Consider the following 57,671-nt stretch of genomic DNA (forward strand, 5'->3'; position numbering starts at 1 on the left):
AACCCATGCCTAATGAATTATTTCCTAATGTAGTAATAGAGAAATTACTAGTGGCAACCGGCGAAACGTTCTATATGACCCTTTTAGCCTTAGTAGGGACTGTTATTTTTGGAGTAATATTAGGACTTTTACTTTATTTAACCTCCAAAGGTGGACTATGGGAAAACAAAGCGTTGAATTTTATTGTAGCAACAATTGTTAACGTATTTCGAGCCATTCCTTTTATTATCTTAATATTGTTATTGATTCCATTTACTAATTTCTTGATTGGCACGATTAGGGGACCAAACGCGGCTCTTCCTGCGTTAATAGTGGGTGCAGCTCCGTTTTATGCAAGGTTAGTAGAAATTGGGTTACGTGAGGTAAATCGAGGCGTTATTGAAGCAGCACAGGCAATGGGAGCTAGAACAAAAACCATTATTTTTAAAGTGTTATTGCCAGAATCTATGCCTGCTCTTGTTTCTGGAATAACGGTTACTGCAATTGCCTTAATTGGGTATACAGCAGTAGCTGGTGTTATCGGTGCTGGGGGGCTAGGAGACTTTGCCTATTACCATGGTTTTGTTAGACGTGACTTTGATGTCGTGTTTGTATGCACCGTATTAATTGTTATTATTGTTTTCATATTCCAATTCATTGGTGACTTTATTACCAATAAATTGGATAAAAGATAAAATATATTAAATAAAAGGAGATTACCAAATGAAGAAATTATTAGTTCTACTATCTATTTTACTTATTAGTTTGTTAGCTGCTTGTGGAAGTGATGACCATGTTATCAAAATCGGTGCTACAAGTACTCCTCATGCAGAAGTATTAGAAAAAGCTAAACCGATACTAGAAGAAGAAGGAATTACTATTGAAATTGAAGAGTATTCGGATTACAACTTGTTAAACCTTGATCTAGATGAAGGAACTATTGATGCGAACTACTTCCAGCATATACCATTCTTTGAAAAGGACATCAACGATCCGAAAAAAGGCTATGACCTTGTTAATTTAGGTGGCGTTCATATTGAACCAATGGGAGTATATTCTAAGAATATTACAAGTGTAGATAATATTCCAGAAGGTACAGAGGTTATTATTAGTCGTAATGACCCTGACCATTATCGTATTCTGCAATTATTCGAAGCACAAGGGCTAATAAAAATTGCAGATGACGCAGACACAGCCTACCCGAGCCAAGAAGATATTGTAGAAAATCCATTAAACCTCCAGTTCTTATTTGGAGAAGTGAACGCAGAATTCTTAATTGAGGCTTATAATAATGAAGCAGATGCTCTTGTAGCAATTAATACAAACTATGCGATTGAGGCAGAACTTTCGCCTTTAGAGGATGCTTTATTTATTGAAGGAGAAGAATCAGACTACGTTAATATTATTGCTGCACGTGCAGAAGACAAAGATAATGAAGACTTAAAGAAAGTTGTAGAGGTCTTACAGTCAGAAGAAATTCAAAACTTCATTATCGATAATTATAATGGTGCTGTAGTACCTGTAGGTGGGAATAACTAATATGGAGAAAAGCCAGAAAATGGTTAACCATTTTCTGGCTTTTTTTGCATTTAAATTCCGTCTAGAGGTACAAAGTATTGAATCATTGATTGGATGACTGCTTCTTTTCCTTTTTATCTAAAATACTTCTCAATTCGTTAATCTCCTCTTCAGTCAAGGAATCCTCTTTAATAAATTGCACCAACATGGATTTTAGTGTGCCCCCATAGATTCTCTGGATAAATGATTGGGCTTCTGCTCTTTGGCATTCATCTTGAGAATAAAGGGGATAAAAAGTATATACTTTTTGGTCTTTATTTACACCGACAACCTTTTTATGGACAAGACGATCTAACAGTGTACGAATTGTTTTTGGCTTCCAATCGGTTCTATTCTGTAAAGCCAAAATAACATCATTTGCTGTTTGGGGACTATTTTTCCAAAGGGTATGCATTACTTCCCATTCGGCTTCAGAGATATTTGGTATGTTCTTCGGCATATATAATCTCCTCCTTATAAAGCTAAGTCAATATACTTATTTGTAAATGCCAAAATCATTCAAAATAGATAATGTGATAGCTGCTGCCGTACTTCCGAGAGTATTGTCATCACGTTGAATATTTGTTGCGAAAAAATAAGTGTTATTTTTTGTTTCCACAAATCCAATAAACCAACCATTAATATTTTTACCATTTACTTTCCCAGTACCTGTTTTTCCATAGAGGGAAACACCTTCTTTCTCCTCTAATTTTATTGCAGACTTAACGGTTTGGATGTTTTCCTCAATAAATCCATGGCGGTTGTTGTAAAAGGCATCTAATAATTTTACCTGTTCTACTGGAGATATTTTTAACGATGACTCTAACCAGAATGGTTCTGAACGGCTAGACAGATTTTGATTACCATAATCTATTTGTTCAATAAATGCTTGAATCACATCTTGTTGAACTTCTCTATCTATAGTTTGGAAGTACCAATTAACTGAGTTTGCCATTGCGGTTGACAAATCCTGATTCTGATTCCATGCGTTATAACTATATTTCGTACCATCCCATTTTATAAATGTATCATTTGGCGATATTACATTAGCCTCCAGACCTAATAAGGCACTATAAATCTTATAAGTAGAATTTGGAGAAATTCTCGTAGTACTTAGTTCTTTGTTATAAATTTTGAATTGCCTCGCTTGACTATCATATAATACAAAGCTTCCTCTATAACCTGTAAAATAGTTTTCTAAATCGATATACTCAGTTTGTTTGTTTTCAAAGTGGTATTGATTTTCGTCAATGGTCATGGCAGAAATAAATGGTACTTGACACAAGATTATTGCTCCGACCAATATAGATACGGCTATACTTTTCAATTGTAAAAGTTTGGGCTCACCATTGAAAGATGCAATTTTTTCAATACGTTTTTTTAGCTGTTTTTTAGATCCATTCAGTTCTGTTACAAATTGGACAGAATTACGCTTGGAGGATTGGTCCATAAAATGTAGAATGGTTTTTCCATAATCTGAGTAGCGGACATGACCTACTGATTTCAATACCGCTATATCACAAGCGATTTCCCTATCTAATCTCATCTGTTTAAATGCATACCAAACAAGCGGGTTAAACCAATAAAGAGTTTGGAAAAAAATCATGCAGTAATTGGAGAGAATATCTTTAGATTTATAATGGTTCAGCTCATGTAAAAAAATATAGTAAATATCTTCCCTAGAGAGATATTCATCAAAATGTGACGGTAACACGACATAGGTCTTGAATAATCCAAAGGTCATCGGAGATGTTATTAGTTGGGATTCTCCTACAATTAGTTGCCTCGAAATATTTAAAGTTTGCTTGGATTGCTCAAATATTTTCATATATTCCTTGTTGTTTAAAATAGAGACACTTCGTTTTATTTTCCTTAAATGAAACCATGCCATAGACACTAGTATAGTCGAAACAAGCGTGCCAGCTATCCATATACTCCCGATTATAATATTTAGAGTCTCTGGTGCTCTACGGTTGACAGAAATCGTAAAGTCCTGTATCCAATTTTCATTCTCTTGTAATCGCTCATCTTCGGAATGCATGGAAGTAGTATTTATATCTTCACGTTGATCCCAATCTAAGGTAATAAATTTCTCACCAAAATCAAGAAGGTGACTTGGGCTAAATGGTAGTAGCATCGCTAACAACATGAATAACCAAATATTGTATTGCCATTTTGCGGATAATTGATTTCGAAATACTTTTTTAATGGTCAATATTATAGCCACGGTAAAAGAAGAAACGATGAGGCATATGGTTAGTTGAGTAAGGAACAAAGCAATCGTCTCCATTTCTTGAGATTTCATTTGTAATACATAAATAGTAGCACTTCGCTCACGCATTAGCAATCACATAAATATTATGTTGTCATTAGACTTTGGTGGAGAAAGAAATTGACATTCACAGACTACACTTGTAGTATAATACTACGGATGTAATCTTGTGAAAATTATACGATAAAGGAGTTTGGTGACTTGAGGAAGTGCTGGATCGTTTTAATACTAATTGGATTAATTGTAACTAGTACAGGATGTTCTGAGGATAATTACCCTGAAGATGTCTTCGCTTCTTATCTCTCAAGTTGGGAAGAAATGGATTTTGAAGCTATGTATGGATATCTTTCCAAACAATCTATGGAAGCGATAGATAAACAGAAGTTTATAGAACGCTATGAAAATATCTATTCAGGGATGAATGTGAGTAGTCTACAGGTTGAAAGTTTGATTGAGAAGAAGGAAAAAGAGATGCCCGAGCAAGATTCTATTACTTTCGACTTTCGGGTATCCATGGAGACATTAGCAGGTCCAATTGAATTTACAAACAAAGCAACATTAGTGAACGAAGAAAATGATAGAGGAAAAGGCTGGTATATCGATTGGGAACCATCACTCATTTTTCCATCTATGGAGGAGGGAGAACAGGTTTCGGTACAAATGTTAAAAGCAGCACGAGGGGAGATTAGAGACAGACATGGAAGTGGTCTAGCTATCAACGCTAAAGCAAATGTTATTGGCATTGTACCTAGCAAACTTGGCGAGAATCCAGATGAATCTAAAAAAAGACTAGCTAATTTACTAGATGTTTCTGTTGAGGAGATTGATGGTGAACTAAATGCTTCCTGGGTGAAACCCGAATTATTTGTCCCTATTCGTACACTTCCAATAGGTGAACAAGACTTGCAGGAATATCTAGCAGTTCCAGGTGTGGCTATTCAAGAAAAAGTGGTACGAACCTATCCTTTTGGTGAAGCAGCCGCTCATTTAACCGGGTATGTACGTGAAATCAATGCAGAACAGCTTTCGGAACTTCAAGATGATGGCTATACTGCGGGGGATTTCTTAGGTCAGATAGGACTGGAATTTATTTTTGAAGAGGAGTTACGAGGGAATAATGGAGGACATATTTTTATTAAAAATGCTGATGGAAGCTTCAAGGAAACGGTAGCTAAATTAGAACCAGTACCTGGTAAGAACATCCAATTGACAATTGACGCGATTTTACAAGCGGAAATATACCAACAGCTTTCTGGAGATGCAGGTACTGCAGTAGCACTTAATCCTAATACTGGGTCTGTCTTATCATTAGTTAGCACGCCTTCATTTGATCCGAATGCATTTGTTCGAGGACTATCTAAAGAGCAATGGAAAGAATGGAGCGAGAACCCAGATAGCCCGTTTTTAAATCGTTTTACAAATCGATATACACCAGGATCAGTATTTAAAACCATAACTGCTGCAATAGGCTTAAAAACAGGAGTAACTAGCTATGATGGAGTTAGACGGATTGAAGGACTACACTGGGCAAAAGATGAGTCGTGGGGCGATTATTATGTAACACGTGTTCATGAAAAGTCATCAGTAGATTTAAAAGATGCCTTTGTATTCTCTGATAATATTTATTTTGCTCAAGAAGCTCTAGAGTTGGGAACAGATGCGTTTTTAAAAGAAGCAAATATGTTTGGATTTGAGGAGGAAATAGAGTTTTCTTTTCCTATTTCTCCTTCTACTCTCTCCAACGATGGAATTAAGAGCGAGATTCAATTGGCGGATACTGCATATGGTCAAGGAGAAGTGATGATGAGCCCAATCCATCTTGCAGCAATTTATACGGCATTTTCGAATAATGGCAATGTATTATATCCATTTATCATAGGAGAAGGGAAACGACAGGTGTGGAAGAAGAATTTGATTAAACCTGATATCGTTAAGAATTTAAATAAGTACTTGATTCAAGTAGTAGAAGATCCAGCTGGAACTGCGCATGGTGTATTCATTCCAGGTATGTCCATTGCTGGTAAAACAGGGACAGCTGAAATTAAATCTAGTAAGGATGATCAAAACGGAACAGAAAATGGATGGTTCATAGGATTTAATTCTGATAATCCTGAACTTCTTTTAACCATGATGATAGAGGATGTAAAACAAAGAGGCGGAAGTAGCTACACAATTTCTAAGGTAAGAGATATTTTTGAATTCTACCGGCAGTAAATAAGGAAAGTTGGGGGAAAATGGAAAAGAAAAAACAATCAAACTTTCTAACTCGACTTAATATCCTTTTTCTTATTATCTTTATCCTTTTTTCCGTATTAATTATCCAATTAGGTGTTATTCAAATTTTAAATGGAAAGGAATTTCGGGCTGATATAGAGCGAACCAATCTAGAAACGATAAAGGTACCAACTCCCAGAGGTAAAATTTATGATAGAAATTATCACGTAATCGCAGACAATCAACCGTCTAAGGCAATTACCTACACACCAGCTAAAGGCACCACAGCAGAACAACGGTTATTGGTCGCAAAAAATTTATCCGAATTAATAAATGTTGTTCCAAAAGGAGAGAATCCCGAAATGTATTTTGATAAAGAGTTAACAGAACGGGATTTAAAAGAGTATTGGTACCTTTTAAATAAAGAGAAAGCGACCAATCGCTTATCTGTAAAAAAGCGAGCTAATATGGACAACGGGGAACAGTATAATGCCACATTGGAATTGATTACGGAAGAAGATATTAGTAGTTTTACGATTAAAGACAAAGAAATTATTAGAATAAAAAAAGAGCTAGATAAAGCGATGGAATTGAATCGTCACATTATCAAAAGTGAAGGTGTAACAAAAGAAGAGTATGCAAAAGTAGCGGAAAATATGGCTATGGTTCCAGGTGTTAATGTTGAGTTAGATTGGAATCGAGCATACCCCTATGGTTCTACAATTAAAAGCTTACTAGGAACAGTTACATCCCATCGAGAAGGTATTCCAGCTGATAAAAAAGAATATTTTTTATCACTTGGGTATAGTTTTAATGATCGAGTTGGAAAGAGTGGATTAGAACAACAATATGAATCAATTCTTCGAGGAAGAAAACAACAAATTGGATATAAGACAAATAGACAAGGTGATATTATAGAGACAAAGGTTGTGGTTGAAGGGCAACGCGGAAAAGATTTAATCTTATCCATTGATATGGAATTACAGCAGACCGTGGATAGGATTATAATAGAAGAATTAAGAAAGATTATTAAGAAATACCCGCACGATAACCGGCATATGACAGAGGCATTAGCGGTGGTCATCGAACCTAAAACAGGAGAATTATTAGCTGTTTCTGGTCAGCACTATAATCGAGAAAAAGATACATTTGAGAATGTAGCATACAAAACTATCTATGAGCAGCATATTCCGGGCTCAGCGGTAAAGGGAGCAACCGTATTAGCAGGATTACAATCCGGTGTTGTTGTACAAGGTGAAACGTTTTATGATAAACCTATGAAAATTAAAGGGACCCCAGAAAAAAGCTCCTACACGAATAGCACTCTAGGCTGGCTAAATGAAATAGATGCGCTAAAGGAATCATCTAATATTTATATGTTTAATATTGCACTACGGATGGGTGGAGAATATAACTACCAATATAATATGCCGGTTACATTTAATATGGATGCGTTTCAAGAGATGCGTAATTATTTCTATCAATTTGGGTTAGGTGTTGAGACAGGAGTTGATTTCCCAAATGAGGCGACTGGTTATAAGGGGACAGATCCTGTAGCAGGAAATCTTATGGATTTCGCTATTGGACAATATGATACCTATACAACTATGCAGCTTGCCCAGTATGTCTCTACCATTGCAAACGATGGCTTACGAGTTAAGCCCCACTTCCTAAAAGAAGTTCGAAACCCGAATACTTCAGACGAAACCATCGGGTCAGTATATAAGAATATGAATACTGAAGCAATTAATCGGATTGAAATGGACCTCGTAAATATTAAACGTGTTCAAGAAGGATTTCGCCGAGTATTTCAAGAACCCCGTGGAACTGCTTTTGCTGAGTTTCATGATAAGAAGTACAATGCGGTAGGTAAGACAGGTACAGCAGAGAATGAGTTTGAAGGAGATTATACCGAAAACCTTACCCTAATTAGCTATGCACCAATGGAGAATCCAGAAGTAGCATTAGCTATTGTAGTACCACATGCAGGACAGGGAGAGCACGTTAATGCTATCATTGGTGAACGTATTTTGGATGCATATTTCGATATGAAATAGGATGTTAATGTATAAGGGAAGGTCGAGAACCTTGTTTTGATATTGACTCCTATAAATGATAAAAGGAAGACGAAGCAATCTAAAGAAATTGGTTAAATGTTTGTAGAAAATAATACTATATCGTTTTAATGAGGATAAATAGTATAATTCATCCATTTTCGAAATTCAACACGACTTGGTGTCATATATTTGGCGTGTTAAAATTAACATGTCAAATACAAAACAAAAGGGATGATTCACTATTTCTAGTGAGATAAAAATGAACTATACCTCTGAAATGGAAAAAGCATTGCAAGCATCACATCAAATGGGGTACGCTGAATACTGTCGAAACTTAGACAATCGAATGCAAGTTGAAAAGAAAAGACAAGAAGAATACAACCAATGCAAGCAGCTATTGGCGGAAATTGATAGTAATCTTTTTAAATAATGTGAATGATGCTGAGGATGTTCAAATGAATATCCTCAGTTTTTTGTCGGAATTGCTGTAACTTGGACTATATAGGAATCGAAGCTATATTTGTTTGTTCAACCGTTCTACCTTCTATGTGGAGATGTCGGATGGAGTGGTCAATAAGAGTGCTTTTAGGAGGCATCTCTTTTGCATAGTAACATCTTCCCTATGCATCTTCTGTAGGAAGGAGGATAGGTTTAGCTTAGGTCACTTCTTACTATTAGGAAAGTATTAGACGATTCGGACTGTTAAGGGGACTCGCAATACCTTATAAATCAATACAAAACATAGTGAAAAACAATTAAAATATCATTCGATTTATACAACCTAAAAAAGTTGATAATCAATTCGAAATGCTATAAGATTGTAATGAGAATAAATTGAGAATGGATATCATTATTTATCATATCCAAATAAGATAACAATATATGGAGGTATCGATATGGCAGGATCTACATTAGAAATTAAAAATCTTCATGTTTCAATTGAAGGTAAAGAGATATTAAAAGGCGTTGATTTAACAATTAAAGGCGGAGAATTCCATGCAATAATGGGACCGAACGGAACAGGTAAATCAACTCTTGCATCTGCAATTATGGGACATCCGAAGTATGAAATTACTGAAGGGTCAGTTCTATTAAATGGCGAAGACGTATTAGAAATGGAAGTAGATGAGCGTGCACGTGCAGGTCTATTTTTAGCAATGCAATATCCTAGTGAAATTAGTGGTGTAACGACTTCTGATTTCTTGCGTTCTGCAATTAATGCTCGTCGAGAAGAAGGCGATGAAATTCCTTTAATGAAATTCATTAAGGATCTAGATAAAGACCTTGATTTCCTAGAAATCGATCAAAGCATGGCAACAAGATACTTAAACGAAGGATTCTCTGGTGGAGAGAAGAAGCGTAATGAAATCCTTCAATTAATGCAAATCAAGCCTGACATTGCAATTCTTGATGAAATTGACTCTGGTCTGGATATTGATGCATTGAAAGTAGTTTCAAAGGGTATTAACAAAATGCGCGGCGAAAACTTCGGTTGCTTAATCATTACACACTACCAACGTCTATTAAATTATATTACTCCAGACTTTGTACACGTGATGATGCAAGGTCGCGTTGTGAAATCTGGTGGTCCTGAATTAGCTCAACGTCTAGAAGCAGAAGGATATGACTGGATTAAAGAAGAATTAGGTATCGAAGACGAAACAGTTGGACAAAACGCTTAATAGTTAGGAGGGGTAATATGACTGTAGACACAAAGCTACCTTATGATAAAAGTTATATTGAACAGTTTTCTAGCGAACGTAATGAACCTGTATGGATGAAAGAATTACGTGTCAATGCACTAGAACAAGCTGAATCGTTAGAATTACCAAAACCAGATAAAACAAAAATTGGTAATTGGAATTTCACTCGTTTCAAGCATGTCGCTACAGGTGAAACCATTTCTTCATTAACAGAATTACCTGCAGAAATTCAAGATTTCTTTGATGTGGATAACTTACCAGAGAATCTTGTTATTCAACGTAATCATACTGTAGCTTTCGCTAAACTTAATGAAGACTTAATGAGTAAAGGTGTTATTTTCACTGATATTTTCACGGCTTTAAAAGAGCATGAGGATTTAGTGAAACGGTATTACATGAAAGATGCCGTATCCATTGATGAACATAAATTAACTGCTTTACATGCAGCGTTAATGAATGGTGGAATCTTTGTATATGTTCCGAAGAACGTACAAATTGAAGAACCACTTCAAGCGGTATTCTGGCAAGAGGATCCAGAAGTAGCACTTGTAAACCATGTACTAGTAGTTGCAGATGAAAATAGTGAAGTAACGTATGTGGAAAACTATATTTCAAATAACAAAGAAGAAGCAACTGTAGCTAATATTGTAACGGAAGTAATTGCACTAGATAATGCGAAGATATCTTTCGGTGCGGTGGATAACTTTGCTGCAGGAACCACTACTTATATTAATCGTCGTGGTGTCGCTTACCGTCACGCAACTATCGACTGGGCTCTTGGCCAAATGAACGATGGTAATACTGTATCGGAGAATGTGACACACCTAATTGGTGATGGCTCCGTTTCCAATGCAAATGCTGTAACAGTTGGACGTGGAAAACAGATTCAAAACTTTACTGCAAAAATTGCCCAATGGGGTAAAAATTCGGACGCACAAATCCTGCAACGCGGTGTTATGAAAGAAAGTGCAACTTCAATATTTAATGCAATTGGGAAAATTGAGCACGGTGCATCTGGTGCGAATAATGAGCAAACCTCTCGTGTCCTTATGTTAAGTGAAAAAGCCCGTGGAGATGCTAACCCAATTCTACTTATTGATGAAGATGATGTAACAGCAGGACACGCCGCATCTGTAGGACGTGTTGATCCAATGCAATTGTATTACTTGATGAGCCGTGGTATTACACAAGAAGAAGCAGAGCGTTTAATTATTCATGGATTCTTAGATCCAGTAGTATCTCAATTACCTATTGCTGCAGTTAAGAAGCAATTGGAACAAGTAATTGAAAGGAAAGTTAACTAATGGATATAAAAGCCATCAGACAAATGTTTCCGATTCTTGATCAGGAAGTCAATGGCCATCCATTAGTTTATCTGGATTCTTCTGCTACTTCTCAAAAGCCAATCTCTGTTATAGAAGCTGTTGAGAAGTACTATCGTTTTGATAATGCTAATGTCCACCGAGGTGTTCATACGCTTGGTTCTCGTGCTACGGATCAATATGAAGGTGCACGAGAAAAGGTTCGGAGATTCATTAATGCAAGAAGTACTGGAGAAATTATTTTTAATCGTGGTACTACTACTGGGATTAATTCAGTTGCCTTAAGCTATGGGCGAGCTAACTTAAAACCAGGTGATGAGATTCTAATTACGCCTATGGAGCATCATAGTAATATTATTCCTTGGCAACAAGCAGCAAAAGCAACTGGAGCGACATTATCCTATGTTCCATTACAGGATGATGGTACAGTAGCGTTAGAAGATTATCGGCAATTAATTACGGATAACACGAAGATTGTAGCAATTGCACATGTTTCCAATGTATTGGGTACAATAAACCCGATTAAAGAAATTGCTAAAATTGCGCATGAAAAGGGTGCTATTCTAGTAGTAGATGGTGCACAAGGTATTCCACATATGAAAGTGGATGTTCAAGATTTGGACTGTGACTTCTATGCTTTTTCTGGACATAAAATGCTTGCACCAACTGGTATTGGTGTACTTTATGGAAAAAGAGAGTTATTAGAAGAAATGGAACCAGTTGAATTTGGAGGCGAAATGATTGATTTTGTTTCCCTCCAAGATTCCACTTGGAAAGAGCTTCCTTGGAAATTTGAAGGTGGTACACCAATTATTGGCGGTGCTATTGGTCTAGCTACTGCGATCGACTTTTTAGAAGAAGTAGGCATGGATAATATATTAGCACATGAGCAAAAGTTAGCGGATTATGTCATGGACCGATTACGTACTGTTGAAGGAATTAAAGTATATGGACCAGAACACCGAGCTGCTCTTGTAACATTTAATCTTGGAGATGTTCATCCACATGATGTAGCAACTGCATTAGATTCCTTTGGTATTGCTGTTCGAGCGGGACATCATTGTGCCCAACCATTAATGAAGTGGTTAAATGTTACAGCAACAGCAAGAGCAAGCTTTTATCTATATAATACCGAAGAAGATGTAGAAAAATTAGTAGACGGACTCTTGAAGACGAAGGAGTTTTTCGGTCATGTCTTTTAACAATTTGGAAACACTGTACAGACAAGTCATCATGGATCATTATAAAAATCCAAGAAACCGAGGAGAACTCGAGGGTGATGCACTAACGGTGGATATGAACAACCCTACTTGTGGAGATCGAATTCAACTTCAGCTTCAAGTAGAAGATGGAATCGTAATGGACGCGATGTTCCAAGGAGAAGGGTGTTCCATCAGTATGTCCTCTGCATCGATGATGACACAAGTAATTAAAGGAAAGAAAGTATCTGAAGCATTGGCAATGTCTAAGCTCTTTTCTGACATGATGCTTGGGGAAGAAATTGAGTCGGATTTGGACTTAGGAGATGCACAGGCACTTAGCGGTGTATCACAGTTCCCAGCCCGAATTAAATGTGCAACCCTAGCATGGAAAGCAATGGAAAAAGGAGTTCATGAAAAAGACTAGCATTACGTACGATACTATAAGGAGGGTTTATAATGGCAAAGAAAGCGCCTGAAATAGAAGAGTATAAATATGGCTTTCGTGATAAAGACGTTTCCATTTTCCGTACAGAACGTGGTTTAACACGAAGAGTCGTGGAAGAAATTTCTAAAATGAAAGAAGAACCTGAATGGATGCTAGATTATCGCCTAAAAGCATTAGAGCATTTCTATGAGCGTCCAATGCCACAATGGGGTGGAGATCTATCAGGACTTGATTTCGATGAGATTGTTTATTATGTAAAGCCATCTGAAAAACAAGGTAGAACTTGGGATGAGGTACCTGCTGAAATCAAGCAAACATTCGACCGTTTAGGTATACCAGAAGCAGAGCAAAAATACTTGGCAGGGGTGTCTGCTCAATATGAGTCAGAAGTTGTATACCATAGCTTAAAAGAGGACTTAGAAGAGTTAGGAATTGTATTTAAAGATACAGATACGGCTCTTAAAGAAAACGAAGAGTTATTTAAGGAGTACTTTGGTACCGTAATTCCTTATTCTGATAATAAATTTGCAGCGTTAAACTCTGCAGTATGGTCTGGTGGATCATTTATTTATGTTCCAAAAGGTGTAAAAACAAATACGCCACTTCAAGCATATTTCCGTATTAACTCTGAAAATATGGGACAGTTTGAAAGAACATTAATTATCGTGGATGAAGGTGCATCTGTTCATTATGTAGAAGGATGTACAGCTCCAGTGTATACAACCAACTCACTTCATAGTGCGGTTGTTGAAATTATTGTTAAGAAAGATGCGTATTGCCGTTATACAACCATCCAAAACTGGGCAAATAACGTGTATAATCTAGTTACAAAGCGTGCTGTTTGCGACGCTAATGCAACTATGGAATGGATTGATGGTAATATCGGTTCCAAATTAACGATGAAATATCCTGCAGTTCTTCTTAAAGGTGAAGGGGCTCGTGGTAACACGATTTCTATTGCTATTGCAGGTAAAGGGCAAGTACAAGATGCAGGTGCAAAAATGCATCATTTAGCACCAAACACATCTTCTACAATTGTGTCGAAGTCATTCTCTAAGCAAGGTGGTAAAGTATCTTACCGTGGTATCGTTCACTTTGGACGTAAAGCAGATGGTGCACGTGCGAATATTGAGTGTGATACCCTTATCCTTGATAATGAATCAACTTCAGATACGATTCCTTACAATGAGATTTTAAATGATAATATCTCACTTGAACACGAAGCAAAAGTTTCTAAAGTATCGGAAGAACAACTATTCTACTTAATGAGTAGAGGTTTAACCGAGGAAGAAGCTACTGAAATGATCGTAATGGGCTTCATTGAACCATTTACAAAAGAACTTCCAATGGAATATGCGGTAGAAATGAACCGTTTAATTAAATTCGAGATGGAAGGCTCAATCGGTTAATACCTTTAAAATATTTATGTAGTGCTGTTTAAGGCAGTAATTACTAACAATTCGGTTGTGCCTGCTTTGTGCCGACCTTGAAATTATCTTTGCGTATAGAAGACGAACGATATAAGTTCGTCTTCTATTTTTCTATATGAAGCTACATGTTCGTAATCATAAGATAATCTGCTGCATCCAATTGCACCTGACCGTTATTCAATCGTAAAGATTTCATTAAATAGTTCGGTAGGAATCTTTACAAAACAATGCTAAAATGAACATTATAGAGGAATAAAGGACAGAGGTTTTTAATTTGGTATTTTTAATTTGTATAATAGTTGGCATTTTAACAGCATTTGTTGGTAGTCTAGTTGGGCTTGGTGGTGGTGTAATATTAATCCCAATTCTCATCCTGCTTTACCAGTTTGTACCAGGATTTGAATGGGCAACACCACAGGCAATAGTTGGTATTTCTTTAATCACAATGATATTTACTTCTTTAGCGTCGACACTTGCTTATCTGAAAGATGGTAGAGTAGATTATAAAACCGGATTACTTTTCTTATTCGGAAGTATTCCAGGTAGTATATTAGGATCTTGGCTGAATCAATTTATGGAGACTGAAGCATTTTTATTGTATTTTGGCGTATTAGTGATAGGGATTTCCATGTTGTTTTTTATAAAGCAAAAGCCACACAATAGAACGGTATCCAATGGCAAGAATCAACGGACATTTCATGTTGATGGAAAGGTTTATCACTATACTGTTTCTACTTGGTTTGCTTTTTTCCTTTCTTTAATTGTTGGTACATTGTCTGGATTGTTTGGAATAGGTGGGGGATCGATTATGGTCCCAGCGATGATTTTACTATTCGGATTTCCAGTACACATCGCAACAGCTACATCAATGTTTATGATCTTTTTTGTAAGTATTATTGGTGCTACGACACATATTGCTCTCGGGCATATTGTCTGGGAATATGTACTATTCTTCATCCCTGGAGCATGGATTGGTGGCAAGCTGGGGGCTAAGGTAAGCCAAATATTAAAAGGTAAGACATTGGAGTGGATTTTAAGAATAACATTAGTGCTAATTGGTATACGCATGATTATAAATGGGTTAACAGGTTAAGGAGATTTTTTATGCAAGAGAATTTATATTTCTATTACACAAATGACTTACATAGTAATTTTGAACAGTGGCCTAGAGTTGCAACCTTTATGAAGGAAGCAAAAGCAAAAAGAGAAAGAAATAATGAATCATATTGGCTAGTGGATATTGGAGATCATGTGGATAGGGTCCATCCGATTTCGGAAGCGTTATTGGGGAAAGGAAATGTATCATTATTAAATGATCTTGGTTATGATTTGGTAACAATTGGTAACAATGAGGGGATAACATTTGGGCATGAGGAGTTGTTTCATCTGTATGATGACGCAACTTTTCCTGTTGTTTGTGCTAATTTAGAGAGTTTACAAAACCAATTACCAGATTGGCTTCAATCCACCGCAATTATAAAAAGCCTACACGGTGTGAGGATAGGTGTGATAGGGCTTACGGCACCTTTTAATGATTATTATGAGTTATTAGGATGGCATGTTTCTGACCCATATGACGTGTTAGAGACTATGGTTCATGTGCTGAAAGAAAAGACAGATATAATTGTGTTATTGTCACACTTAGGTATTAGTGAGGATCAAGAAATCGCTAGAAGATTTCCGGATATTGATGTCATCATGGGCGGCCATACGCATCATCTGCTCCGTACTGGTGAGGCGGTTAATCAAGCAATAATTACGGCAGCAGGGAAACATTGTCATTATATCGGTGAGGTAATGTTGACCTGGGATCATGAGCAGCAAAAGCTTATTAACAAGCAAGCCCATACAACCGATATTTCGGAATTCTCTATTGATAAAGCTACAAAAGAGACATTAGATAATCTACAAGCACGAGCAGATCGGATTCTAGATGAAAAAGTGGTTGAACTTACAGAATCTATTGAGGTTAACTGGTATCAGCAGTCAGAAATTATGCAGCTTCTAACGAATAAAATTAGGAACATAACGGAAGCCGATTGTGCGATGTTTAATACTGGATTATTATTAGAAGGTTTTCCAAAGGGTGAAATAACACTTGGAGATATTCATCGAGTATGCCCGCATCCCATTAATCCTTGTATAGTAGAACTTACTGGTGCTGAGCTGCTTGAAGTTGTTCGAGCATCCCTTACAAGAGAGTTTATGGAGTTTCCCTTAAAAGGGTTTGGTTTCCGGGGGAAAGTATTAGGAAGAATGGTTTTCTCAGGGATAGAGGTTGAGACGGCCTTTCATCAGAATGGACAGGAATATGTAGTCCAAGTGCTTATGGGAGAGGAACCAGTCGATATTGAACGTAACTTTAGTGTGGTAGTAGCTGATACCTTTACATTTGGTCGATTATTACCTGAAGTTGCGAAATCAGATAAGAAATCCTATATGCTACCAAAGTTTATGAGAGATTATCTAAGAGACACGCTTATGGAGCATTTTTGATAGTTAAACCGGGTTTGGGCTCATATGCTCCGGGGTTAAAGTCGTGACACATGACCTCCTATTTGCATAGTAATATATGGAGCATGCAAAGGAGGCGTCATGGATGATTACGATAAATCCTCTTGAAGTAAACGGCATTATGTTCACTGCAATTAAGGTGGAACTTCCTAAAACAAATCTGTTAATGATAACCAATGAAATTGGGTATATCATGTGTGGGGCACTGGATGTAGATTTATTAAGTGAAAAATTAAAAGATCGTCAAGTGATTGCTGCAAGAGCAGTAGGAGTACGTACCATTGAAGATTTATTAGAGGCTCCTCTTGAAAAAGTTACCGAAGCTTCAAAAGAGCAATTTGGCTGGAAAGTAGGAATGAGTGGAAAAGAAGCCTTAAAACGAATAGCGTAAAATGTCTCCGTTGTGAGGCATTTTTTTTTAGTAAAATATCTAGGAAACCGCAGACAGATGTTCATTCTTAAGATAGCTTTTTCAAAGCAGATTTGATACTATATGGTTATAATAATGTCGAAAAATGCCGCTTTTACCAAAGGCTGGTTAGGAGTACATGAATGAGATTAGTCGCTACAGCATCAGCTCAACCAGGAGATATTCTGGGACAAACGATATATCGTGATAATGGTACCATTTTACTCCATAATGGAGTCCCACTTACAAAGAGGCTTATTGAGCGGTTAGGGGAACAAGGAATAACATATGTTTATATTGAAGATGAAAGAACAAAAGATATTGTGATTGAGCCAGTGATATCGGAACGACTTCGACAGGATGCTACATCTTCTATGAAAAGGCTTTTTGGTAGTATTCAAGCACATAAACTAAACAAAAATTCCTCTGTGTTAGATGAAGAGGGGAAGAATCTAACGGATATAATTGGTAGAATAATGGCTGAAATAGATAGTCATGATGAATCGATTACACTGTTAACGGATATTTATCTAACGGATGACTATGTTTTCCAACATTCTTTAAATGTTACTATCTATTCCTTAGCAATTGGTGCTGAGTTAAAGTTAAATGCAAAAGAGTTAAGTGAACTTGGTAAAGGGGCAATGCTTCACGATATTGGAAAGGTGTTCATTGATCCTGATATTGTCCAAAAGCCAGAACGACTTACAGATGAAGAGTTTGCCATCATGAAAACCCATACTACGCTAGGGTATGAGCTATTAAGAAAGAATTATAATTATTCCGCTGTTGTGGCACATTGTGCATACCAGCACCATGAAAGAATAGATGGTAGTGGATATCCACGTGGATTAAAAGGCAATGAAATTCATTTGTTTGCACAAATTATTGGTGCAGCAGATGTCTTTGATGCAGTTACAAGTAATCGAGTATATCGAAAGGCCATGCTTCCTCATGAGGGGCTTGAGCTCCTATACAGTAGTGCCATTAATCAATTCGATATTCGAATTATTGAGGCCTTCAAAAACAGTGTAGCTGTTTATCCTAATGGAATTTCAGTTGAATTAAATGATAAACGACAAGGTGTTGTTGTTCATCAGAACAAACATATTTGTGATCGACCTGTCATTAGAATTCTGAAAGAAGAGGAGCGAGAGGTTGAACCTTACACGATTGATTTATCGAAGCTACTGAATGTTATGATTACCAAATGTAACCTGGTCTAAAATTTTTGTCCTACCCTCCTTAGAACAAGCATAGATTTGTACTGAGGAGGTATTTTTATGAGAAGGCATCGAATCGGTTTTAAAGGTGGAAGAACAACACCTCCATCGCGATATATATTAATGGTTTCATTTATATTAGTTATTGTGATAACGTATTTTAGCTTAGAATTTATTGATAAGAAGATAACCCCGACCATCATGGAAGTTGCAGAGACAAAAACAAGGGAATTTGCTACTAGAGGAATTAACTCAGCTGTAAAGTTTGCTGAAGAATATACGTTTGAAGATGTGGCTATAACAGAAAAAAATGAGGCTGGTTATATTTCGATAGTCGGTTGGGATTCCTCTGTTGTTAATAAGATCAATCGAGCTGCAACAGACCGTGTGGAAGAGTTTTTTCATAGTATGAATCGAGGAACTCCTCCCCAATATAGCGACCCTCTTGGAGAACCAGACGTGTATGGGAACACGGTGGAAGAACTAGTTGATCGTGATCCAACTGTTATCGAAATACCAATCGGCCAAGCAACTGGGAATTCTATTTTAGCTAATCTAGGTCCAAGGTTACCGGTTAACTTAGAGCTAGTAGGTAGTGTTGAGACAGAATTAATAGAGGAAAAAGAACAGTTAGGGATTAATAATGTCTTTGTTTCACTCTATGTTCAGGTAGAGGCAGATGTCCAAATTGTTATACCATTTACAACGGAAGTGACAAAAGTAAGTACTAGAATATTGATTGACAAAAACTTAGTAATGGGAGAAGTACCAGAATTTTTTGGAGGTACAAGTGGGAATCCATCTATCGCAGTTCCGAAAGAAGACTTGCAAGATGAATAAAATCATAGTATAGTATATTCATAATTTCATAATAAACCTTATCAGATCGGTGAGGTAGAGGTGCGAACAAGATGAGTAATCAATAGGAGAATGACAACGATGATTATTGATGAAAGGCTCGTTTGCCGAAGCGTAATAAGGGTCGAACTTATTATTGCTGGGGTGTCTTTGAATAAGAGGCACACTGTCATGCTGGAAATGGGCATGGAGAACTACAGATCGAAATGGAGGATAACGTATATGCATAAGCAATGATAGGTTATTTTCTATCATTGCTTTTTTGTGTAGAAAAAGAAATTTTGTCAAGCGTATCTCCATGGTCACACAGCACATACTAATTACATCAATGGAGGTAGTAATATGGAAGGAACAATTTATTCTCTTATTCCCGCAATTATCATGCTTGTTTTAGTTTTATTAACTAGAAAGGTACTAATATCATTAGGAGTAGGAATTGCAGTAGGAGCATTATTGATTCACGATTTTCATGTGTGGGGTAGTATAAAGGAAATCTGGAGTGCTTTTTATGGGATAGTCATCTCGGATGGAGCACTTAATACTGGTGGTCTTCAGTTAATAGGATTCTTACTCTTATTAGGAATGATGACTGCTTTACTACAAGCATCAGGAGGCAGTAGAGCCTTTGGTAATTGGATGATGGCTAGAATTAAGACACGAAGAGGCGCACAGCTTATGGCTCCGATTTTAGGTATTATTATATTTATCGATGATTATTTTAATGCCTTAGCTGTAGGACAGATTGCAAGACCTTTAACAGATAGACATAATATTTCTCGAGCAAAACTAGCATATTATATCGATTCAACTTCAGCACCCATCACAGTTATATCACCGATTTCTAGCTGGGGAGCTTATCTAATTGGTGTTGTTGGTGGATTAGTAGTGATGACAGGATTACAGCCATTAGAGGCTTTCATAAGAATGATTCCATATAATCTTTATGCAATTGGTGCATTATTACTTGTCTTTATAACGGCCTTCTTTAACTTAAATATTGGACCCATGAAAAAGCACGAAAATCATGCCATAACAACTGGTGAAGTTATTCCTAAAGGTAAAACTGTTCCAGGAGATTTAACGAATGCATTCAAGCCAAGTGAAAAGGGAAGTGTCTATCATTTATTAATTCCGATCATTGTTTTATTAGTTACGACGATAAGCTCCATGATAATAACTGGAGCAAGAGGAAGTGGTGATACGGTCACATTACTTTCTATTTTTGAGAATACGAATGTTAACTTCTCCTTATTTATTGGTGGAATTGCTGCAGTACTCGTTGCATGTCTATTATATCTAGGTCAGGGAAAACAAGAGGCGAAGACGGGGATTGTATTAGTCGAAGGGATTAAAGCAATGCTTCCAGCTATCTATATTCTATTATTAGCGTGGATGATTGGTTCGATTATTTCAACTTTAGAAACAGGTGAATTTCTAGCAACTGTAGCCGAAAATGCTAGTATTAGTCCTAGTATTTTACCAGTCATTTTCTTTGTTATTTCAGGTCTGATGGCGTTGTCCACTGGTACTTCTTGGGGAACATTCGGAATTATGCTGCCAATCGCCGCTAATGTCATGGCCATTGCAGATACGGAGTTAATTATCCCATCATTAGCTGCAGTGCTGGCTGGGGCAGTATTTGGAGATCATGTTTCACCAATATCGGATACAACGGTTCTTTCTTCAACTGGAGCAGGCGCTAATCATATTGATCACGTGATTACGCAACTACCATATGCATGTATTGTAGCGGTCGCTTCCATTATCGGTTATATCTTAATTGGGGTAACAGGTAGTCTTTTAGTAGGACTATTAGCTACGATTGTTATCATTATTCTAATAGGATTAATCGTTCATACACTTAATAAGAAGCAGTAATTATAATGTAATCGAGAAATAATCTAGAGTTTAACACTATCTTTTATAATGACACATAATCCTGGGACATAACGAAAAGAATTAAATGTAAAACCGAATGATACGCGATACTAGCTCCGGAAATATACGTAGACTCCTGCGGCAGGATAGGGCAAGGTTGAGACCTCTAAAGAAGTAGCACGAGGAGGCTAAGGCAGCCGCCCGGCGGCAAGGTAGACGCTGTGATGTTTCTATCGAGCAGATGTCGCCCCTGTACTGGAAGCAACCGCAAGTATATTTCTGGAGCGGGGTCCTTGCTCATCATTCGGTTTTTCCTTTAAGATAAATTCTTTGTCCCGGCCTCTTGTAGTGTTATTTACGGTAGAGTTAAACTCTTTTTTCATCCATAAATTCCCAAATTTTCAATAAACAAAAAATTTAAAAAATACTTTGACATAAGTAAAAAGTACCGTTATAATACAGACAAGTTCAGTAATTTCAGAAAACTAACACAACTGAAATGATAAGAATAGCTATTCACCTGACTTATTAACACTTTACATAGTGTAATGAGAAAAAATAACATGAGGAGGTCTTTGAATGGAAACACGTTCTCAATGGGGGACAAGAGCTGGGTTTATTTTGGCTGCAGTTGGATCTGCTATTGGTCTAGGAAACATTTGGCGTTTCCCTGCTGTAGCCTATGAAAATGGTGGAGGAGCTTTCTTAATTCCTTACTTGTTTGCGTTATTAACTGCTGGGATTCCAATCCTTATTATGGAATTCACAATTGGCCATAAACATCGTGGATCTGCTCCATTATCGTTTAGAAGAATGAATAAGAAAACAGAAGTTATTGGTTGGTGGGCTGTCTTAGTTGCCTTTGTAATCTCCACATACTATTCTGTTATTATTGCCTGGGCAATGTCTTATTCAGTATTCTCTTTCAATTTAAATTGGGGGGAGGATACAGGTGGATTCTTAATGGGAGAATACCTAAAGCGTACGGTTGAACCTGGTGAAATAGGTAGTATGGTCCCTGGTGTATTAATTCCATTGCTACTTGTTTGGGTAATCACATTAGGAATTCTTTTTAAAGGTGTTAAAAAAGGTATTGAAATTGCTAACCGTATTTTTATTCCAGCATTGATTGTTATCTTTCTAATTATCGTTATTCGGGCAATTACTCTACCTGGTGCTTTAGATGGATTAGAAGCGTTCTTTACACCAGATTTTAGTAAGATTATGAGTGCAGATGTATGGGTAGCGGCCTACGGGCAAATATTCTTTAGTTTATCGATAGCCTTTGCGATCATGATTACCTATTCAAGTTATTTACCAAAGAAATCAGATATAACCAATAATGCATTTATCACAGGATTTGGTAACTCTAGTTTTGAAATTCTTGCTGGTATTGGTGTATTTGGAATACTTGGATTTATGGCAGCACAACAAGGAGTAGGAGTGGATGAGGTGGTAACGGCTGGAATTGGGTTAGCGTTTGTTGTATTTCCTGAAATTATCAACCAATTCCCTGGACTGAATTCGCTTTTTGGATTCTTATTCTTTGCATCACTTGTATTAGCAGGTTTATCATCATTAATCTCCATTACCGAAACTTATGTAGCTGGATTAGTTGATAAATTTAAAATATCGAGAACGAAAGCAGTGGCATTTGGTGGTGGATTAGCAGCACTGATTTCTCTTCTATTTGCTACACAAGGTGGGCTATATTTCCTAGACGCTGCAGATTACTTTATTAATCAATTTGGTGTTGCCTTAATTGGTTTAGTAGAAGTGGTGTTAATTGCATGGATCCTAAGACAACTGAAAGGCATAAAAGAACATGCAAACGATATTTCTGACATAAAGCTGGGCTCTTGGTGGACGATAAGTCTAACTATTATTACACCATTAGTATTAGGTTTTATGATGGTTAGGTTATTAAAGCAGAATTTATTAAGAGAATTCGATACTCCTACCGGCAACTATGAAGGTTATTCCAATGCATTCATCCTTTGGGGTGGTTGGGCCGTAGCAATTGGGGCATTAGTAATTGGTATTATACTGGCCATAACGAAGTGGAAAAAGCCCTCAGTAGAAGAAGAATCTCTCAAAAAGGAGGCACAATAAGATGAGTTGGATTATTTTTATGATACTATCTATTGTCATTGTTTGGGGAGGTTTAGCAACGAGTATTTGGTGGGCAGTAAAAACAGCGAAGCAAGCAAAATAATGTGAAATAAGTGTTTAGGGAAAAGGCTGGGACATAACTTAAAAGAATTAAATGTAAAACCTAATGATATACAATACTAGCTCCGGAGCGTGGACATTGCTCATCATTTGGTTTTTCCTTTAAGATAAATTCTTTTGTCCCAGCCTCTTCCTTTTTCATACTGCCAGTTAGTTGTTTAGAAATGGTTACCTTGGACTTTTTAACTATTATTTATTCTTTGCCATTCTTTCCCATTTTCGTAAATATGGATAAGGATCAAAGGACCACTCACTATATCCATTATCTTTGTACATTCCATAATGCAAATGCGGTGGGAATTTTCCAGATGTGCCAGGAGGTCCATACCCTGTTGATCCAACGCTTCCTATTACATCACCAGGCTTAACAATCTGTCCAACTTTAAGCTCTTCTTCATATCCGCTTAAATGGGCATAATAATGATAGATATTAAAAATATCTCGGATGCCAATTCTCCATCCACCATATAAATTCCATCCCTTCAACTCTACAACACCATACGTAGTGGAATGGACAGGTGTTCCATAGTCAGCGAATATATCTGTACCTTCATGTATTCGATTTCCACCAAACCCTCTGCGATCTCCCCATGTATTCCGGTAACTGTAATTATAATTAGTGGCAACGGGAAAATCTCGGTCAGTAAGATGGATACCATTAAACTTTTTGAATACTTTGGCTGTATTCTTAATCGTTTGTACCGTTAAATCTCTATTATAATAATTCCATAAGGCAATTTTAAAATCCTCTTCTGTATAACCATATTTTTTAATATAGGAAGCCATTGTATATAGAACATCTTCGCCATTAGTAGGGTCAGCCTTATGATCTCCATTTCCATCCTTACCAATTCCCTGAAATAATTGAATGGTATTGATGTCCGTGGAATTATTCCCAGCTCCATACCATATTTCATCAGGTATTCTTATAGAGATTACTTGGTCTTCCTCAATATCCTTGTGTATTTGCCTTTCATATTGGTCTACAGCAGCAATAAAATACCATGGTATTTCTGTAATGGTTTCAGTTTTTTTATATAAAGCCAATCGCTGGTCATAGATGGTTTCCTCTTTTTTTTCATCAGCCAAAACAGATGCTGGAAGAATACAAAGGATAGTAAAAAGTAGTAAGACAGGATAGTATGTTTTATTTTTCATTTCTTCACCTCTTTTTGGAACAGGAATTGGACTAACGATTAGTTAGTCCGTTGTCTCCTCACTATCTTGTCTCCCTTGTGGTGACTTTTCCATTTGTGTAATAATTTGATCAATGGTGTTATCATAGTTTTTATTCTGCGTAGAAGAATTATGCAGGCTTTGGATATCTTGGATTAGTGCCTGATTATCAGACACATACACATCATAGAAACCAGGAAGAATAGATATAGCTGTTTTACTCGCGATATCAGCTGCGATTGCTCGGTCCATTCCTTCGTCATGATCATATGCAATTAATACCTCTTCATCTGTTACTAAAGTAGCTACTCGGTTAAATGCTTCATTTCTAAGAATAAATCTGGCTATCATATCAGCCATTTGTGCACGATTAATCGTTGCAATATGGTCTTCTTCAGTATCCATATTCAATTGATCCCTAGTATAATTAACATAGCCTAATTTATCATTAGCATTTGACGTGTTTTGGGTTTTGTTTTCCCTGTTGGGATCTAATTCATCTAACATTTGCTCTCGTTCACCAGAAGAGTTATCCGTATGTGCACAAGCCGTTAGGATAATTCCTAGTGCTAAGATGCTTAATAAACGTAACATGTCTAATACCTCCTATTCGTTACAAGTAGAACTAATCATAGTTTGTTGTAAATATAAGAATTCATGCAATAAAAAACAGAATAGATGTAACTAGTAAAAGTATGGTAAACTATATACAATGCATGAGGGGTGAGTTTACTTGATCGAACTATTTGGAAAAAATTACGAGTTAATTGAAAATGTAAAAGATGGATTTCAACAAAAAGCACTAGAAGATCGGTATTCTGACATCTTGAAAAAGTATGATTTTATTGTTGGAGATTGGGGTTATGATCAACTCCGCTTAAAAGGTTTTTATCATAACCATAATTCAAAGGCTTCCGAGGACTCTAAAATCAGTGCGTTAGACGATTACCTATATGAATACTGTAACTTCGGCTGTGCATACTTTGTCCTTCAGAAAAAGGATTAATACATAGGACAGGCCATTTTACTATACTAATGGATAGAAATAAATGGCCTGTCCATAAGGAAAAGGATCACTCCTCTTGTTCAGGATTGACATCGTCAGGGTGATCATGAATAGGGTGTGATCCTTCTATTTGCCTAGGAAGATCTTCGTGTAACTGTTTATATGGATATACAAATGCACTTAATCTTCGCTGCCCATTCTCCCACGGTGTTGATTTACTATGGATTACTTCATCCTTGTTGACGGTGGAACCAAATGCTCCTTCTGGAAATTCCTCTGGTATTAGATAATTTTTTTGGTCCCGTACATTAGAAAAATCAGAGAATTGTTTTTTATCTTTTTTACCCATTATCCTCTCAACCCTTTCTTTTTTATATCATTTCCGTGGACTTAAAAATTACTTTTCCATTTGTTGGTTTCTTCACTATTTTGCGGTAGTATTAAAGACATAAGCGTTTAAAATTTATGCTATGATATATAGGTAAACCAAAGCTGGAGGGTCGTATAATGTATTTTGTAGATAGAAAAAAAGTAGAGGATACTTTACAATTTATTGAGCATCTTTTGATTGAATATAAAGAACTGAAGGTCGATTCTTATCAGGAAAAACTCGCACTAGAAAGGTTAGTTCAATTATTAATCGAGTCTATTATTGATGTTGGAAATATGATGATAGATGGGTTTATTATGCGAGATCCAGGTAGTTATGAGGATATTATTGATATTTTAGAGGATGAAAAAGTAATTCCCCAATCAGAAAGCAGTGCCTATAAAGCGGTAATTGAACTAAGGAAAACCTTGGTTAAAGATTATTTACATGTGAATCATGAGGAATTAAATGAGGTCATCTCAACTAACCTTGCAGTTCTTAACCAATTCACCGCCAGAATTCGCGACTATTTAAAAAATGAACTTGACGTGGCAAATGCATTTACGAAAGAGTAAGGAGAATTGTAGTGAAGGATTATCAAGGCTATTTAATTGATCTAGACGGAACAATGTATCGTGGAAATGAAGTAATTGATGAGGCACCAGCATTTATACAAGAGTTAAACAAACGGAACATCGATTATTTATTTTTAACAAATAACTCATCCAAAACCCAGGCTCAAGTATCGGAAAAATTAAATCAGCTTGGGATTGAATCAAATCAAGATAATGTATTTACCACCAGTATGGCTACTGCTAAATACATTAAACAACATTATCCCAATGGGCGTTGTTATTGTATTGGCGAGGTAGGGTTATTTGATGCGATAGAACGGGAAGGGCTAACTGTAATAGATGATAGTGATTGCGATGTAGTCGTTATGGGGATAGATCGCAATATAAGCTATGAAAAGTTAGCGAAAGCGTCACTTGCAGTTCGTAATGGTGCGGCCTTTATATCTACTAATAGTGATAATGCCTTACCAACAGAACGGGGTCTCATGCCAGGAAATGGTGCACTTACCTCTGTCGTGTCGGTTAGTACAGGTGTAGAACCGCAATTTATTGGTAAACCAGAGACAATTATTGTGGAACAGGCATTAGAGGTTCTTGGAACAACGCAGAAAAATACGATTTTGGTTGGCGATAATTACAATACAGATATCAAGGCTGGCATTAATTCTGGAATTGATACATTGATGGTATTTACTGGAGTTACACCATTTGAAGCGTATGAATCTTTACCCGTTAAGCCTACTTACTTTATCCGAGATTTAAGTGAATGGTTTAAATGATAGAGGAAAAGGGTGTAGAGTGTATCGTTTCTGTCTAGAATTATACGAGGCTGGAACATAACTAAAAGAATTAAAGGAAAAACCGAATGATACACGATACTAGCTCATCATTCGGTTTTTCCTTTAATATAAATTCATTTGTTCCAGTCGCTTTCCTCTAGTAAGGTTGAACCAAATAACGATTAATGTACTCAGTTTATAATTTGAAAGCTTCGCGGAAGGCCCCGCAGATGTTTTTTACCGCTAGCGGTTGGGCATATTTCCGAAATGAACGATTACTTAGCATCCTCTGCAGCGTGGGCTAGTCTACTGGAAGCAGCAGCTGCTATCGCTCCAACTATATCATCAAGAAAGGTATGACATTCACCGGTAGATTTGTCATTAAGTTTTTGTAAGATTCCAGGCTTTTGTTTATCGATAAAACCGTAATTCGTAAAACCGATTGAACCATAAACATTAACAATGGAAAATGCTATTATTTCATCTACTCCATATAATCCTTCATCAATTTCGATTGTTGTCTGCAGTGGTTCTTCTAACATCTTCTGCTCAGCAAGCTTATCGAGTTGAATACCGGTAAGGATGGCATTTTGTACCTCTCGTTTTTCTAATACACGATCTACATTATATAGACAATCCTCCATACTTAAGTCTTCATGATATTTTGACTGTAAATAATACACTAGCTCAGCAATGTCTTTTAATGTAACACCTCTTTCTTTTAATAACTCTCTAGCTTTTTGTTCAAGCACGCTTTGGTTAATTTTTTTATCCATGATAGTACTGATTCTCCTTTTAATGGTTAAGATTAGCTAAGTTTCTCATACATTTATAGTAATGGTGTGTGGGAGGGAATCTTGATGAAAGAAATATTGTTAGTTAATTATAATGTTCATACAACAGAACAAGTAATAATTAATGGTAGAGAAGGATTTAGGGATCATGATTACTTTTATTTTATCATTTCCGCAAGAAACAAGGAAATGATTCATTTAGAGCAAGCAGCACTTGCCTATTATCTTTCCGAAATTGGTTATAATCATACAGCAGTTCCAATACCAACAATGGGAAAAAGCTGGTTTGTTGAAAAAGATCATCATCCATATTTGGTGCTACGAGTACCAGCAGTCCAAGAGAAAATTGTGAAATCACCTGGAACGTTATTAGCGGAGTTTCATAACCAAACGGCTACATACAGTTATGAACCACAAGAAATTTCTAGTTATGGCCAATGGAAGGAATTATGGATCAAAAAATTAACAGCCTATGAACAGAAAATTAAGCAAGATGCAGATTCTATGCATAATAAATATTATCGCTTATTAGTGGATGTCTTTCCTTATATAATTGGAATAAGTGAGAATGCTATTCAATACTTACAGGAGAGTGAAAGTGATAAACGGTTTCATCAAGGTGATCAAGGAGTATTTGCATTTCGCAGATACAAGGATCATTTGGCTCAACCAGTAATTTGGACGGACGAATTAGTGTATGATCATCCAACACGAGATTTAGCTGAATATATTCGTTATAAATTGATGGAGAATGACTTTAATGAGGAAGAAATTCTTACCTTTATCACGGATTATCAAGAGAATCGAGCATTATCTATTTTTAGTTGGAGATTATTATATGCAAGACTGGTTTACCCCATTCATTTATATGATTTTGTCGAAGCGAGCTTTAAGGGAGAAGATTACGAGCGGTATTATATAGAATTAAAGAGATTGATAAAGAAACAAGCACAATATGAAAAACGATTAGCGAGGCTTTTTGAGTATTTGAATTTTGATTATAGAAAGTATGAGTTGCCTGTTATAAAATGGTTAAATCCATAGAAATCTTGAGAAGAGGTATCTAATGAGCTTCGCTACGTTTGTTAATATCAGAGATTAGAGAGAAATCACTGGTAATTAGCCTCTAGCAATAAAAAAGCAGGCAACCTATGTTGTCTGCTTTAAAGATATATTTAAAATACTTGTTCGATTTCCTTTACACCTGGTACTTCAGCCATTAATGCACGCTCGATACCTGCTTTTAATGTAATGGTTGAGCTTGGGCAGTTGCCACATGCACCCATGAGACGAAGAAGTACAATGCCATCATCATCAACATCAATTAATTCCACATCTCCACCGTCACGTAGTAAGAATGGGCGCAATTTGTTTAATACTTCTTGAACTTGTTCACGCATTATCCATCTTCTCCTTTCCTATCCTTCATTATATAGCTGTTTAGACAAAAAATCTATTTTTTTTATAGAGCGAATGTATCGGAGAATCTAATGTTCTCCTCAAAGTAGACACGCTATGGAATGCTATTATCCGCTGACTTCCACCAGACAAAGTTTCCTGTATTTTGTGTCAAAAAACAAGAAGGTTCTTTCTCTAAACGTTACAAATTACATATATTAGTTATTATTATTTTATCTTTATAGTAAGGTTTTGTAAAATAAAAGAAACTATGTAACTTGGGGAAGGGGAGGAACTATTGGATAAGAACAATGTAGTAATTACCGTATATGGAGCAGAACAGATATGTGCTAGTTGTGTTGGTGCTCCGGGCTCTAAAGACACATATGAATGGTTGCAAGCAGCAATTACAAGAAAATATGAAGCGGATCAAATTCGCTATGAATATGTCGATATAAATTCTCCACAGGAGGATGAGAAACATCAACAATTTGTTGAACGGATTTTGGAGGAAGATTTATTCTATCCGATTGTTTTCGTGAACAATCAGATGGTAGCAGAAGGTATCCCAAGACTGAAAACAATTTATGAAGCATTGGATCAATGCCACGTGAAAATGCTAGACGAAATGAAATGAGGGCTTACCGATGGAAATACCATATATTAAAATGCATGGATTAGGTAATAATTACATTTATCTAGATTTATTTAAATTTGAAATAGCAGAAGAGCGATTATCTGATATTGCCCAAAAAGTTTCGAATGTTAATACAGGGATTGGTTCTGATGGCTTGATCTTGATTCACCCCAGTAATGTTGCGCCAATAGGGATGCGCATTTTTAATAAGGATGGCTCTGAAGGGATGAGCTGTGGCAATGGATTACGATGTACAGCAAAATATGCATTTGAAGCTGGGCTTGTTCAGGATACTAGTTTTCAAATTGAAACAAGAGCTGGAAATGTGGAAGCAGAAGTTAAGCTGATGGGGGATGAAGTAGAAGAGGTTACGATTAATATGGGTAAGCCTATTTTGAGACGTTCTTTGATTCCGATGGCAGGCAAGGAGCGGGAAAAGGTAGTAAATGAGACCTTTATTGTCGCTGGAGAGGAATTAAAGGTTACAGCAGTTTCTATGGGGAATCCCCATGCGGTGTTTATGGTTGAGGATATTAACAAAGCTCCCTTATATGAGCTAGGAGAAACAATCGAAAAAGATCCGCGTTTTCCAGAAGGGGTAAATGTAGAATTTGTTGAAGTACTAAATGAATCAGAATTGAATTTTCGAGTTTGGGAAAGAGGCTCAGGGGTCACACAGGCTTGTGGTACGGGAGCGTGTGCGGCTGTAGTGGCTGCAACTCTAAATCAGCTGATTCCTAAACATAAGACCATAACCGTACACCTGGACGGAGGAGATTTATTTATTACTTGGGATGAGAATGATGATGTTTGGATGAATGGAGGAGCAGATATTATAGCTTCGGGTGTTTACCATTATCGTTAATGGTTAATCTTATTATTTGAAAACTAGCTAAACAAGTAGGTATACTTGATACATGGATTTTGATAGGAGGAATAAAGATGGTTTTAACGCTAACAGATAGTGCAAGTCTCCAAATTAAAGAAATGATGAAAAGTGAAACAGGCAATGTACGTCTTCGCTTTGGTGTAAAGGGTGGCGGCTGCAGCGGATTATCTTATTCACTCGGTTTTGATCAGGAACTTAATGATGAGTTAGATCTTGTGGAAGAAATAAATGGTATTCCAGTTGTGATATCGAAACTAGATATTCCTATTATAGAAGGGACAACTATCGATTATAAGCAGAATATGATGGGTGGCGGGTTTAGCATTGATAATCCAAATGCGATTCTTTCTTGTGGCTGTGGATCCTCTTTCCGCACGAAGGAAACAGTAGGCGCTCCTGAGAAATGTTAGAAAAACCATTAAGCTTAACTGGAAAATAACATATAACAATGTTTAACCTATTTTATTCGATAAAAGTTTTAGACAGCCTAATTGGTATAGAGTTTTACCAATCAGGCTTTTTATCTTTGATTGTAATATTCTATAACCATAGAACGATAACAAGTTAATACATAATGTTTAGGGAGCACGTATGGTGCTGAACATATTTTATCTAATTGGTTATTATTCGATGGAGGAGACAGAAGGTTTTATGATAAGTTACTCGAATTATAAAAGCCCTTACCATTCGCTAAGGGCTGGTTTACATCCATAATATAGAGTTGAACGTAGCTCTAGGCTGGCTTACCCTAAATAAACCGCCATTTGTTGGAGCTGGAAATTTAATAGATGGAGGGGTTGTTATTATGTGACGACGATTAGGGTTTACATCACATAAATTACTAATAGAATCTTGAATAACCGTTCTAGTTAGAGTAACGGTTGTTCTAAGTTATATAATCTTCCAATTGTTATATCTAGAAGGTTGGGTAATAAAAAGCTAAAAATGGTACAGTAAAAAGCATGAAAAGGTCAAAAGTCCTTTCCATGCTTTTCTTATTTATTACAAAAAATTAGTACGTTATTCAAACATACTTGTTGAATGCTTTGGCTGTACCCTTGCTTTTGGATCAATATATTGTTTTGCGTTGTTAATTGCAGTTGGACCTTCACCGAATCCAGTTGCAATTAATTTGATTTTTCCAGGGTATGTACAAATATCGCCTGCTGCATAAATACCTGGGATATTGGTTTCCATTTTGGTGTTAACGACGATACTATTTTTTTCAATTTTAAGGCCCCAATCTTTAATCGGTCCTAACGTTGAAATGAAACCATAATTACAAATGACATCATCCACTTCAAGTTCGATTTGACGATCACCTTTTACTTCTTCTAAAAGGATTGCTTCAATTTTATCAGAAGTATTAATATTAGTTGGAGCAAATGGCGTTAGTATGTCTACGTTTCCGCTTTTCAATTGCTCTACACTATGTTCATGTGCTCTAAACTCGTTGCGGCGATGGACTAACGATACTTTTTCGGCTATTGGTTCAAGCATTAATGCCCAGTCTACAGCGGAGTCCCCGCCGCCAAGAATAGCGACTTTCTTATCTTTGAAGCGATTCATGTCTTTTACATAGTAGTGTAAATTGATTCCTTCATAATCCTCGGAATTATTTATATTCAAACGACGTGGTTGGAACGCACCATTCCCTGCTGTTATGATGATTGTTTTCGTATAGTGAATTTCACCCGTGTTGGAAGTTAGCTTGAACGATTCATCCTCAAGCCGCTCCACTGTTTCAATCGATTGACCAAGTACGATGGTAGGGTCAAACATCTGTGCTTGTTTCTCTAAATTATCCACTAGTTCTTGAGCACGAACCTTAGGGAAACCAGCGATATCATATATATATTTCTCTGGATATAGTGCAGTTAACTGCCCACCAGTATGGGGTAAACTTTCAATAATCTTTACACTTGCTTGACGCATCCCACCATAAAAAGCTGTAAATAAACCTGCTGGGCCTGCGCCGATAATGGTAACATCAAATACTTTGTCAGACATCCCATAACCTCCTTTTTGGAAAATACCAATAATATAGTAACACAAATTTACTGTACTTGTAATTGAACTGACTTCTTTTAGTAAAGATTAGCAAATAAAAATAAGGCTTGAAAATTATTAGGAAAAGGTCTATTATATAGGGTGGACAATATATTACGTTTATGTGACAACCCACTATAATTACTGTTCTCATCTGTTATTATTCTATTAAGTGAAATTTGTCACATACAAAAGTAATAGATAAATAATAAAATTGGATGTGATGATGTATGAAAAAGCCTAACATTGTCGTTTTAGGTGCAGGTTATGGCGGAATGATGACTACTGTAAAATTACAGAAGTCATTAAATGCTAGTGAAGCTAATATTACTCTAGTAAACAAAAATGACTACCATTATCAAACTACATGGTTGCATGAAGTATCAGCTGGGACAGTTCATCAAGATCAAGCTAGAATAACGATCAAAGACGTTATTAATGAACATAAAGTTAACTTTGTTCAAGATACGGTTGTTGAAATTAAGCCGAATGAAAACAAAGTAAAACTTGAAAATGGCGAATTAGATTACGATTATCTTGTAATTGGTTTAGGATTTGAATCAGCTACTTTCGGTATTCCTGGACTAGAAGAGAATGCGTTAATGATTAACGATATTAACTCTTCTCGCTTAATCAGAGAACATCTTGAGTTTAACTTTGCTGAATATCACAAAGACCAAAACCCTGCTCGCTTGAACATTGTTGTTGGTGGTGGCGGTTTTACCGGAATTGAATTTGTAGGAGAATTAGCGAACAAAGTTCCTGAGTTATGTAAAGAGTATGATATTGATAAATCACAAGTTCGAATTATCAATGTAGAGGGTGCTCCTACAGTGTTACCGGGATTTGATCCAGAGCTAGTAGAATACGCGATGAATTCACTTGAAGCACGTGGAGTTGAATTCATTACCGGTGCACTACTTAAAGAAAGCAAGCCAGATGCCGTTGTTTATGAAAAAGACGGCAAGCTTAATGAAATTCCAACACTTACAACGGTTTGGGCAGCTGGGGTTAAAGCTAATACAATCGTTGAAAAATCAGGCTTTGAAACAAATCGTGGAAAGATTCAAGTACGTCCAGATATGCGTGCACCTGAATTTGACAATGTATTTGTTATTGGAGATTGCGCATTAATTATGAACGAAGAAAGTGGTAGACCATTCCCACCAACTGCACAGATTGCGATTCAACAATCTGCTACAGTTGCTCATAATTTAGTATCACTAGTTAAAGGACACGGAGAGCTTGAAGGCTTCGAATTCAAATCACTTGGTACATTAGCATCTCTAGGTCATAATGATGGCATGGGTGTAGTATTCGGTGATAAGAAGCTATTCGGTTGGAAAGCTACCTTCATGAAGAAAATGAGTGATAATCGTTACCTAATGAAATTAGGTGGAATTGGATTATTACTGAAAAAAGGTAAGTTTAATTTCTTCTATTAATTCAATATTGTAATTCAAAAGGAGCAAAGGCGTTCGTATTTCGTCTTTGCTTTTTTTATGAATTGCTTATAGAATTAATTTGTATGTAACTAAGGAAGAGGGGTTTACATAAATTGATCCAATTAATTGTATCGGTTATCTTATTTTTTGTTATATTTTTCGGAATAGCATTTATTTTAAATATGCTACTTAGAAGAACATGGCTAATGGCATTTATTTACCCATTTATTGTCTTACTAATTGTCGATAATATACCTATTGGGGATTATTTTTCTTCTCCAGGACAAGCATTTTCTAAGGCATTTAGTGAATTATTCTCCATCAACACATGGGATGTAATCATATTATCTGCTGGCTTTTTAGGTACCATTGTATCTGGATTTGTTATTAAATTCTTACGTAAGAATGGTTATCAGATGTTTTAATAGTGTTTTCCGAAATGTTAGCGTTCTATTCAAATGAATAAAATCTTACTAGATTGGACATGATGACATCCAGAGAGGTGTTATTATTGAAAATCAGTAAAATGATGAGAAGAATTGGCATGACAGCTTTATTTCTGCTGGCATTTTGGACAACATTATCGAGTATTTCCAATGTGACTTATGCAGATATAGCAATCATGCTACATCAAGACCAGGTAGCTTCTGCAAGTAATTATGAAGCAAAACCTGCTGAACATAGAAAGATAGCTTTACAGGAAAAAACGTTAAAGGTGCTGTCAAAACAACAGCATTATATTTCAAGTGAACAAATCGAAGGACCAAAAACAGTTGAAGAAGCAATCAACATAAATAATTACCCAAAAGCAACCGTAATCGCCACAGGATATACAGCAGGAGTGGAATCAACAGGAAAGCATCCTGACCATCCACAATATGGAATTACGTATTCAGGTGTTAAAGTTAAGCGGGACTTATATTCTACAATTGCAGCAGATTTATCGATATATCCAATTGGTACGATTATGTGGATTCCAGATTATGGATTTGGTGTTGTTGCGGATAAGGGTGCTGCCATCAATGGTAATAAAATCGACTTGTATTTTCACACTGTAGAGGATGTTTACTCCGAATGGGGTAAACGTGAAGTTGAGGTCTATATTATTGAAAAGGGCTCTGGAGAATTATCGGAAGAGGTATTACAGAATCTTAATGAAAATAAAGCGCTTCAAGTATTCAGGGAACAAATTAATAAAAGCTAGATATGAGAAAAGGAGGTAACTGGAATGCCTCCTTTTCTCATGTATTAATAAAAATTATTAAGAATAAGTGCGACGAATATACCGGTAATAGCCCCAAAAAATACTTCTATTGGTTTATGACCTAGTAATTCCTTTAAATCCTCTCGTTTTTCATATGTCCCTTTATTTTCCCAGTTCTTAGCACCTTCAACTAGTACTTGAAAATCTTTTACAAGTTGATTAAGTAATGTTGCATGTTTCCCTGCGTGTCGACGTACACCTGAGGCATCGTACATCGTGATAACACTAAAAACAGCAGCTACAGCAAATAATGTTGAATCAAATCCTTCTATGATCCCGATAGCGGTAGATAAAGACGTAACTGCAGCAGAATGACTACTTGGCATGCCCCCAGTGCTAAAAGCGAGACCTGGAACAAATTCTCTTGTTGCCATAAAATGAATAGGAATTTTAATAACTTGGGCAAATACTATCGCAGATAATGCTGCTATGATTGGGAAGCTAGAAAAAAAATCCATGATGAGTTCCTTTCAGACATATTTTTATGATTGTTATTTTATCATAGTCTGCGCTTAAGTAGATATAATTTATGCGGAAAAATAAAAAGAAGAGGTTAAAGTGACCTCTTCTTTTGACAGGTTATGATAATCTTGCTGTTTTCCATTTCATCGGAATACGATTAGCTATACGAACTGTAAAAACGGCGGCTAAACAAGATAAAGCAACATCCTTAATCAAAAATGGAACCATACCAATCCAGGCGAATTTATAGCTAATTGACAAGTTTAACCATAAATTCATGGAAAAGTACATAAATGTAACACCTATCAAATAATTAATGGTTAATCCTATTAAGGAAGCTATTACATATTTTGGAACAGATGGTTGGTTAGAACGTTCTGTTATCCAACCTGCAACAAAAGCGACAATAATGAACGATAGTAAGAAACCGCCAGTAGGAGTTATTAGTTGCATCGGACCTGCTTCCATTCCAGCAAAAATGGGTACACCCGCAGTCCCAACTAATACATATGTAACCATTGCTAAGCTACCTAATTTTTTACCTAACATTAATCCTGCTAAGATAGAGAAAAACGTTTGTAGTGATAATGGTACTGAAGTTCCACCAATCGGTATTGCTAGAAATGGAAACCATACAGCAATATTAGCCCCGATGGCCATCAAACAGACAAATAATGCTCCAACAGTTATTTCTATTGGTTTAATATTCCTCATCGTTAACACCTCTCCTATAACTAGAATAAAGAGAAGAGGGGAGATTGTCAACTTATATTTTAAATGGTTAACAATTAGTAGTGTGAAAAAATAATCCTTATCACTCTATAAGTGAAAAAGGATTATTCTAATTCTCCCTATTATGTTACTACCGCTTATGATAATGAATGGTACCTTATTTAATTGCTGCTTCTAAGGCGATTTCCATCATTTCATTAAAGGTTGTTTGTCGTTCTTCTGCAGTTGTTTCTTCACCAGTAATAATGTGGTCTGAAACGGTTAAGACAGACAGTGCTTGACGATCGTATTTAGCAGCAAGGGTGTATAGTGCTGTTGTTTCCATCTCAATAGCAAGCACCTTGTATTTTGCAAGCAGCTCGTTCACTTCCTTAGCATTATCACGATAGAACGTATCACTTGTAAATACGTTACCGACACGAAGATTCATCCCTTTTGCCGTTCCTACCTCAAATGCCGTACGTAATAGATCAAAATCTGCTAGTGGTGCATAATCAATTCCATTAAAAATAAGCTGATTCATTCGGGAATCTGTCGTAGAGCCCTGTGCTAAAATGACATCTCTCACTTTAACATCCTTTTGGATAGCACCACATGTACCAACACGGATTAATTTCTGAACATCATAGCTTTGAATTAATTCATTCACGTATATAGAAATAGATGGGACTCCCATTCCAGTACCTTGGACAGATACCTTTTCTCCCTTATATGAACCGGTATATCCATACATACCACGGACTTGATTATATTGCGTAACGTCTTCTAAAAAGGTTTCTGCAATATATTTTGCTCTTAACGGGTCACCAGGAAGTAATATTTTATCAGCGATTTCCCCTTTTTTTGCTCCTATATGTACACTCATGTCATTTCCTCCTATATTGACTAGTCAAAAATAAAGTTATCATAACCGTTCCTTAAAAACAATCTATTTATGATAGACTTTTTAGTTTCCATACGAAATAAAATTGTATATAATAAATATAAGTTCAATTATTCACGAAGTAATTTCGTATAATTGATAAAAAAGTACATAAAATTTGTACAAGCTAATATATATGTTGGAAGGATGAATAGCATGAAAGAACAATCTTTTAAAATTACTGCAGATACAGGTGTACACGCTCGCCCTGCTACTTTATTAGTAAATAAAGCTGGTCAATATCAATCAGATATCGAGCTTTCGTACAATGATAAGACTGTTAACTTAAAGTCTATTATGGGCGTTATGTCATTAGGAATTCCTAAAGATGCTGAAATCAAAATCACTGCTAATGGTAGCGATGAAGAAGAAGCAATTCAAGGGATTGCAGAAGTAATTAAAGAAAACTTAGGTGAGTAATTAAAAAAAGGCTGTCTTCATAAAGGCAGCCTTTTTGATTTCATAAATTGTATGTTTACTGGTTATGGTTATCATACAAGATGGGACATATTCCTTGAAATCATAACCTTATTTGTTATGATGTGTTCCGTTCTCGTAATATTTTCCATGATAATAACTTTTCTCGACAGACGCTAATGCTCGTAAAGCTTCTTGGTTATAGGCTGTATCTTTCCGCTTAAGTTTATCGCTATATTGTTCCACCGCATTTTTTAGAGACTCACCATAATCTAAATCTGGACCTGCATAACGGGTAACAACATCCTTAAGGACGTTTACCTTTTCAAATTGGCTAAGGGCTTTCCGTTCGTGAAACAGCACATTTTCTACTTGCTTCGGATGATGCAGGTCTCCTTGCATTGGATGCTTTACAACTGCTAATGTTTTGACTAAAAATTTTTCGTTTCGATCTTCGATTATTTCTCCTATGTAAATTCCTGATTTATATGGAATTTGGACCATATCGCCTAAAGAAAAATCACTCAACTAAAAACAACCCCTTTCTAAGACTCATTGTGCCAAATTTTTAACAAATTGGCGAACATTTTAATTTGCTTTATATGCCTTCTGCAAATTTGATATACTGATAAGAAGAAGGACGTGATACATATGATGCCGTTTTTATATTTTCCTGAGGACAAATCAGAATATATCCCTGCAGTCATTACCTTAATTATTTTTATGATTGCAGCAGCTGTAGCATTTTATTTTTTCTATAAGCATTCTAAAAAGCAAGAACAAAAGTTTAACTCAGAATACGAAAGTCAATTAGATGAGAATAAGAAACCAAACTAACAGAGCAGCGAAGTAACTTGCTCTGTTTTTTTATAATCCATACATAAAAGACTGTGCTGATTCTATGTTTACACACTCTTTTTTTGCGAATACTATTTTTATCATGCAAAAAGGGAGTAGTGGATATGCAGTATGTACGTTTAGTCCTTTTCATGCTTTTGTTAGTAGCAGGTTGCCAGAGTACTGTTGATACAACGAAAAGCGTGGAGATGTATAATGCATCAGGAGATATGGTTGGAACGGCGCAACTGACAGAGTCTCCTGATGGTGTAGAAGTTAAATTAAAGCTTGAAGGGTTAACGCCTGGCTTTCATGGAGTTGCTGTTCATGAGTTTGCAAAATGTGAGGGGCCAGATTTTAAGTCAGCAGGAAACCATTTAAATCCAGAAGGGACAGAGCATGGACTCATGCATCCTGAAGGACCACATTTAGGTGATTTACCGAATGTGGAAGCGGATAGTGATGGCCTTGTAGATGCAGAATTAATGCTTTCTGGGGGAACCTTAAAGGAAGGGAAAGATTCGTTATTACGAGGTGAAGGGACCTCCTTAGTTGTGATGGAGTTACAAGATGATGGGGTATCACAGCCAGGTGGAAATGCAGGTACTAGAATAATTTGTGGAGAAATAAAGTCAGGAAAGGGAGAAGAACCGACAGAATCTCCAACAGACCCGACTGAATTGAATGATACCCAAGACGATTAGTGGGTGAGATACATTGATAAGAATAAGATAAAACCGAATGATGCTCGATTGCCAGAACGGGGTCGATGCTACTCATTCGGATTTTTCTTTGCTTTTATATACTGAAGCCCAAGACTCGGCCAATTTATTTATTTATTTATTGCTGCAATGATACGATGAACGCCTTCCTCTAGTATTGTTCGTGGGCAGGCGATATTCATTCTCATAAACTTCTCGCCTTCTGTTCCGTATTCAAATCCAGCATTTAAGCCGACTTTAGCTTCTTCGTTAAAGAACTTTCGTAACCCTTTAGCGTCTAAATTTAGGGAACTACAATCAATCCATACTAAATAAGTCCCATCCGCCTTAGATACTGTTAAATCAGTTTGAGTTTCTAGTGTTTCTTTTACGTATTGATAATGGCTCTGTAAAAGTTCGCGAAGTTGATCAAGCCATTCTTCTCCATGATTGTAAGCTGCTTCTAGCGCAGTATTGCCCATCGTATTTAGACCATGAAATCCTTGAATTGCAAATTGCTTTTCCAGTTTCCTCCGCATTTCTTGGTTAGGGGTGATTGCATAAGACGCTTGTAGTCCAGCTAAATTAAACGTTTTAGAAGGAGCCATGCAAGTAACGGTTCTATTGGCTATCGATTCAGATAGTGATGCAATAGAGATATGCTGTACATTCGGGAAGGCTAAATCAGCATGAATTTCATCAGAAAGGATTAACACATCATATTTTTCACAAAGCTTAGCAATTTCTTCCAATTCATCTCTTGTCCAAACTCTTCCAACAGGATTATGTGGGCTGCATAGAATAAAGGCCTTAACCCCTTGTTTGAATTGCTCTTCTAAGTCTTCAAAGTCAATATGATACTTATTTTCAGAATATAAGAGTTGATTTTTTACAATTACTCGGTTATGTGCTTCAATTACTTTATAGAAAGGTGTATATACCGGTGTCTGAATTACTATTTTATCCTCAGGTTCCGTTAAGGCTTGTACTGCCATATGTAAAGTTGTTACAACACCAGGACTAAATGAAAGCCATTCAGATTGAATATTCCAGTGAAGCCTTTTAGAAATCCAATTGATGATGGATGATTTTACCATATCATCAACAATTGTATAACCATATATACCATGCTCTGCACGGGCAATCAATGCTTGGTTAACTGCATCTGGCGCTTGAAAATCCATATCTGCAACCCACATTGGTAAGACATCCTCTGATTGAAATAGATTTTTAACCATATCCCATTTGACAGAGCGAGTATTTTTACGGTCATGTATCGTTTCAAAAATTTTCATCCAAATTACCCCCTATAGTATGTATTACTGTTATTATAACGCAAAAAAGAAAAAAAAGAGCAAAGCGTTTGAATACGCCTTGCTTACAGGGGGAATACGAGAAAGTCTTACGGTAATAGTTATACCCGTTTTCATTAAATATAAACATGTTTCATCAATTTTTTTTACGTCTTTTGAAACCTTTTAGTAAACATATCGTTTACTTATATAGAGATAAGAATTGGGGGATGAGTATGTCTGATGAACTAATATATCAATCAATAAAGGAAAATAAACAAGAAGGCTTCAAGCAGTTGGTTACCCACTATAAATCCACTGTCGAACAGATTGCTTTTCAGTACGGATTGGATCAAGAGAACATAGGCAGTGTTGTTCAGGAAACGTTTGTTAAGTTGCACAGAGGAATAGATCGAGTAGAACGACATGACTTATCGGGCTCTCTTTATCGGGCTACTATGGATAGTTTGAAAGATTATCGTAGGATACAAACTACTATTACTAATAATAATTCTTATAAGATGTACGGCTATTACTTTGAAAATTTAGATCATATGGTTATTCAGCATGCTTTAACTAAATTAGATGATAAGTATAAAATCCCAATTATATTACATCACTTTCATCAAATGACCTTGGAGGAAATATCATTCATTATTAAAGCGAATTCAGACATGTTAAAGAAGTTGATACCACAAGGAATGCAATTACTTCATGTGAATATAGAGAAAATGGATGCTAAGGAAACATCAATAGATTTTCATCATGTAAAACTATCAGACATGCTTGATGAAATGGTATATTCCTATGAACGTTTACCAGAGTTCACACAGATTCAGGAGTTGCTTAATCAAGTAGAAATGGTCGGGCAAAAACAGAAATGGAGAAAAAGCATTCCTATTCTAGTTGGAATAGTTGGTTTAATCCTTTTTTCTTTTCTTTCCGTTAATTATATACAAGGCGAAAGGCAGCGCCAGGTTTTAAAAGAGGAGGAGGCTTCGGCATCCGTTGATAGTGAAATGGATGATTTGGACAACGAGGAAGATAACCAAGGATTAGATCCAGAATTAGAAGCATACTTCGAAGAGGCTAAAGAGAGGCTTGCAGAGGAACTCGGGATAGAAGATATTGATACATTTCCAACAGTAACAATGGTTGAAGGTTTATTAAATGAGCTGAAAAGTGATCCTACGTATTATCATGATGATACTAAGTCTTATATTGAAATGCTTCTTCAATCACCTTCATCGCTAAAGGCTAAATTGGATCCAAACGCTATAGACAGTGTGGATTATTTATATCAATATTTTTATTTAGTATCAAATTATGAGTATGCGTTTCAAGAATATTTAAATCAATTACTATGGGATTATGATATATCAAAAGATGACTATGAATCTATTGTGTCATTACAAGAAGGTGCATCGAGTTATAAAGGGTCTGAAAAAATAATAGAATTTATTGATGTTCTAGGTAAACAAGGCTATATCTTAACTACAACATCAGAACAAGATGCACTAACGCTTACGGTAAAGTTCTCTATTGAAAATCTAATCCAATACATGGAGCATGTTGGATATTCTGATGCTTATATTGCTTATGTGAAATATATTTCGAACAAGGAAGACCAAGATTGGAATAGATGGGAGAGTTTCGCTGCATATGCGTTAGAAGCAGAAGAGCTTTTGAGTACGTATGAGGATTCGTATTCGGCGTTTATCCGGGATAGTATTATAGAGGATATAGAAAGTTATCTACATAACTATCTTAGATTTTGGGAGAATACGATCGTAACAGAAGTAGAAAAAGAAGAATATAATCAATTACTTGCAAACCACCCGGACTCTATTCTCTCACAGGTAGTAAAGACTACGATGAGGAATTGGGAAGAGAATGATTGGAAGAGAACGGAAGATGCTATTCGTATATATGACATGAGATTACTTTTTGATAAAAGATATCAACATATTAATTATGAGGATACCTTAATTCTGGATAGCTGGCCATTTACTCCAACAACGTCTACCACATATGAAAGTTATTCAGAAGAATTAAATCAAGACATGTTATCGGAAGAAAATCCTATGGAAATCGTATCATTATATGCGTACGCTAGTGTGAGAAAAGATACAGATACAATGTCTTCCTTAATCTACTCAGAAGAATTATTAGATAGTGAAGAAGAATCGTTAGAATGGTTCGAATTACGAAATTCAGGTGCTTATGCATTAACCGAATATCAAACGGAACATTCTGCAGTTGTATTTATTGTAAACTGGGAAGGAGATCCTTATTTTACAATAAATCTCGATAAAGATAACGGGGTTTGGGTAATAACGCAAATACATAAATAAAGATGTAAGAATAAAATTATGTATAAAAACCGAATGATTAGAGTCTTGTGCTAATCATTCGGTTTTTCTTAAAATGCTAATTAATTTTTCCTACTTCTTTTCGATTATTTTAAACGTTTTTCAAGTTCTGCTTTTTCAGCTTCAAAACCCGGTTTTCCAAGTAATGCAAACATATTCTTTTTATATGCCTCTACACCAGGTTGATTAAATGGATTTACTCCTAATAAGTACCCACTCAAAGCACAAGCTTTTTCAAAGAAATACACAAGATATCCAAATGTGTATGCGTCTAGTGCCGGTAAATCAATAACAAGATTAGGTACCCCTCCATCAGTATGAGCTAGTAATGTACCTTGGTATGCTTTGTCATTAATTTCATGAATCGTTTTACCAGCTAGATAATTAAGCCCATCAGAGTTGTTTTCTTCCTCTTCAAGTGTCATCTCTAATTTTGCATGATTCACATGAAGGACGGTTTCAAATAGATCACGACGACCTTCTTGGATGTATTGTCCTAATGAATGGAGGTCTGTTGAGAAGTTTGCAGATGTTGGGAAGATACCTTTTTGATCTTTACCTTCACTTTCACCATAAAGCTGCTTCCACCATTCAGAGAAGTATTGTAGTCCTGGCTCATAATTTACTAGCATTTCGATCGTTTTACCTTTATTATATAGAACATTTCTGACTGCTGCGTATTGATAAGCGATGTTTTTCTCAAGAGAAGACTCGTTGAAATCATTCATTGCATCAAGTGCACCTTGCATGATGTCATCTACATGAATCCCGCTAACAGCAATTGGTAATAAACCGACTGCAGTTAATACGGAGAAACGTCCGCCAACATCATCTGGAATTACGAAAGTTTCATATCCAGAGTCATCGGCTACCCCTTTAAGTGCACCTTTTGCTTTATCTGTTGTAGCAAAAATACGTGATTTAGCTTCTTCTTTTCCATATTTCTCTTCTAGATATTGCTTGAAAATACGGAAAGCAATAGCAGGCTCTGTAGTTGTGCCACTCTTAGAAATAACATTAATGGAGAAGTCTTTACCTTCAAGAACATCAAATAATTCCTTCATATAAGTGGAGCTCATATGATGCCCTACGAAAATGATTTGTGGAACATTACGCTGCTCTTTAGATAATAAGTTTTGGAATGAATGGTTTAGCATTTCAAGAGCAGCTTTTGCCCCTAAATAGGAACCACCAATCCCGATAACAAGTAAAATATCAGAGTCATTTTGAATTTTTTTAGCAGCGGCCTTTATTCTTGTGTATTCTTCTTTGTCGTAATTTTGCGGTAAATCAACCCATCCTAAAAAGTCATTTCCAGGACCAGTCTTGTTATGTATTGCTTCGTGTGCAACGGTAACAAATTCAGCTAAATTGTCTAGCTCTTCCTTATTAATGAAATCTAGTGCATGTTGATATGAAAATTGTATATGTGACATGGTATCCTCCTTTTAGATATTATTATAAAGTAGTTTCATCATATAGAAAATCAAAATACATAGGAAGAGGCTCCTGCCATCAATATTAACGAAATGCAGGTAATGTTGATGGGAGAAGCCTCTAGCTATCAAGTATTAGTTTTTAAATTCGGATTGTTCAATCCATTCTTCAAGTTTTTCTTTTAGTGTATTGAACCCAGAAGTGTTTTCTTCAAGTTTTACTGATTGTTTAGCTGGAGCTTGAGGCTTAGCTTGTTTCTTTGGTGGTTCTTCCGTTGCACGGATAGATAAGGATACTTTATTTTTCTCCTCATCAATATTTAGAACTTTAACGTTAACTTCATCACCAACAGAAAGATGATCATTAATATCTTTCACGAAACCATGTGTTACTTCTGAGATATGAACTAATCCTTGTACTTCATCGTTAAGTGCAACAAATGCACCATATGGTTGAATACCTGTTACTTTACCAGTAATAATCTGACCTACTTCAATCTTATCTGTCATGCTGAACATCTCCTATACCTTCGTTTCTTTTCACACAATAAAATATTATACCATACATATTGGATTAGGGCAAAATATTATCTTTCCCATGGTATGGAAGTAATTAATATGTCTCCCTTAACTAGTAACAATTCCCGTTGAGGATTAAATATCCATTCACCATCTCGCTGAATGCCAAGTAGAAGACGGCCATTCTTTTGTAATGGATTTATGATTTCATGGAAGGGGTAACCAACCCATTCTTCCGGCACTTCATAATGATGAAACTGTTGTGCATCTAAAAAGTGAATAATCGTCTCGAAGGGTTTAGAGTGGGCTTTGAATACTTCTTGATACAATAGTGCACTCATGAAATCATTTGGGCGAAGAATGGTGCTTGCTCCAGCTCTTTTAGCATTATCAATTTGATTATATGTCATAACCTCTACGATTATAGGGACTTTGTCATGATTCCCTCTCACTGCAACAACAGTTAAGATAGACTGATTATCAGCTTGTTTTTCGCTTTTATGATCATCGGCCGTAATGACGACTCTTTCTGCTTCCTTAATATTCGCTTTTTGTAAGAAGTAATCATCCGTCGGGTCACCGTGGATGAAGTGGATTGGAAAATCCCGATAGGACATTTGTGAAACCGTTTGATCAATGAGGACGATTTCTTTTTTCGGATCATGCTTTAAAATTCTGTTCATCAAAATTCGCGATCGTTCGTTCCATCCTACGATAATAATGTGATGGTTTCCTTTATAGGCAACTTTGCCTCGGGATAAATCTGATTCATGTTGAACTGTGGCAGCTGCAAACTGGGTGATATAAAAGGTGAGAAGTCCACCACCAGTTAAGATAAGGACAATCCCAATGATTCGGCCCAATTGTGTTAATGGTACATAATCGCCGTATCCGACGGTTGCTCCCGTTACAACTGCCCACCAAATCCCGTCAAAAATAGTTGGAAATTGCTTCGGTTCAATGAAGTGAATAACTGTGCCGAAAAAGAGCATGACCAATAAGATGGTTAGAAATAGCCTAACTAGTATTGGAAGACGAAAGTAAATATGCTTAAACAGTTCAGTGTTCATATGCTCACCTAATTAATTCTGTGTCTCATTAGTATGTGCTAATTTTGGAGAACTATAGAGAAAAGAAATGGGAGAATAATGTTTGGAGTAAAGAAAAAGCGAATGATTGTACATCCAGGCACATTCTGAAAATATACCAATGGTTCCGTTCCGTATAGACATATTTGTGTTAAAACATCACACTTTCTATACAAACTAGAAGAATAGTGAAAATCCACGTGGGGATTACACACCTTGGAGTTTACATATATATCAGAAAAACTTAGCAAATCATTCGGCTTTTTCAAAAACAAGTTTCGTTTCATTCTTACGATAAATTAGCTAACTTATTTTTCAAGCTTTTATACACTTCGTTCCATATTTTTTCGTCTGATACGAATTGTTGTGTCATTGTTTGAATCATTTCATTAAACTTTTCTTTAAATTCAGCCGCTTCTTTATCTGGAAGCTCTGTGCGAATAGTATTCACAAATTGTTGGACAGATTCTGCACGTGGGCCCCATTTAGCCACCTCATTTCCAGACTCATCGATAAAGATGAAAATAGGGATAGAACGAGATTTTCCATTCGTTAAATATTGATCCATTAATTCAAGATTTTGGTCTCTCAGAATCATACGTACCTCCATATTAGTCTTCTCTGCTAAATGAAGTAGTATAGGGGTATTTAACATAGCATCCCCGCACCAATCCTCGGTAATTACAATTACACGAAGGTGTTGATTCGTTAAAGTTGAAAAGAATTCTTCGTCCTCAGGTAGTGTAAACCTTTTATAGATATGTAGAAGATTTTCCTTATGTGATTCCATTGTATCGATATATTCTTGATGAGGGATGGCTTTATTAAACCAATTATTTAAGCTCATATAACGACCTCCAATTTCTTTTTGATAATTCGATTTTAATAATAATTGATCGTTTCCGTAAATAAAAGTGCTCGACATCGGACAATTTTGTTATGATTGTAGTATCGATACATAGAAGAGGAGTTGAGATAGGTTTGGAAAAAACGAACCAAGAATTTTTACTAGAATTATTAAAAACACCATCACCATCTAGTGATGAAGTGGTAATTCAACGGAAGATGCGTGATTATTATCAGTCATTTGCAGATGAAGTGTTGACAGATAATGCTGGCAATGTTATTGGAGTCTTGAATCCGGACGCGCCTTTTAAAGTCTTGTTAGCTGGTCATTGTGATGAAATAGCTTTAGTTATTAATCGCATTGATGAAAATGGTTTTTTACATTTTGATAAAATGGGAGGGATTAATCCCAATGCAGCTGTTGGTATGAAGACGACAGTATTAGGCTACGGTAAAACGGTGACAGGAGTTATAGGAGTGAATGCTCAACACCATGGCGGATTGAAAAGCGATTTTGGCTTAGGGGATTTATTCATCGATTGTGGCTTCAGCACAAAAGAGGAAGCGGAGCAATTAGTCCAAATAGGGGATTTAGTTGTTTATAAAACCGAACCTGAAATTCTAATGGATCGCTATGTTTCTGGAAGAGGCTTAGATAATCGAACTGGTGCTTTTATTGTGGCAGAAGTGTTAAGACAACTAAAGAAAAAAGGATGTCAGGTTGGAGTATATGCTGCAAGCACTGTAAATGAGGAAACTAATATGGGTGGTGCATATTTCGCTGCAGCAGGAATAGAACCAACGATGGCTATTGCATGTGATGTGACATTTGCTACAGACTATCCTGGTGTCAATACGAATAAATATGGGGATATTCGCCTAGAAAAAGGGCCAGTATTAGCAAAAGGAGCCCCGATAAACCGTAAAATGAACGAATTATTAGAAAGGGCAGCTAAAAAGCTAAAGATGGATGTTCAATATGAATTAACACCTCGTCATACTGGAACAGATGCAGACAAGATGCGTTATACTGGTAAGGGTGTACCAGTATCATTAGTATCCTTACCACTCAGGTACATGCATTCACCAGTAGAAACAGCAAGTCTACAAGATATGGATCAGGAAATTGCATTATTAGTAGAGATGATTGCGGATTTAACCGGTGAAGAAAGTTTAAACCCTCTAGATTAAGTTAATCTAGGCCACTTGCTTTGAAGGATGCTCACCTAGGAATATGATATACTCTTATAGCAGTCTGATGGTTTTACGTGACCATTTAGACTGCTATTATTAATTACCGTAAAATAGAACGAGTTAATTGAAGCAGAAGTGTTGCCAATTTGCCACTGTTACGTTAATATGGTTATATAAATTTCATATCGATTCCACTTCGGGGCAGGGTGTAATTCCCGACCGACGGTAATGAACAAATGTTCTAAGTCCGTGAGCCGTTTGTGTTTTTTTAAATGGTTGACCTGGTGAAAATCCAGGACCGACAGTTAAAGTCTGGATGGGAGAAGAGGTCGAGCCGAATCATGGTACAGTTTATGTGCCTTTATTTCCTATTGATTATGATGAACCCTAAAGCCCCGATTAGGTCTGGCTTTAGGGTTTTTAATATTTAGGATTAGGCTATCCTTCATCACGATTGGAATCGATAACTAGATGAAGGAGGTATTGATGATGCAAAAAACAACGATGCAATCATCCAACTTAGCAAGACTTATTATTTTATCCTTACTTGGAGCGGTGTCCTTATTATTATTCTTTCTTAATTTCCCACTTCCGCTATTACCAAGTTATTTAAAGATTGATTTTAGTGATGTGCCAGCTATTATGGCATCCCTTATCTTCTCGCCACTTGCAGGAGTAATCGTTGTTGCGATAAAAAATGTATTATACCTAGCAATAGGTGGGGGAGAAATTGTAGGAGTCACAGCTAACTTTTTAGCAGGTGTGTTACTCGTATTACCGATTGGTATTCTTTATCATAAGTTTAAAAATGTAAAGAGCGTTGTATCTGGCTTAATTACAGGAACTATTATTATGGCGATTGGTTTAAGTGTGTTTAATTACTTTATACTTTTACCGGTGTATGGATTAATGATGGGGTGGGGAGAGATGACCCATTCTGTGAAGTTAGGTATGGTGTTAGTTGGTATCCTACCGTTCAATGTAATAAAAGGAATTATTATCGGTGCATTATTTGTGCCCGTATTTATTAAAATGCGACGTTGGATAGAACAACAACAAGCTAAATTTGCATAATCTAAAAAGGCTGATCCTCTTGGATCAGCCTTTCTTTGGTACTACTCCTACCGTACATCTAGATACACAGATTAAATTTTCTTCTTCATCAACAATATTAACCTCCCATACCATATAGGATCTACCTACATGTAAGGGTTTTGCTTTTGCCGTTACGATTCCGTCACGCTTACTTTTAACATGGTTGGCATTTATTTCAATACCAAATACATGATATTTCTCCAAGTCAACATGTAAACACGCCCCTAGGCTTGCTGCAGATTCCGCTAGTGCAACACTAGCCCCTCCATGAAGAAAACCTAATGGCTGATGTGTTCGTTTATCGACTGGCATCGTCATGACGACTAGTTCCTTCTCCATCGACACTGTTTCAATGCCAAGTGACTCCATTAATGTATTCGTTAATTCCATCTGAACTCTCCCCCTTATCTTAATTTTAAGTAGTTCTTAGATGAAATAATGTATTAATAAAGATAAACCTAGTAAGAACCCGTATATCGTATTTGTCTTAGCAGTTAACTGCATAGCAGGCATCATTTCTAGAGGCTCTGTTTTCCCTTTAAATCCTTTCAATACTTTAATCGTAGGTATAACAGCGATTAAGGTTAGGAGTGACCATAAAGGTAAAAATCCTACGATAATTAAATATGCGGTAAAATAAAATGCAACAAAAAATAGTAATCCTAAAAAGCGCACTGCATTCTTTCGACCTAGTAGAATGGCAAGTGTTTTACGTCCTCCTTTTTCATCCCCATCTAAATCACGAATATTATTAGCTAGCATAATACAGCCAATAAAGATAGCGACTGGAAAGGAGATAAAAATAACAAGACTATTTATTTCTCCAGTTTGAATGAAGTAACTGATTCCAATAATTACGGTACCCATTAATAGTCCAGAAAACAACTCTCCAAACGGTGTAGTCGAAATTGGTAGCGGCCCACCTGTATATAGATAGCCGAATAGCATACAAACAAGACCAATAACAGCAATCCACCAGCTCGATACCATACAAATATAAATTCCTAATAAAAGTGCAATACCATAAAATACTAAAGCTAAGCGTAGTACAGTTTTTGGATGAATTCCGTCACGGACAATAGTACCACCAATACCAACTGATTCTTCGGAGTCTAATCCCCGAACATAATCATAGTACTCATTAAACATATTAGTAGCAGCCTGAATTAAGATAGAGGCTAATAACATTGCTAGAAATACTGGAATTTGAATACCATCTGTATTTAATGCAATCATTGTACCGATAAATACAGGTACGAAAGAAGCTGTTAATGTGTGTGGTCTAAGTAGTCTCCACCATACCTGAAAGCCATCACGCTCATTTAAGGCTTTCTTGATATGATCTTTGTTGGTTGCCATAATTGTAATCCCCTTATCTTTCAATATCACTATAAGTTTAGGCAAAAAGCGAGGGAGTGTCAACGAAGTTAAGAGTCTTATAATAGAAATAAGTAGTGAATGTGGTCTAATCGGATAACAATAAAGGAAAAGTCTTATCGAATAAAGTGTCACAATATAATATGGAAGTAATCCATCTACTACCTTTCAGAACCAATATAGTAGTTTGGCACTTGATTTCTTGAGAAACGAGAAAAAAAGGAATAGAATAAAATGGGACTATTACGTACTAACGGAGGGCAATCAAATGATAGAGGTTAAAGAGGAAACAATTGAATCTACTTTAAGAAAAGTAATACAAGACTTGCTTCCCTCTGAATCAAGACTAGTAAGTTTCACAAAGAGAATAAAATATATTGATCCCCTTCATTTTTTTGAAGCGGGTACAAATTTACATATGGATCGTTCTTTCTGGAAAAGTACATTAGATAAGTTTACACTAGTCGGAATTGGGACTGCATATGCAATTCAAGCAAATCATTCCCATCAATTGAAGGAGAAATGGGATGCTTTGGTACAAATGGCCATTATTAATAATCCTTATCACGTACCAGGAACAGGTATAACTGCAATCGGCGGAATGGATTTTGATCCATTAAAGCCGAGAACCGTTTTATGGGATAAATTTGCGACCAACGAACTGTGTATTCCAACTTTCCTATTAATGGAGAAAGAAGACAGTGTTTATTTAACTATAACGGTATATGTCAATGGAGAAGATAATCCTGAAGTAATTGCAAAGCAGCTAGGTGAAAAAGAAAGGTTCCTCACGTCCTATCGAGGGGATGGATTGTGTAAACCAAGTCTTGTCTCGAAAGAAGAAGTAAATCGGACCAATTGGAAACAGACTGTTCGTAAAGGTACGGAATTTATATCCTCTGGTCATGCTAATAAAGTAGTATTAGCTCGAGAGCTAAAGCTAGAATTTAAAGAGCCTATTCATGTTACTACAGTCATACAGGACCTAATTGTATCGCAACCGACAAGTTACATCTTTGCCTTTGAAAAAGCGGGTGACTGTTTTATAGGTGCCACACCAGAGCGATTAGTGAAAGTGGAGAAGGATGCGTTATTGTCTACTTGTTTGGCTGGAACAGCACCTCGAGGTAAGACAGATGAAGAGGACCAAGCGATTGGGGAGCAGCTGCTGTATGATCCAAAAAATCGTGAAGAGCATGATTTTGTAGTTCAAATGATTAAAAAATCATTAAAGGAATTTTGTAAGGAAATGCAAGTCCCAGATAAACCAGTACTATATAAACTAAAAAATTTGCAGCATTTATATACACCGGTTAAAGGGATCTTTAAAGAAGGAAATAGTGTCTTTGATGTGGTTGAAAAATTACACCCTACACCTGCCTTAGGAGGAGAGCCTCGAGAAGCAGCTCTACAGTTCATTCGAGAGCATGAGTTACTAGATCGAGGATGGTATGGAGCGCCTATTGGCTGGGTGGATAGTAATCAAAATGGAGAATTTGCGGTTGCTATACGTTCCGGTCTTCTTAAAGGAGACAAGGCTTCTTTATTTGCGGGTTGTGGTGTAGTAAAAGAGTCGGATCCGGAAGCTGAATTGGAAGAAACAGGTATTAAATTTTTACCGATGCTGAATGTCCTAGGAGGGTAACATACATGAATCATATTGAAAACTTAACTAGATATATAGCTAACTTTGTAGATGAGCTTTCTAAAAGTGGTTTAACCGACGTCGTTATTTCTCCTGGATCACGATCAACACCGCTTGCGATGACCTTTGCAGAACACCCAGAAATTAAAGAATGGATTGTACTGGATGAACGCTCTGCGGCCTATTTTGGACTAGGATTAGCAAAGCAAACGAAACGTCCAGTGGCACTTGTTTGTTCATCAGGAACAGCTGCAGCTAATTATTTTCCAGCCATAGTGGAAGCACATCAAAGCAGGGTTCCATTACTAGCATTAACTGCTGACAGGCCACATGAACTGCGAGATGTTGGTGCTCCACAAGCAATTGATCAAATCAAACTGTTTGGCGATTATGTTAAGAGTTTCCATGAAATGGCACTACCAGAATCAATTCCTTCTATGCTACAGTATGCTAGGACAAGAGCAGCTCGAGCGGCAAATGAAGCATTAACAGGTAATGCAGGTCCAGTTCATTTGAATTTCCCATTCCGTGAGCCATTAATTCCTGACTTTTCATTAGAAAATCTCTGGGGTGAACCTTTACAGGAGCCGTATACGATATGGCACGAGGGACAAAAGCGGCTGTCTGACAGCTTTATGAAACAATTTGCAGCCAAATTATCCTCCTTTAAAAAAGGGGTGATTGTCTGTGGTCCCCAAGTTAAGGAAGAATTAGCAGAAGCAGTATCTCTCCTTGCTGAATCGTTTGGATTACCAATTATAGCGGACCCGCTTTCACAAGTAAGGACAGGTGAACATGCTACTAATAATATAATCGAAGGATATGATGCATTTTTACGTAATGAGAAAGTAAGGAATGCATTAAAGCCAGATTATATTCTCCGTTTTGGAGCAATGCCTGTTTCCAAAGCATACCTTTTTTATGTAAAAGACCATATCGATGTTAATCAATACGTGGTAGAACATCATGAAGGTTACAGAGAACCAGTAGGGAATCCAACTGAATTTATTCTTGCGGATTCAGTTTCGTTCTGTTCAGATCTTCTAGAAGAAGCTCCCACGATTATTGCTGAAGATAATGAGTGGTTAGCACAATGGAAGCAGATGAATGAGGTTGTGAAAAAGCATATAGCAAAGGTAGCGGATGGATCACTAACCGAGGGTGAAGCAGTCAAGACGCTTGTGGAGATAATCCCGGATAATAGCAGTTTATACGTAGGGAATAGTATGGCGATTCGTGATGTTGATACATTCTTAATGACAAGTAAGAAAAAACTCACGCTTTTAGCGAATCGAGGGGCAAATGGTATCGATGGAATGGTGTCTAGTGGAGTTGGAGCAGCAGCCTCAGGACAACCCGTCACCTTATTATTAGGCGATCTATCCTTCTATCATGATATGAACGGCTTATTAACAGCTAAACATTATAATCTCAATATAACCATTTTAGTCGTAAATAATAATGGTGGAGGTATCTTCTCATTTTTGCCACAGGCGTCTAATGAAAAGCATTTTGAGGCATTGTTTGGTACGCCATTACATATTGAATTTCAAAAGGCTATAGATATGTATGGGGGTTCCTATTATAATCCTACAACTGCTATGGAACTAAAAGAAGCATTACAGTCTAGCTATAAAGAGAAAGGATTATCGGTTGTAGAAGTGAAAACGGATAGAACAGATAATTTTCATTGGCATAAAAAACTGTGGAGTGGAATTGAGCATGAAATTCTGAAGACGGTGATGGAGTGAGAGTACGAATAAGAGATGCTAGTTATTGGTATGAAGTATACGGGGAGGGGGAGGCTATTGTACTATTGCATGGATTTACTGGTAGTACAAATACCTGGAACCAATTTATAGAAACGTATCAGCACCAGTTTAAAATTATTGTGATTGATTTACCCGGCCATGGACAAACTTTAACACCATCCATCACCTCAATGGAGCAGTGCTGTCATGACATTCATGTACTATTAAATGAAATCGGTATACAGCAATTCCACTTATTGGGGTATTCGATGGGAGGGCGAACAGCATTATCGTATTCGATGTTTTATCCAGAGCAGCTAACATCACTCATTCTAGAGAGTGCCTCACCTGGTCTTTCGTCGGAAGAAGATCGCAACAACCGGAAGGCGAACGATGAGAATCTGGTACAGAAAATCGAGCGAGAAGGTGTAAGAGCTTTTGTTGATTTTTGGGAAAACATACCTTTATTTCAATCACAAAAAGCGCTACCTCCTAAGGTCAAAGAGGCGATTCGACAGGAAAGACTTGGACAGTCTAAGGAAGGTTTAGCGTTATCGCTAAGAGGAATGGGAACTGGAAGTCAACCGAGCTGGTGGACGAATTTAGCTACCTTTCAAAAACCTGTACTATTGATAGTTGGGGAGCTAGATGATAAGTTTATACGGATTAACCAGAAGATGTGTGAATACTTACCTAATAGCGAAATGCGGATTGTGAAAAAAGTTGGACATGCAATTCATGTGGAAGAACCCTTTATTTTTGGTACAATAGTAAAGGAGTTTATTTTAGCAGATAAGATAGAATAGCTAACTTATACATCTGCATAAGAAAAATTCATTCGTTACATGATGGTTTTTAACTTTATTACATAGTATTTTAAGGAGGAGTATCATGGCTGTACAATGGGAAAAAGCTCGTGATTACGAAGAAATAATTTATGAAAAATATAATGGTGTTGCCAAAATCACCATTAACCGGCCAGAAAAGCGTAATGCCTTTACGCCACTAACGGTAAATGAAATGATTGATGCATTTGCCGATGCACGTGATGATTCATCTGTAGGTGTAATTATTCTTACTGGAGCAGGAGACTTAGCATTTTGTTCTGGCGGTGACCAGTCTGTTCGTGGACATGGTGGATATGTAGGAGAAGATCAAATCCCTCGCTTAAACGTTCTTGACTTACAGCGTTTAATCCGCACAATTCCAAAGCCTGTTATTGCAATGGTTGCTGGTTACGCTATTGGTGGTGGACATGTTCTTCACATTGTGTGTGACTTAACAATTGCGGCAGATAATGCTAAATTTGGACAAACTGGACCAAAAGTAGGAAGCTTTGATGCTGGTTATGGTGCCGGATTATTGGCAGAAATGGTCGGCCAAAAGCGAGCTCGTGAAATTTGGTACCTATGTCGCCAATACAATGCAGAAGAAGCATATGAAATGGGATTAGTAAATAAAGTAGTACCTTTAGAGAAATTAGAAGAAGAGACTTTACAGTGGTGTGAAGAAATTCTTGAGAAGTCACCAACAGCACTACGTTTCTTAAAAGCATCATTTAATGCTGCTACAGATGGCTTAGCTGGTTTACAGCAATTTGCTGGGGATGCAACCCTTCTTTACTATACAACAGATGAAGCAAAAGAGGGTCGAGATGCATTCAAAGAAAAAAGAAAACCAGACTTCGATCAATTCCCACGTTTCCCTTAATAAAGTGGAGGATGGTACATTAGTTTGCAAGTAACGATGGATAATAAGCAATGAAGCATAGAAGAACCTTTGCTATATGGCAAAGGTTCTTCTTTCAAGAGGTGATTTTATGGCGGAAATTATGCCGCACTGGCTTACCAAGCAGGCAACCCTTTCACCCAATCGACCCGCTATCGAAATGGTCGACGGTTCAGTGATTACATTCTATGAATTAATGCAGCAAAGTAAGGAATTAGCAAAAAAAATAGCCAATTATGGAATTGAAAAAGGAAGCCATGTAGGCATTTTATCCAATAATAACCCAACAATGATACGGCTAGTACATGCCCTAAGCTACTTAGGAGCCGTCGCTGTATTATTAAATACACGATTAACTAAGGAAGAGTTAAATTATCAAGTAAACGATGCCAAGATTAAGACAGTCATTAGTCAAGATGACTTATTGGAAAAGGCTAACCAATTAAACGTAAATCAATTAATAGGATTTACTGCATTAGAAAGGGAGAACCCATTAAATATTACGCTTGTTACTGAAATTAACCTTGATGATCCATTCACCATCATCTATACGTCGGGAACGACAGGATTTCCAAAAGGTGTTATTCATACGTATGGTAATCACTGGTGGAGCGCAATTGGCTCTGCATTAAATCTGGGGTTATCAGAAAAAGATAAATGGCTAGCTGTTCTTCCGTTTTTTCATGTTGGCGGATTATCTATTTTCTTTAAGAGTGTTATTTATGGAATGCCGGTATATTTGGTTGAGAAGTTTCATGAACAAGTAGTTCTTGACGCGATTTATCATCATGGTGTAACGATAGCTTCTGTGGTCACAGTAATGGTACAACGGATTATGCATGTACAAGGGGATCGACCATTTCCTAGTCATTTTCGCTGTATGCTATTAGGGGGTGGACCAGCTCCTGTTCCATTATTAGAAAAAGCAACCAACCGAAACATCCCAGTCTTTCAGTCATTCGGTATGACAGAAACTTCATCCCAAATCGTAACATTGAGTCCAAAGGATGCGTTTCGGAAAATTGGATCAGCTGGAAAGGCCTTATTTCCTGCACAAATCAGAATTGATACAGGAATTCCTATGGAAATTGGGGAGATATATGTAAAGGGGCCAATGGTAACCAAGGGTTATTACAATAACCCAGACGCAAATGAGAAGAGTTTCCAAGATGGCTGGCTTTCTACAGGTGACTTAGGTTACCTAGATGAAGAAGGTTTTCTATATGTAGTAGATCGGAGAAAAGATTTAATTATTTCCGGAGGGGAAAATATCTATCCATCTGAAATTGAGAGTGTTTTGTCTGCATATGATGGCATACGAGAAGTGGGAGTGACTGGTAAACCAGATGACTATTGGGGACAGGTACCAATCGCCTTTGTTGTATCAGACAAGCATGAAGTTAGTGAAGAAGCTATATTGGGCTATGCTAAAAAGCATTTAGCCAAATATAAACTACCGAAAGAAATTCACTTTGTCGAACGACTACCACGAAATGCTTCCAATAAATTAGTTCGAAATCAATTATTAGATTTACTATAAAATATCTCTATTCTCGATACATGCTTTTCCTCTTTTAAGA

The 57,671-nt window shown here is 36.6% G+C and carries 60 protein-coding genes and 2 riboswitches (1 of these 62 only partly in view); of the genes, 40 read left to right on the forward strand and 20 right to left on the reverse strand.

Annotation, left to right across the window (positions count from 1 at the left end):
* The 3 genes in view from ACSKT4_RS15785 to ACSKT4_RS15795 are tightly spaced (at most 28 nt apart) and all read left to right on the forward strand, a layout consistent with a single transcriptional unit that may run on beyond the window.
* Positions 1-13 carry the final stretch of a methionine ABC transporter ATP-binding protein gene (locus tag ACSKT4_RS15785; RefSeq protein ID WP_465823671.1) on the forward strand. It extends 1,010 nt beyond the left edge of the window, so 13 of the gene's 1,023 nt are visible here — the last part of the coding sequence; the start codon falls outside the window, past its left edge; the stop codon is at positions 11-13.
* Positions 6-674 (forward strand): methionine ABC transporter permease, encoded by a 669-nt coding sequence (locus ACSKT4_RS15790; protein WP_186870947.1) that lies wholly within the window; start codon positions 6-8, stop codon positions 672-674. Before ACSKT4_RS15785 ends, ACSKT4_RS15790 begins: the two co-directional genes overlap by 8 nt.
* Positions 675-702: 28 nt before the next feature.
* A complete protein-coding gene (locus tag ACSKT4_RS15795; RefSeq protein WP_211742655.1) occupies positions 703-1,518 on the forward strand; it encodes a MetQ/NlpA family ABC transporter substrate-binding protein in 816 nt (271 codons plus the stop codon).
* 82 nt (positions 1,519-1,600) lie between these two features.
* Here ACSKT4_RS15795 and blaI read toward each other — a convergent pair whose 3' ends face one another.
* Both blaI and ACSKT4_RS15805 read right to left on the reverse strand, forming a co-directional pair.
* Positions 1,601-1,996: a penicillinase repressor BlaI gene (blaI, locus tag ACSKT4_RS15800; protein ID WP_211742656.1), complete on the reverse strand. Its 396-nt coding sequence runs from the start codon at positions 1,994-1,996 to the stop codon at positions 1,601-1,603.
* A 36-nt stretch (positions 1,997-2,032) separates the two neighbouring features.
* Positions 2,033-3,877 (reverse strand): BlaR1 family beta-lactam sensor/signal transducer, encoded by a 1,845-nt coding sequence (locus tag ACSKT4_RS15805; RefSeq protein ID WP_366481260.1) that lies wholly within the window; start codon positions 3,875-3,877, stop codon positions 2,033-2,035.
* Positions 3,878-4,009: 132 nt separating this feature from the next.
* Here ACSKT4_RS15805 and ACSKT4_RS15810 point away from each other — a divergent pair, with 132 nt between their 5' ends.
* The 14 genes from ACSKT4_RS15810 to ACSKT4_RS15875 all read left to right on the forward strand — a co-directional run bounded on the left by ACSKT4_RS15810 (position 4,010) and on the right by ACSKT4_RS15875 (position 21,063).
* Positions 4,010-6,022 carry a penicillin-binding transpeptidase domain-containing protein gene (locus ACSKT4_RS15810; RefSeq protein WP_186870944.1) on the forward strand — a complete coding sequence of 671 codons (2,013 nt, stop codon included), beginning with the start codon at positions 4,010-4,012 and terminating at the stop codon, positions 6,020-6,022.
* Between the two features lie 20 nt (positions 6,023-6,042).
* Positions 6,043-8,079, forward strand: coding sequence for a peptidoglycan D,D-transpeptidase FtsI family protein (locus ACSKT4_RS15815; protein WP_186870943.1), 2,037 nt, complete (start codon positions 6,043-6,045; stop codon positions 8,077-8,079).
* Between the two features lie 259 nt (positions 8,080-8,338).
* Positions 8,339-8,509, forward strand: a complete 171-nt coding sequence (locus ACSKT4_RS15820; protein WP_186870942.1) for a YuzK family famiily protein — start codon at positions 8,339-8,341, stop codon at positions 8,507-8,509.
* Positions 8,510-8,975: 466 nt separating this feature from the next.
* On the forward strand, positions 8,976-9,761 hold the full coding sequence (gene sufC / locus ACSKT4_RS15825) for a Fe-S cluster assembly ATPase SufC (RefSeq protein ID WP_186870941.1): 786 nt from the start codon (positions 8,976-8,978) through the stop codon (positions 9,759-9,761).
* A 17-nt stretch (positions 9,762-9,778) separates the two neighbouring features.
* A complete protein-coding gene (gene sufD / locus ACSKT4_RS15830) occupies positions 9,779-11,086 on the forward strand; it encodes a Fe-S cluster assembly protein SufD (RefSeq protein ID WP_186870940.1) in 1,308 nt (435 codons plus the stop codon).
* Positions 11,086-12,306 (forward strand): cysteine desulfurase, encoded by a 1,221-nt coding sequence (locus tag ACSKT4_RS15835; protein WP_186870939.1) that lies wholly within the window; start codon positions 11,086-11,088, stop codon positions 12,304-12,306. The genes sufD and ACSKT4_RS15835 overlap by 1 nt, the downstream gene beginning before the upstream one ends.
* Positions 12,296-12,730: a Fe-S cluster assembly sulfur transfer protein SufU gene (gene sufU, locus ACSKT4_RS15840; protein ID WP_186870938.1), complete on the forward strand. Its 435-nt coding sequence runs from the start codon at positions 12,296-12,298 to the stop codon at positions 12,728-12,730. The genes ACSKT4_RS15835 and sufU overlap by 11 nt, the downstream gene beginning before the upstream one ends.
* A 32-nt stretch (positions 12,731-12,762) precedes the next feature.
* The gene (gene sufB, locus ACSKT4_RS15845; protein ID WP_186870937.1) at positions 12,763-14,160 is read left to right on the forward strand and encodes a Fe-S cluster assembly protein SufB; all 1,398 of its coding nucleotides are present in this window, start codon (positions 12,763-12,765) and stop codon (positions 14,158-14,160) included.
* Between the two features lie 295 nt (positions 14,161-14,455).
* Positions 14,456-15,274 carry a sulfite exporter TauE/SafE family protein gene (locus ACSKT4_RS15850; RefSeq protein WP_186870936.1) on the forward strand — a complete coding sequence of 273 codons (819 nt, stop codon included), beginning with the start codon at positions 14,456-14,458 and terminating at the stop codon, positions 15,272-15,274.
* 11 nt (positions 15,275-15,285) lie between these two features.
* Entirely contained in the window at positions 15,286-16,677 is a 1,392-nt protein-coding gene (locus tag ACSKT4_RS15855) for a bifunctional metallophosphatase/5'-nucleotidase (protein WP_186870935.1), read from the forward strand.
* 103 nt (positions 16,678-16,780) lie between these two features.
* A complete protein-coding gene (locus ACSKT4_RS15860) occupies positions 16,781-17,086 on the forward strand; it encodes a YunC family protein (protein ID WP_186870934.1) in 306 nt (101 codons plus the stop codon).
* A 161-nt stretch (positions 17,087-17,247) separates the two neighbouring features.
* Complete coding sequence (locus ACSKT4_RS15865) at positions 17,248-18,330, forward strand: HD-GYP domain-containing protein (RefSeq protein WP_186870933.1); 1,083 nt, start codon at positions 17,248-17,250, stop codon at positions 18,328-18,330.
* Positions 18,331-18,387: 57 nt separating this feature from the next.
* Positions 18,388-19,167, forward strand: a complete 780-nt coding sequence (gene yunB, locus ACSKT4_RS15870; RefSeq protein ID WP_186870932.1) for a sporulation protein YunB — start codon at positions 18,388-18,390, stop codon at positions 19,165-19,167.
* Between the two features lie 47 nt (positions 19,168-19,214).
* Positions 19,215-19,390, forward strand: a riboswitch (Lysine riboswitch).
* 137 nt (positions 19,391-19,527) lie between these two features.
* Positions 19,528-21,063 carry a Na+/H+ antiporter NhaC family protein gene (locus ACSKT4_RS15875; protein ID WP_186870931.1) on the forward strand — a complete coding sequence of 512 codons (1,536 nt, stop codon included), beginning with the start codon at positions 19,528-19,530 and terminating at the stop codon, positions 21,061-21,063.
* A 230-nt stretch (positions 21,064-21,293) separates the two neighbouring features.
* Here the strand turns inward: ACSKT4_RS15875 and ACSKT4_RS15880 are convergent, their stop codons facing one another.
* Entirely contained in the window at positions 21,294-21,446 is a 153-nt protein-coding gene (locus ACSKT4_RS15880) for a hypothetical protein (RefSeq protein WP_186870930.1), read from the reverse strand.
* Between the two features lie 196 nt (positions 21,447-21,642).
* Between ACSKT4_RS15880 and ACSKT4_RS15885 the strand changes: the two genes are divergently transcribed.
* Both ACSKT4_RS15885 and ACSKT4_RS15890 read left to right on the forward strand, forming a co-directional pair.
* Entirely contained in the window at positions 21,643-23,175 is a 1,533-nt protein-coding gene (locus ACSKT4_RS15885; RefSeq protein ID WP_186870929.1) for a sodium-dependent transporter, read from the forward strand.
* 1 nt (position 23,176) lies between these two features.
* Complete coding sequence (locus ACSKT4_RS15890) at positions 23,177-23,278, forward strand: MetS family NSS transporter small subunit (protein ID WP_186870928.1); 102 nt, start codon at positions 23,177-23,179, stop codon at positions 23,276-23,278.
* 206 nt (positions 23,279-23,484) lie between these two features.
* Here ACSKT4_RS15890 and ACSKT4_RS15895 read toward each other — a convergent pair whose 3' ends face one another.
* Complete coding sequence (locus ACSKT4_RS15895; protein WP_186870927.1) at positions 23,485-24,453, reverse strand: M23 family metallopeptidase; 969 nt, start codon at positions 24,451-24,453, stop codon at positions 23,485-23,487.
* 42 nt (positions 24,454-24,495) lie between these two features.
* Positions 24,496-25,065: a YhcN/YlaJ family sporulation lipoprotein gene (locus ACSKT4_RS15900; protein ID WP_186870926.1), complete on the reverse strand. Its 570-nt coding sequence runs from the start codon at positions 25,063-25,065 to the stop codon at positions 24,496-24,498.
* A gap of 139 nt (positions 25,066-25,204) precedes the next feature.
* Between ACSKT4_RS15900 and ACSKT4_RS15905 the strand changes: the two genes are divergently transcribed.
* Positions 25,205-25,477, forward strand: coding sequence for a YutD family protein (locus ACSKT4_RS15905; RefSeq protein WP_186870925.1), 273 nt, complete (start codon positions 25,205-25,207; stop codon positions 25,475-25,477).
* 67 nt (positions 25,478-25,544) lie between these two features.
* Here the strand turns inward: ACSKT4_RS15905 and ACSKT4_RS15910 are convergent, their stop codons facing one another.
* Positions 25,545-25,826 carry a hypothetical protein gene (locus tag ACSKT4_RS15910; RefSeq protein WP_186870924.1) on the reverse strand — a complete coding sequence of 94 codons (282 nt, stop codon included), beginning with the start codon at positions 25,824-25,826 and terminating at the stop codon, positions 25,545-25,547.
* 158 nt (positions 25,827-25,984) lie between these two features.
* On the opposite strand from ACSKT4_RS15910, the gene hepT reads away from it, so the two are divergent.
* Complete coding sequence (gene hepT / locus ACSKT4_RS15915) at positions 25,985-26,422, forward strand: type VII toxin-antitoxin system HepT family RNase toxin (RefSeq protein WP_186870923.1); 438 nt, start codon at positions 25,985-25,987, stop codon at positions 26,420-26,422.
* A gap of 11 nt (positions 26,423-26,433) precedes the next feature.
* Positions 26,434-27,201 (forward strand): TIGR01457 family HAD-type hydrolase, encoded by a 768-nt coding sequence (locus ACSKT4_RS15920; RefSeq protein WP_186870922.1) that lies wholly within the window; start codon positions 26,434-26,436, stop codon positions 27,199-27,201.
* A gap of 275 nt (positions 27,202-27,476) precedes the next feature.
* Here ACSKT4_RS15920 and ACSKT4_RS15925 read toward each other — a convergent pair whose 3' ends face one another.
* Positions 27,477-27,977 carry a phosphatidylglycerophosphatase A family protein gene (locus tag ACSKT4_RS15925; RefSeq protein WP_186870921.1) on the reverse strand — a complete coding sequence of 167 codons (501 nt, stop codon included), beginning with the start codon at positions 27,975-27,977 and terminating at the stop codon, positions 27,477-27,479.
* 84 nt (positions 27,978-28,061) lie between these two features.
* Here ACSKT4_RS15925 and ACSKT4_RS15930 point away from each other — a divergent pair, with 84 nt between their 5' ends.
* Entirely contained in the window at positions 28,062-29,039 is a 978-nt protein-coding gene (locus ACSKT4_RS15930) for a protein kinase family protein (protein ID WP_186870920.1), read from the forward strand.
* A 131-nt stretch (positions 29,040-29,170) separates the two neighbouring features.
* Here the strand turns inward: ACSKT4_RS15930 and ACSKT4_RS15935 are convergent, their stop codons facing one another.
* A complete protein-coding gene (locus tag ACSKT4_RS15935) occupies positions 29,171-29,395 on the reverse strand; it encodes a NifU family protein (protein WP_010095023.1) in 225 nt (74 codons plus the stop codon).
* 296 nt (positions 29,396-29,691) lie between these two features.
* On the opposite strand from ACSKT4_RS15935, the gene ACSKT4_RS15940 reads away from it, so the two are divergent.
* The 3 genes from ACSKT4_RS15940 (at position 29,692) to ACSKT4_RS15950 (ending at position 31,329) form a co-directional block, all read left to right on the forward strand.
* On the forward strand, positions 29,692-30,030 hold the full coding sequence (locus ACSKT4_RS15940; RefSeq protein WP_186870919.1) for a YuzD family protein: 339 nt from the start codon (positions 29,692-29,694) through the stop codon (positions 30,028-30,030).
* A gap of 10 nt (positions 30,031-30,040) precedes the next feature.
* Complete coding sequence (dapF, locus tag ACSKT4_RS15945; protein ID WP_186870918.1) at positions 30,041-30,895, forward strand: diaminopimelate epimerase; 855 nt, start codon at positions 30,041-30,043, stop codon at positions 30,893-30,895.
* A gap of 77 nt (positions 30,896-30,972) precedes the next feature.
* Positions 30,973-31,329, forward strand: a complete 357-nt coding sequence (locus ACSKT4_RS15950) for a HesB/IscA family protein (RefSeq protein ID WP_186870917.1) — start codon at positions 30,973-30,975, stop codon at positions 31,327-31,329.
* 610 nt (positions 31,330-31,939) lie between these two features.
* Here ACSKT4_RS15950 and ACSKT4_RS15955 read toward each other — a convergent pair.
* Positions 31,940-32,929 carry an NAD(P)/FAD-dependent oxidoreductase gene (locus ACSKT4_RS15955; protein WP_186870916.1) on the reverse strand — a complete coding sequence of 330 codons (990 nt, stop codon included), beginning with the start codon at positions 32,927-32,929 and terminating at the stop codon, positions 31,940-31,942.
* Between the two features lie 269 nt (positions 32,930-33,198).
* Here ACSKT4_RS15955 and ACSKT4_RS15960 point away from each other — a divergent pair, with 269 nt between their 5' ends.
* From ACSKT4_RS15960 to ACSKT4_RS15970, 3 genes are all read left to right on the forward strand, one after another.
* Positions 33,199-34,413, forward strand: a complete 1,215-nt coding sequence (locus ACSKT4_RS15960) for an NAD(P)/FAD-dependent oxidoreductase (RefSeq protein ID WP_186870915.1) — start codon at positions 33,199-33,201, stop codon at positions 34,411-34,413.
* Positions 34,414-34,526: 113 nt separating this feature from the next.
* Positions 34,527-34,838, forward strand: coding sequence for a YuiB family protein (locus ACSKT4_RS15965; RefSeq protein WP_186870914.1), 312 nt, complete (start codon positions 34,527-34,529; stop codon positions 34,836-34,838).
* An 86-nt stretch (positions 34,839-34,924) separates the two neighbouring features.
* On the forward strand, positions 34,925-35,617 hold the full coding sequence (locus ACSKT4_RS15970) for a 3D domain-containing protein (RefSeq protein ID WP_301332218.1): 693 nt from the start codon (positions 34,925-34,927) through the stop codon (positions 35,615-35,617).
* Positions 35,618-35,661: 44 nt separating this feature from the next.
* Here the strand turns inward: ACSKT4_RS15970 and ACSKT4_RS15975 are convergent, their stop codons facing one another.
* The 3 genes from ACSKT4_RS15975 to deoD all read right to left on the reverse strand — a co-directional run bounded on the left by ACSKT4_RS15975 (position 35,662) and on the right by deoD (position 37,736).
* Complete coding sequence (locus ACSKT4_RS15975) at positions 35,662-36,135, reverse strand: divergent PAP2 family protein (RefSeq protein WP_186870913.1); 474 nt, start codon at positions 36,133-36,135, stop codon at positions 35,662-35,664.
* Between the two features lie 121 nt (positions 36,136-36,256).
* Positions 36,257-36,853, reverse strand: coding sequence for a biotin transporter BioY (locus ACSKT4_RS15980; RefSeq protein WP_186870912.1), 597 nt, complete (start codon positions 36,851-36,853; stop codon positions 36,257-36,259).
* A gap of 175 nt (positions 36,854-37,028) precedes the next feature.
* The gene (gene deoD, locus ACSKT4_RS15985; RefSeq protein ID WP_186870911.1) at positions 37,029-37,736 is read right to left on the reverse strand and encodes a purine-nucleoside phosphorylase; all 708 of its coding nucleotides are present in this window, start codon (positions 37,734-37,736) and stop codon (positions 37,029-37,031) included.
* A 213-nt stretch (positions 37,737-37,949) separates the two neighbouring features.
* On the opposite strand from deoD, the gene ACSKT4_RS15990 reads away from it, so the two are divergent.
* Complete coding sequence (locus tag ACSKT4_RS15990) at positions 37,950-38,213, forward strand: phosphocarrier protein HPr (RefSeq protein WP_186870910.1); 264 nt, start codon at positions 37,950-37,952, stop codon at positions 38,211-38,213.
* Positions 38,214-38,321: 108 nt separating this feature from the next.
* Here ACSKT4_RS15990 and kapB read toward each other — a convergent pair whose 3' ends face one another.
* A complete protein-coding gene (gene kapB, locus ACSKT4_RS15995; protein WP_186870909.1) occupies positions 38,322-38,738 on the reverse strand; it encodes a kinase-associated lipoprotein KapB in 417 nt (138 codons plus the stop codon).
* A gap of 123 nt (positions 38,739-38,861) precedes the next feature.
* Between kapB and ACSKT4_RS16000 the strand changes: the two genes are divergently transcribed.
* Together ACSKT4_RS16000 and ACSKT4_RS16005 are read left to right on the forward strand one after the other, a co-directional pair.
* Positions 38,862-39,047: a hypothetical protein gene (locus ACSKT4_RS16000; protein ID WP_186870908.1), complete on the forward strand. Its 186-nt coding sequence runs from the start codon at positions 38,862-38,864 to the stop codon at positions 39,045-39,047.
* Between the two features lie 125 nt (positions 39,048-39,172).
* Positions 39,173-39,751 carry a superoxide dismutase family protein gene (locus ACSKT4_RS16005; RefSeq protein WP_246521715.1) on the forward strand — a complete coding sequence of 193 codons (579 nt, stop codon included), beginning with the start codon at positions 39,173-39,175 and terminating at the stop codon, positions 39,749-39,751.
* A 128-nt stretch (positions 39,752-39,879) separates the two neighbouring features.
* Here the strand turns inward: ACSKT4_RS16005 and ACSKT4_RS16010 are convergent, their stop codons facing one another.
* A complete protein-coding gene (locus tag ACSKT4_RS16010) occupies positions 39,880-41,043 on the reverse strand; it encodes a MalY/PatB family protein (RefSeq protein WP_211742668.1) in 1,164 nt (387 codons plus the stop codon).
* A gap of 233 nt (positions 41,044-41,276) precedes the next feature.
* Between ACSKT4_RS16010 and ACSKT4_RS16015 the strand changes: the two genes are divergently transcribed.
* On the forward strand, positions 41,277-43,394 hold the full coding sequence (locus tag ACSKT4_RS16015; protein ID WP_465823672.1) for an RNA polymerase sigma factor: 2,118 nt from the start codon (positions 41,277-41,279) through the stop codon (positions 43,392-43,394).
* Between the two features lie 104 nt (positions 43,395-43,498).
* Here ACSKT4_RS16015 and ACSKT4_RS16020 read toward each other — a convergent pair whose 3' ends face one another.
* The 4 genes from ACSKT4_RS16020 to ACSKT4_RS16035 form a co-directional block, all read right to left on the reverse strand.
* A complete protein-coding gene (locus ACSKT4_RS16020) occupies positions 43,499-44,848 on the reverse strand; it encodes a glucose-6-phosphate isomerase (protein ID WP_186870905.1) in 1,350 nt (449 codons plus the stop codon).
* Positions 44,849-44,983: 135 nt separating this feature from the next.
* A complete protein-coding gene (gene yugI, locus ACSKT4_RS16025) occupies positions 44,984-45,358 on the reverse strand; it encodes a S1 domain-containing post-transcriptional regulator GSP13 (protein WP_186870904.1) in 375 nt (124 codons plus the stop codon).
* Positions 45,359-45,435: 77 nt separating this feature from the next.
* Positions 45,436-46,437 (reverse strand): potassium channel family protein, encoded by a 1,002-nt coding sequence (locus ACSKT4_RS16030; protein ID WP_186870903.1) that lies wholly within the window; start codon positions 46,435-46,437, stop codon positions 45,436-45,438.
* A gap of 307 nt (positions 46,438-46,744) precedes the next feature.
* Positions 46,745-47,302 carry a thioredoxin family protein gene (locus tag ACSKT4_RS16035; RefSeq protein ID WP_186870902.1) on the reverse strand — a complete coding sequence of 186 codons (558 nt, stop codon included), beginning with the start codon at positions 47,300-47,302 and terminating at the stop codon, positions 46,745-46,747.
* A gap of 134 nt (positions 47,303-47,436) precedes the next feature.
* On the opposite strand from ACSKT4_RS16035, the gene ACSKT4_RS16040 reads away from it, so the two are divergent.
* Together ACSKT4_RS16040 and ACSKT4_RS16045 are read left to right on the forward strand one after the other, a co-directional pair.
* Positions 47,437-48,492, forward strand: a complete 1,056-nt coding sequence (locus tag ACSKT4_RS16040; protein ID WP_186870901.1) for a M20/M25/M40 family metallo-hydrolase — start codon at positions 47,437-47,439, stop codon at positions 48,490-48,492.
* 191 nt (positions 48,493-48,683) lie between these two features.
* Positions 48,684-48,827, forward strand: a riboswitch (FMN riboswitch).
* A 157-nt stretch (positions 48,828-48,984) separates the two neighbouring features.
* Positions 48,985-49,569 carry an ECF transporter S component gene (locus ACSKT4_RS16045; RefSeq protein WP_186870900.1) on the forward strand — a complete coding sequence of 195 codons (585 nt, stop codon included), beginning with the start codon at positions 48,985-48,987 and terminating at the stop codon, positions 49,567-49,569.
* A gap of 24 nt (positions 49,570-49,593) precedes the next feature.
* Here the strand turns inward: ACSKT4_RS16045 and ACSKT4_RS16050 are convergent, their stop codons facing one another.
* Both ACSKT4_RS16050 and ACSKT4_RS16055 read right to left on the reverse strand, forming a co-directional pair.
* The gene (locus tag ACSKT4_RS16050; protein WP_186870899.1) at positions 49,594-49,980 is read right to left on the reverse strand and encodes a PaaI family thioesterase; all 387 of its coding nucleotides are present in this window, start codon (positions 49,978-49,980) and stop codon (positions 49,594-49,596) included.
* 36 nt (positions 49,981-50,016) lie between these two features.
* Complete coding sequence (locus tag ACSKT4_RS16055; protein ID WP_186870898.1) at positions 50,017-50,949, reverse strand: 1,4-dihydroxy-2-naphthoate polyprenyltransferase; 933 nt, start codon at positions 50,947-50,949, stop codon at positions 50,017-50,019.
* A gap of 286 nt (positions 50,950-51,235) precedes the next feature.
* Here ACSKT4_RS16055 and ACSKT4_RS16060 point away from each other — a divergent pair, with 286 nt between their 5' ends.
* The 5 genes from ACSKT4_RS16060 to ACSKT4_RS16080 all read left to right on the forward strand — a co-directional run bounded on the left by ACSKT4_RS16060 (position 51,236) and on the right by ACSKT4_RS16080 (position 57,631).
* Complete coding sequence (locus ACSKT4_RS16060; RefSeq protein ID WP_186870897.1) at positions 51,236-52,612, forward strand: isochorismate synthase; 1,377 nt, start codon at positions 51,236-51,238, stop codon at positions 52,610-52,612.
* A gap of 5 nt (positions 52,613-52,617) precedes the next feature.
* On the forward strand, positions 52,618-54,363 hold the full coding sequence (gene menD, locus ACSKT4_RS16065) for a 2-succinyl-5-enolpyruvyl-6-hydroxy-3-cyclohexene-1-carboxylic-acid synthase (RefSeq protein ID WP_186870896.1): 1,746 nt from the start codon (positions 52,618-52,620) through the stop codon (positions 54,361-54,363).
* Positions 54,360-55,169 (forward strand): 2-succinyl-6-hydroxy-2,4-cyclohexadiene-1-carboxylate synthase, encoded by an 810-nt coding sequence (gene menH, locus ACSKT4_RS16070; RefSeq protein ID WP_186870895.1) that lies wholly within the window; start codon positions 54,360-54,362, stop codon positions 55,167-55,169. Before menD ends, menH begins: the two co-directional genes overlap by 4 nt.
* An 85-nt stretch (positions 55,170-55,254) precedes the next feature.
* Positions 55,255-56,073, forward strand: coding sequence for a 1,4-dihydroxy-2-naphthoyl-CoA synthase (gene menB / locus ACSKT4_RS16075; protein ID WP_186870894.1), 819 nt, complete (start codon positions 55,255-55,257; stop codon positions 56,071-56,073).
* A 109-nt stretch (positions 56,074-56,182) separates the two neighbouring features.
* The gene (locus tag ACSKT4_RS16080; RefSeq protein WP_186870893.1) at positions 56,183-57,631 is read left to right on the forward strand and encodes an o-succinylbenzoate--CoA ligase; all 1,449 of its coding nucleotides are present in this window, start codon (positions 56,183-56,185) and stop codon (positions 57,629-57,631) included.
* Positions 57,632-57,671: the final 40 nt, after the last annotated feature.

Source organism: Ornithinibacillus liuyingii, assembly GCF_055550225.1.

Coding starts and splice junctions, on each gene's coding strand:
- ACSKT4_RS15790 (WP_186870947.1), top strand. CDS start 6: ATGCCTAATGAATTATTTCCTAATGTAGTAATAGAGAAATTACTAGTG.
- ACSKT4_RS15795 (WP_211742655.1), top strand. CDS start 703: ATGAAGAAATTATTAGTTCTACTATCTATTTTACTTATTAGTTTGTTA.
- blaI (WP_211742656.1), bottom strand. CDS start 1,996: ATGCCGAAGAACATACCAAATATCTCTGAAGCCGAATGGGAAGTAATG.
- ACSKT4_RS15805 (WP_366481260.1), bottom strand. CDS start 3,877: ATGCGTGAGCGAAGTGCTACTATTTATGTATTACAAATGAAATCTCAA.
- ACSKT4_RS15815 (WP_186870943.1), top strand. CDS start 6,043: ATGGAAAAGAAAAAACAATCAAACTTTCTAACTCGACTTAATATCCTT.
- ACSKT4_RS15820 (WP_186870942.1), top strand. CDS start 8,339: ATGAACTATACCTCTGAAATGGAAAAAGCATTGCAAGCATCACATCAA.
- sufC (WP_186870941.1), top strand. CDS start 8,976: ATGGCAGGATCTACATTAGAAATTAAAAATCTTCATGTTTCAATTGAA.
- sufD (WP_186870940.1), top strand. CDS start 9,779: ATGACTGTAGACACAAAGCTACCTTATGATAAAAGTTATATTGAACAG.
- ACSKT4_RS15835 (WP_186870939.1), top strand. CDS start 11,086: ATGGATATAAAAGCCATCAGACAAATGTTTCCGATTCTTGATCAGGAA.
- sufU (WP_186870938.1), top strand. CDS start 12,296: ATGTCTTTTAACAATTTGGAAACACTGTACAGACAAGTCATCATGGAT.
- sufB (WP_186870937.1), top strand. CDS start 12,763: ATGGCAAAGAAAGCGCCTGAAATAGAAGAGTATAAATATGGCTTTCGT.
- ACSKT4_RS15855 (WP_186870935.1), top strand. CDS start 15,286: ATGCAAGAGAATTTATATTTCTATTACACAAATGACTTACATAGTAAT.
- ACSKT4_RS15860 (WP_186870934.1), top strand. CDS start 16,781: ATGATTACGATAAATCCTCTTGAAGTAAACGGCATTATGTTCACTGCA.
- ACSKT4_RS15865 (WP_186870933.1), top strand. CDS start 17,248: ATGAGATTAGTCGCTACAGCATCAGCTCAACCAGGAGATATTCTGGGA.
- yunB (WP_186870932.1), top strand. CDS start 18,388: ATGAGAAGGCATCGAATCGGTTTTAAAGGTGGAAGAACAACACCTCCA.
- ACSKT4_RS15875 (WP_186870931.1), top strand. CDS start 19,528: ATGGAAGGAACAATTTATTCTCTTATTCCCGCAATTATCATGCTTGTT.
- ACSKT4_RS15880 (WP_186870930.1), bottom strand. CDS start 21,446: ATGAAAAAAGAGTTTAACTCTACCGTAAATAACACTACAAGAGGCCGG.
- ACSKT4_RS15885 (WP_186870929.1), top strand. CDS start 21,643: ATGGAAACACGTTCTCAATGGGGGACAAGAGCTGGGTTTATTTTGGCT.
- ACSKT4_RS15890 (WP_186870928.1), top strand. CDS start 23,177: ATGAGTTGGATTATTTTTATGATACTATCTATTGTCATTGTTTGGGGA.
- ACSKT4_RS15895 (WP_186870927.1), bottom strand. CDS start 24,453: ATGAAAAATAAAACATACTATCCTGTCTTACTACTTTTTACTATCCTT.
- ACSKT4_RS15900 (WP_186870926.1), bottom strand. CDS start 25,065: ATGTTACGTTTATTAAGCATCTTAGCACTAGGAATTATCCTAACGGCT.
- ACSKT4_RS15910 (WP_186870924.1), bottom strand. CDS start 25,826: ATGGGTAAAAAAGATAAAAAACAATTCTCTGATTTTTCTAATGTACGG.
- hepT (WP_186870923.1), top strand. CDS start 25,985: ATGTATTTTGTAGATAGAAAAAAAGTAGAGGATACTTTACAATTTATT.
- ACSKT4_RS15925 (WP_186870921.1), bottom strand. CDS start 27,977: ATGGATAAAAAAATTAACCAAAGCGTGCTTGAACAAAAAGCTAGAGAG.
- ACSKT4_RS15930 (WP_186870920.1), top strand. CDS start 28,062: ATGAAAGAAATATTGTTAGTTAATTATAATGTTCATACAACAGAACAA.
- ACSKT4_RS15935 (WP_010095023.1), bottom strand. CDS start 29,395: ATGCGTGAACAAGTTCAAGAAGTATTAAACAAATTGCGCCCATTCTTA.
- dapF (WP_186870918.1), top strand. CDS start 30,041: ATGGAAATACCATATATTAAAATGCATGGATTAGGTAATAATTACATT.
- ACSKT4_RS15950 (WP_186870917.1), top strand. CDS start 30,973: ATGGTTTTAACGCTAACAGATAGTGCAAGTCTCCAAATTAAAGAAATG.
- ACSKT4_RS15955 (WP_186870916.1), bottom strand. CDS start 32,929: ATGTCTGACAAAGTATTTGATGTTACCATTATCGGCGCAGGCCCAGCA.
- ACSKT4_RS15960 (WP_186870915.1), top strand. CDS start 33,199: ATGAAAAAGCCTAACATTGTCGTTTTAGGTGCAGGTTATGGCGGAATG.
- ACSKT4_RS15975 (WP_186870913.1), bottom strand. CDS start 36,135: ATGGATTTTTTTTCTAGCTTCCCAATCATAGCAGCATTATCTGCGATA.
- ACSKT4_RS15980 (WP_186870912.1), bottom strand. CDS start 36,853: ATGAGGAATATTAAACCAATAGAAATAACTGTTGGAGCATTATTTGTC.
- deoD (WP_186870911.1), bottom strand. CDS start 37,736: ATGAGTGTACATATAGGAGCAAAAAAAGGGGAAATCGCTGATAAAATA.
- ACSKT4_RS15990 (WP_186870910.1), top strand. CDS start 37,950: ATGAAAGAACAATCTTTTAAAATTACTGCAGATACAGGTGTACACGCT.
- ACSKT4_RS16000 (WP_186870908.1), top strand. CDS start 38,862: ATGATGCCGTTTTTATATTTTCCTGAGGACAAATCAGAATATATCCCT.
- ACSKT4_RS16005 (WP_246521715.1), top strand. CDS start 39,173: ATGCAGTATGTACGTTTAGTCCTTTTCATGCTTTTGTTAGTAGCAGGT.
- ACSKT4_RS16010 (WP_211742668.1), bottom strand. CDS start 41,043: ATGAAAATTTTTGAAACGATACATGACCGTAAAAATACTCGCTCTGTC.
- ACSKT4_RS16015 (WP_465823672.1), top strand. CDS start 41,277: ATGTCTGATGAACTAATATATCAATCAATAAAGGAAAATAAACAAGAA.
- ACSKT4_RS16020 (WP_186870905.1), bottom strand. CDS start 44,848: ATGTCACATATACAATTTTCATATCAACATGCACTAGATTTCATTAAT.
- yugI (WP_186870904.1), bottom strand. CDS start 45,358: ATGACAGATAAGATTGAAGTAGGTCAGATTATTACTGGTAAAGTAACA.
- ACSKT4_RS16030 (WP_186870903.1), bottom strand. CDS start 46,437: ATGAACACTGAACTGTTTAAGCATATTTACTTTCGTCTTCCAATACTA.
- ACSKT4_RS16035 (WP_186870902.1), bottom strand. CDS start 47,302: ATGAGCTTAAATAATTGGTTTAATAAAGCCATCCCTCATCAAGAATAT.
- ACSKT4_RS16045 (WP_186870900.1), top strand. CDS start 48,985: ATGCAAAAAACAACGATGCAATCATCCAACTTAGCAAGACTTATTATT.
- ACSKT4_RS16050 (WP_186870899.1), bottom strand. CDS start 49,980: ATGGAATTAACGAATACATTAATGGAGTCACTTGGCATTGAAACAGTG.
- ACSKT4_RS16055 (WP_186870898.1), bottom strand. CDS start 50,949: ATGGCAACCAACAAAGATCATATCAAGAAAGCCTTAAATGAGCGTGAT.
- ACSKT4_RS16060 (WP_186870897.1), top strand. CDS start 51,236: ATGATAGAGGTTAAAGAGGAAACAATTGAATCTACTTTAAGAAAAGTA.
- menD (WP_186870896.1), top strand. CDS start 52,618: ATGAATCATATTGAAAACTTAACTAGATATATAGCTAACTTTGTAGAT.
- menB (WP_186870894.1), top strand. CDS start 55,255: ATGGCTGTACAATGGGAAAAAGCTCGTGATTACGAAGAAATAATTTAT.
- ACSKT4_RS16080 (WP_186870893.1), top strand. CDS start 56,183: ATGGCGGAAATTATGCCGCACTGGCTTACCAAGCAGGCAACCCTTTCA.